This is a genomic window from Streptomyces sp. NPDC034037 (genome assembly GCF_055575715.1).
The window spans coordinates 340,666-397,084 of the sequence record NZ_JBVISC010000006.1; the positions used below are offsets into that span (position 1 = coordinate 340,666).

Sequence of the window (56,419 nt, forward strand, 5' to 3'; positions counted from 1 at the left end):
CCTCCAGGTTCTCGATGACGGCCAGCTGCCGCTCGACCAGGCCGAGGGTGCGCAGGGCGAGGTTGACGAAGGTGCCGTGGATGGAGCGGCGTACGCGCTCCAGGTGGGCGGAGGCCTCGGCCAGCTCGGCGCGCAGGGCCTCGCGCTCGTCGGCCATGGCCTGGCGCTTGCCGATGAGGTGCTTGCGGTCGGTCTCCAAGGTGCCCAGGCGCTCGGTGAGGGCCGCCGCGTGGGCGTGCAGGGCGTTGACGGAGCGGACGACCTGGGCGAACTCGTCGTCGCGGCCCGTGAAGCGGATCGGCTCCTGCGGCTCGGGCTCGGCGGCCAGCCGGGCGGAGCCGAGCCGCAGGACAGCCAGGGGCCGGGTCAGCGAGCGGGCCATCGCCATGGAGACGCCGACGGCGACGAGCAGGAGGACGCCGACGAGCGCGACGCGGATCTCCAGGGCCGTCACGTCGTCGTCGCGCAGCTGGGCGAGGCGCTTGGTGCGCTCCACGCCGAGCGCGGACTCGGCGCCGCGCATCGTCTCGATGCGGGCGGAGAGCGCGGCGTCCAGCTTCTTGCGGTCGTAGCGCTGTTCGGCGGCGGAGAGCGTGGGCCGGTCGGTGAGCTCGGCGAGGTACTTCTCGGCGGCGCCGACCTCGGGTCCCGTGACCGTCGAGTCGTACGCGGACCGCGCGGGGTCGTCGGCGGCGTCGCGGAAGTCGGCGAGCGCGGCCAGCTCGCGGACGTGGGCGCGCTGGGCGGCGGCACTGAGGCCGTCGCGGCGCTCGGCGTCCGCCGAGGAGTCCTCGCCGTCGGTGACGGGCAGGCCCGTGACCGGGTCGAGCTCGGGGGCGCCGGTGCCGCCGGGGACGGCCAGGGCCGCCAGGAGGAGCCCCCGGGCGGCGGCGGCCTGCTCGACCGCGTGGTCGAGGTCGGCGAGGGCGAAGCCACCCTTGTTGACCTCGGCGGGCAGCTGCTCGGCCAGGTCGCGGGTGAGGCCGTGGAGTTCGGCGATGACCTTGGAGTACGCCTCGTGCGCTTCGAGGGCGGTGCTCTTGCCGGTGAGGGCGGCCCGGCGGACGGCGGCGACGTCGGCCAGCTCGGCGCGGAGCCCGGCGGGCGCGTCGGCGGCGCGCAGCTCGTCGATCTGGCGGTCCACGCGGGCGCTGCGGCTCTCGGAGAGGCCCTTGCCCTCGGGGCGTCCCGCGGCGATGAAGGAGGTGACCTCGTCGCGCTCGTCGGCCAGCGAGTGGCCGAGGGAGACCGCCTGCTGGGTGTGCTCGGCGAGGGTCACCAGGTTCTGGGTGTCGTTGAGCCGTTCGGAGGCGGCGATGACGGCGGGCGCGCCCGCGCCGACGATCGCGGCGGCCACCACGGCCACGGCGATGACCAGCCGGTTGCGGACTCGGGCGGTGGGCTTCTTGCCGACGCCGGCGGCGGCCGCGGCGGCCGCCTTGGCGGCGGGCGAGGCCGGGCCGGCCTCCCCGGCGGGGGCCGGCGCGGCGGAACCGGCGGGCGCGCCCGCCGAGGCTCCCTCGGGTGTTGCCGCGGGCGTTCCGGCCGCTGCCCCGGGGGGTGCCCCTGCCGCCGCCCCGGCCGATGCCCCTGACGGTGTCATGTCAGGTCCAATGGGACGGGCTCCGGTGGCGGGAGGGGGCGGGGCAGCCGCTCCCGAGGGCCGGGCCGCGTCCACTCCTGCCGCTGCCGTCACGGGGTCCGCGGCCGTGCGCTCCGGCGCACGCTCCGTCGGTGTGGTCGCGCCCGGCGTGGCCCCTTCGGGGGCCGTCTGCTTGCCTTTGCGCCGAGGCCGCATCTTCTGCACCGGTGCTCGCATTCCTGTTTTTCGTCTGCCCTTGGGCCCGGGTGACGATCCGTCAACACGAGCGCGCCCCCGGTTACGGCACCTGACCCTTCCAGTGCCGGTGGGTGGCGGTCGCGCATCGCCTGCCTGGCCACCCGAAGGAGTGAACATCGGCGGGGAGTTGGCGGGCAAGTCCCGGGGTGAGGAACAGCGGGCATATGCGGGGCGCCGGTTGGACGTGCCCGGCGGGCTTTGGCAGGATGCGCCGCCACACCCCGGCGGAGTTGATCATTCCGGTCCAATTCCGGCGCGTGGCCCGCCGGTACGGGCCGGCGCGGGGCCCTTCGCCCGCTTCCGGCGACCCCCGCGCGGGCCTCGGGCAGACTGGCCGAATGCGCATCGAACTCGCCACCGAGCCCGGAGACCCCGCTCGCCCCAACGAGGACTACGCCTCGGTCGCGCTTCCCGCGTCCGGACACGGCGGATCCCTCGTCCTGCTGGACGGTGTGACGCCGCCCGAGGGAGCGGTGGGGTGTCTGCATTCCGTTCCCTGGTTCACCGCGCGCCTCGGCGGCGCACTGGGGGAACTGTCCGTTTCGCGACGGGATATGACGCTCCCTGAGATCTTGTCGGCCGGTATCTCGCGTACCGCCGACGCACATGGTTCAACCTGTGACCTTTCTCACCCTCGCACGCCTCAGGCAACCGTCGTGCTGGTGCGGTGGGACGCCGAGCGCGTCGAACATCTGGTCCTGTCCGACTCGGCGCTCCTGCTCGCGGGCCCCGGCGGCGAGGTGACCGCCGTCCTCGACCGGCGCCTGGCCGAGATGTCGCCCCCCGTGCAAGCCCTGCGCGACCAGGTGCGCGCCCTGCCGCGCGGCTCCGCCGAGCGGGAGGTGGCGGGCCGCGCGTACGGAGCGGCGGTCGAGGCCCTGCGCAACGCGGAGGACGGCTTCTTCACGGCCGCGGCGGACCCCTCGGCCGCCCTGCGCGCGGTCACCGGTGAGATGGCGCGGGCGGACGTGACGGCGGTGGCGGCGCTCACCGACGGGGTGACGCGGTGGGTGGAGACGTTCCGCGAGGGCGACTGGCGCGAGTGCTTCGCGCTGCTGCACAAGGAGGGCCCGCAGCACCTCATCGACCGGGTCCGCGAACTGGAACACGCCGACCCCGACCGCCTCACCTTCCCCCGCGGCAAGCGACACGACGACGCGGCGGCGGTCTACGTGGAACTGTGACCCCGCACGGGACGCGCGCCGCCCGAGCCGGCCCGCCGTCGGTCTAGTCCGCGCTCGCGTTCAGGCGGCCGAGCAGCCGGGCCAGTTCGGCGACCTCCGCCCGGTCCCAGCCCTGGAGCCGGCGCACGTACTGGGCGCGGCGGGCGGCGCGCACCGTGCGGAAGCGGGTGCGGCCCTCGGGGGTGAGCCGGATGAGCCAGGCGCGCCCGTCGGCCGGGTCGGGCTCGCGGGCGAGAAGGCCCAGCTCCTCCATGGCCCGCAGCTGACGGCTCATCGTCGCCTTGCCGACCCCGATGTACGCGGCGAGGTCGGTGGCCCGCTGCGGCCCCGAGTCGTCCAGGCACACGAGCAGGCCGTACGCGGCGGGCTCCAGATCGGGGTGGACCTGGCGCGCCATCTCACCCGACGAGGCCCGCGCGCGGCGCATCAGCAGGGACAACTCGCGCTCCAGGGAGAGGAACTCGCGGTCCGCCCCCGGCTCGGCGTCCTCGTGCGCCCCGCCCCGCACGCCCTCTTCTGCAGCACCCATGTCCCGCTTTCCCGATTCTGAAAGTCATCGCCCGAGGCCTCGCGCGCCGCGGCTCCGCCGCCGGCGGCCTGACCAGTATTTCGCAAGGTCGCGGCGGCGGAGTGCCCAAGGCACCGCCACAGGAGTGGACCAACGGCGGGACGGTGCGCCTCTTCCCACCCCCGGTCTACGTGCGTAGCTTTTCAAGTGACATGTTCACACCATTCGACATGTCACAAGGTCCCCCCAGAGCACCACCGAGGCCTTCGGAGGCACGCATGCCCGTGCACAGACCCGGATCGGCCCGCCGCCCGCGCTTGTCGCCGGCGGGGGTTCTCCTCGCAGCACTGACCGCCCTCTCCCTCCTCCTGTCGCTCCCCACGGCGGCCGGGGCGGACGACATCCCCCCGCGCGGCTCCGCCCGGCTCGGCCAGGGCGTCATCGCACACGACGGCCAGGGCGGTCTGCCCAGCGGCGGCGGCGCCACCCAGACCGAGGGCGTCGACGTCAGCAGCCACCAGGGCAACGTCGCCTGGTCGACGCTGTGGAACAGCGGAGTGAAGTGGGCCTACACCAAGGCCACCGAGGGCACCTACTACGTGAACCCCTACTTCGCCCAGCAGTACAACGGCTCGTACAACGTCGGCATGATCCGCGGCTCCTACCACTTCGCGACGCCCGACACCTCCAGCGGCGCCACCCAGGCCAACTACTTCGCGAGCAACGGCGGCGGCTGGTCGCGCGACGGCAGGACGCTGCCGGGCGCGCTGGACATCGAGTGGAACCCCTACGGGGCGGCCTGCTTCGGCAAGTCGCAGTCCGAGATGGTCGGCTGGATCCGCGACTTCCTGACCACCTACAAGGCGCGCACCGGCCGCGACGCCGTGATCTACACCGCCACCAGCTGGTGGAAGCAGTGCACCGGCAACTACAGCGGCTTCGGCGCCAGCAACCCGCTGTGGATCGCCCGTTACGACACCGGCCCGGGCGAGCTGCCGGCCGGCTGGGGCTTCCACACCATGTGGCAGTACACCTCGTCCGGGCCCACGGTCGGGGACCACGACAAGTTCAACGGCGCCTACGACCGCGTCCAGGCGCTCGCCTACGGCTGACCCGCGCACAGGGCGGTGGCCGGCCCCTCGCAGGGCCGGCCACCGCTCACGGACACCGCTCGCTCACGCGGCGACCGCGACCCGCACCTCCGCCTCCGTGAGGGCCAGTTCGAGCACCTGGCGCACATCGGAGACCGGGTGCACCTCCAACTTGTCCAGGACCTCGGCCGGGACGTCGTCGAGGTCCGCCTCGTTCCGCTTGGGGATGATCACCGTGGTGATCCCGGCGCGGTGCGCGGCCAGCAGCTTCTGCTTGACGCCGCCGATCGGCAGCACCCGGCCGGTCAGCGAGATCTCCCCGGTCATCGCCACGTCCGTACGGACCTGGCGCCCGCTGAGCAGCGAGGCGAGGGCGGTGGTCAGCGTGACACCCGCGCTCGGCCCGTCCTTGGGAACCGCGCCGGCCGGGAAGTGGACGTGCACGCCCCGCTCCTTCAGGTCGCCGACGGGCAGTTCCAGCTCGGCCCCGTGCGAGCGCAGGAACGACAGGGCGATCTGCGCCGACTCCTTCATCACGTCACCCAGCTGCCCGGTGAGCGTGAGCCCGGAGGCCCCCGTCTCCGGGTCGGCGAGGGATGCCTCCACGAACAGGACGTCGCCGCCCGCCCCGGTCACCGCGAGCCCGGTGGCCACGCCCGGCACGGCGGTGCGCCGCTCGGCCGGGTCCTGGGCGGCCTCGGGGACGTGGTGCGGCCGCCCGATGAGGTCCCGCAGGTCCTCGTCGGTGACGGTGAACGGCAGCTCCCGCTCGCCCAGTTCGTGCTGCGCCGCCACCTTGCGCAGCAGCCGCGCGACGGACCGCTCCAGGTTCCGTACGCCCGCCTCCCGCGTGTACTCGCCGGCGAGCTTGCGCAGGGCGCTCTCGTCCAGGGTGACCTCGTCCTTCTCCAGGCCCGCCCGGTCCAGCTGGCGCGGGAGCAGGTGGTCGCGGGCGATGACGACCTTCTCGTCCTCGGTGTAGCCGTCGAGCCGGACCAGCTCCATGCGGTCGCGCAGCGCCTCCGGGATCGCTTCGAGGACGTTCGCCGTCGCCAGGAAGACGACGTCGCTGAGGTCCAGCTCCACCTCCAGGTAGTGGTCCCGGAAGGTGTGGTTCTGCGCCGGGTCGAGGACTTCGAGCAGGGCGGCGGCCGGGTCGCCCCGGAAGTCCGAGCCCACCTTGTCGATCTCGTCCAGGAGCACGACCGGGTTCATCGACCCGGCCTCCTTGACGGCGCGCACGATCCGCCCGGGCAGCGCCCCGACGTACGTACGCCGGTGTCCGCGGATCTCCGCCTCGTCCCGTACGCCGCCGAGCGCGACCCGCACGAACTTGCGGCCCATGGCGTGCGCGACGGACTCCCCCAGCGAGGTCTTGCCGACGCCGGGCGGGCCGACGAGGGCCAGCACCGCGCCGCCCCGGCGGCCGCCGACGACGCCGAGGCCGCGGTCGGTGCGGCGCTTGCGCACCGCGAGGTACTCGGTGATGCGCTCCTTCACGTCCCGCAGCCCGGCGTGCTCGGCGTCGAGGATCGCCCGGGCGCCCTTGATGTCGTACGCGTCCTCCGTGCGTTCGTTCCACGGCAGTTCGAGGACGGTGTCCAGCCAGGTCCTGATCCAGGAGCCCTCGGGCGACTGGTCGCTGGCGCGCTCCAGCTTGTCGACCTCCTTGAGGGCGGCCTCGCGCACCTTCTCGGGCAGGTCGGCGGCCTCGACGCGGGTGCGGTAGTCGTCGGACTCCTCGGCCGCGTCCTTGCTGTCGCCGTTGAGTTCCCGCAGCTCCTTGCGCACGGCGTCCAGCTGACGCCGCAGCAGGAACTCGCGCTGCTGCTTGTCGACGCCCTCCTGGACGTCCTTGGCGATGGTCTCGGCGACCTCCTGCTCGGCCAGGTGCTCGCGCAGCTGGGCGGTGGCCAGCTTGAGGCGGGCGACCGGGTCCTCGGTCTCCAGGAGTTCGATCTTCTGCTGGGTGGTGAGGAAGGGGGAGTAACCGGAGTTGTCGGCGAGCGCGGAGACGTCGTCGATCTGCGTCACGCGGTCGACCACCTGCCAGGCGCCGCGCTTCTTCAGCCAGCTGGTGGCGAGCGCCTTGTACTCCTTGACCAGTTCGGTCACGGCGCCGGGCAGGGGCTCGGGGACGGCGTCGTCCAGCTGCTGCCCCTCCACCCACAGGGCGCCGCCGGGCCCGGTCGTACCGGCGCCGATGCGTACGCGGCCCCGGCCGCGGATGAGGGCGCCCGGGTCGCCGTCGGAGAGCCGCCCGACCTGCTCGACGGTGCCGAGGACGCCGGTGGCGACGTACGTCCCGTCGATGCGCGGAACAAGCAGCACCTTCGGCTTGCTGTCGCCCTCGGCACGGGCGGCGGCCTGCGCGGCCTCCACGGCGGCGCGCACCTCGGCGTCGGACAGGTCGAACGGGACCACCATGCCGGGCAGGACCACCTCGTCGTCGAGCGGCAGCACAGGCAGAGTGAGCGAGGTGTACGAGGTGGACTCAGTAGCCATGATCTCCCTTTCGGCATCCAAGTTGAGCTGTACCGACTCAATGCTTGTGAGTGCCGCAATGTTCCCCCGGGGGTGTTCGCTCTCAGCGATCACCCGCTGGGGGACGGGGAGGATCAGGCGCCGCGCGCCTGGGAACGGCGCCCGCGCCCGAGCAGCGGCCAGGTGGAGATGCCGATCAGGAGCGCCAGGAGATGGCCCCAGTTGGTCATCGGATCGGCGAACTCGATCAGGTCGTCGACCAGCATCCAGCCGAAGCCGGCCAGCACGGCCCACCGCAGCCAGGGGGTGAGCAGCCCGGCGAGCGCGCCGACGCTGGCCGCGACACCGAAGCTGATGCCGTAGTCGAGGCGGTGCAGCGAACTGTCCGGCAGATGCCCCGCGAGCACCGAAAGCCCCACCGGCACCTCCGTCGCCAAGGTGGCGACGGAGTGCCCGAGCAGGAAGACCCCGGCGGTGCGCCAGCCGCCGATCCGGCGCTCCAGCGCGGTCAGGACCAGCAGGAAGCCGATCGCGTACGGCGATGTGATGCCGCCCGCGATCCACAGCGCGCTGGCGACGAGGACGAGGACGGGGTTGTGCGCGAGGTGCGCGACGTCGGTGCTGGAGCTCCGGAGCAGCGCGTCGACCGTGTCCGGGTCGGCGTACCGGCTCAGCAGGGAGGTGGCGGCGAGGACGAGCCCGTAGCCGAAGGTGAAGGGGGTGGCCCAAGGATCGGGGAGCAGCCGCCAGGGTCTGGCCCGGACGCGCCGGGACCGGGCGCCGCCGCCCTCGGCCCGGCCGGGATCAGCGGCGGGCGCGCGGGGTCCGGGCGGCGCGGGACGGCGGCCCGGCTGGCACGGGAGCGCGTTCAGGGTGGGCGGCTCGGCACGGGTGGGCGACTCGACGCGGGCGGGCGACTCGACGCGGGCGGGCAGCTCGACGCGGGATGGCGGCTCGGCCAGGGTGGGCGGCTCGGCACGGGTGGGCGACTCGACGCGGGCGGGCAGCTCGACGCGGGAGGGCGACTCGGCCAGAGAGGGCGGCTCGACGCGGGAGGGCGACTCGGCCAGAGAGGGCGGCTCCGCGCGGGTGGGCGGCTCACGGTCCCCGGGCCCGGGGGCGATGAGGGTGTCCGAGGACTCGACGCTCTGGTTCACGGGTGAGGCGCTCCTTCCGTCCCGCCCTACCCTTTGCCCACTTTTCGAGCACTGTCTATGACCGGGGCCACGTGGGACGCGATTCACAGCAACCTCCAAGGCGACTTCCGCGTTGCCCACGTCTCTTCTGCGCCGCCGGCACCTTCAGCGTTACCCGCGAACGCCCACCTCACCGGAGTTCCGCGGCAGGACTCCCCCGTCCCGCGCACCGCCGGGGGAGGACTTGCGCGTTCACCGGAGAACCACCGGCCCCCGCGCCTACGCTGACGCCATGCGCACCCCCACCACCGCCCCCGTCGTCCTCGACCGGCGCGAGGGTCCGTACGGCGAGGTCGTCCTGCGGCGCCACGGTGAGCTGCTCCAGATCATCGCCAACGGCTGTTTCCTGATGGACACCTCCGACGGCCGCTCCGAGCGGCTGCTCGTCGACGCGGCACGCGACGCCCTCGACGACCGCCCGGAGCCCTGCGTGCTGATCGGCGGGCTCGGCGTCGGGTTCTCCCTCGCGCACGCCGCCGCCGACCCCCGCTGGGGGCGCATCACCGTGGTCGAGCGCGAGGACGCCGTCATCGACTGGCATCGGGCCGGACCGCTCGCCGAACTGTCCGCGGCGGCGCTCGCCGACTCACGTACGCAAATTCTTCACACGGACCTGGTCAGCCACCTCCAGAGGGCTCCCGGCGCCCCGTCCGGCCCCTCGGACACGTACGACGCACTCTGTCTGGACATCGACAACGGCCCGGACTGGACGGTGACGGCGGGCAACAACTCCCTTTACTCGCCCGCCGGTCTGGACGCCTGCAAAGCCCGGCTCACCCCGGGCGGAGTGCTCGCCGTGTGGTCCGCGAAGCCCTCGTCCGCTTTCGACGACGCTCTACGGAATGCCGGATTCCAGAGGGTACGAACCGAAGAGATCCCCGTTGCCCGAGGCGTCCCGGACGTGGTGCACCTCGGCGTCAGGGCTGCGTAGCCGAGGTGCCTTCGCGACCCGTACCCTGCTGACCGAACACAAGCGATCAGTGTCAGGGGCGGGCGATGGAGCAGACACACACCTCCCACAACAGCGCCACGGCGGCGACACCCGGCGCCCAGCGCCGGGTCCTGGTGGTCGAGGACGACCCGACGATCGTCGACGCCATCGCCGCCCGGCTGCGGGCCGAGGGTTTTGTTGTGCAAACGGCCACGGACGGTCCCTCGGCGGTCGACACCGCCCAGGCCTGGCAGCCCGACCTGCTGATCCTCGACATCATGCTGCCGGGCTTCGACGGCCTCGAGGTGTGCCGCCGGGTCCAGGCCCAGCGGCCCGTCCCGGTCCTCATGCTCACCGCGCGTGACGACGAGACGGACATGCTGGTCGGGCTCGGGGTCGGCGCGGACGACTACATGACCAAGCCGTTCTCGATGCGCGAGCTCGCGGCCCGGGTGCACGTCCTGCTGCGCCGCGTCGAGCGGGCCGCGCTCGCCGCGACCACGCCCCGCAGCGGCATCCTGCGCCTGGGCGAACTGGAGATCGACCACGCCCAGCGGCGTGTGCGGGTGCGCAGCGAGGACGTCCACCTGACGCCCACCGAGTTCGATCTGCTGGTCTGCCTGGCCAACACCCCGCGCGCCGTCCTCTCCCGCGAGCAGCTCCTCGCGGAGGTCTGGGACTGGGCGGACGCGTCGGGCACCCGGACCGTCGACAGCCACATCAAGGCGCTGCGCCGCAAGATCGGCGCCGAGCGCATCCGCACCGTGCACGGCGTCGGCTACGCCCTTGAGACCCCGGCGCCGTGAGGCCGGCCCTGCCGTGAGCGGGCCCTTCGGACCCTTCGGGCCGTTCCAGGGGCTGCGGCCGTTCTCCATCAAGACCAAGCTCGGCGCCCTCGTGGTCGTCTCGGTGTTCATCACCACGGGACTGCTCCTGGTGGCCATGAAGACGGAGACCGAGCTGCGGTTCATCACCGTCTTCTCGGTGATCGCCACCCTGCTCATCACGCAGTTCGTGGCGCACAGCCTCACCGCGCCGCTGGACGAGATGAACGCGGTGGCCCGCGCGGTGAGCCACGGCGACTACACGCGCCGGGTGCGCGGCGCCGACCGGCGCGACGAGCTGGGCGACGTGGCGACCACGATCAACGCCATGGCCGACGACCTGGAGGCCCAGGACACCCAGCGCAAGGAGCTGGTCGCCAACGTCAGCCATGAGCTGCGCACCCCCATCGCCGCCCTGCGCGCCGTCCTGGAGAACGTCGTGGACGGCGTCTCCGCCGCCGACCCGGAGACGATGCGCACGGCCCTGAAGCAGACCGAGCGCCTGGGACGGCTCGTGGAGACCCTGCTCGACCTCTCCCGCCTCGACAACGGCGTCGTACCGCTGCGCGCCCGCCGCTTCGAGGTCTGGCCGTATCTGTCGGGCGTCCTGAAGGAGGCCAACATGGTGGCCTCCGCGCGCGCGGGCATCGCCTCCGGCTCCGGCAGCCACACCCGCGCGGACGTCCATCTCCACCTGGACGTCTCACCCCCGGAGCTGACGGCCCACGCCGACGCGGAGCGGCTGCACCAGGTGGTGGCGAACCTCATCGACAACGCGGTCAAGCACAGCCCGCCGCACGGCCGCGTGACGGTGCGGGCCAGGCGCGGGCCCTACCCCGAGTCCCTGGACCTGGAGGTGCTCGACGAGGGGCCCGGAATCCCCCAGTCCGAGTGGCACCGGGTCTTCGAGCGGTTCAACCGGGGCAGCCACGCGGGCGCCCCCGCCAAGAACTCCGCCAACGACGGCGGCACGGGCCTCGGCCTCGCCATCGCGCGCTGGGCGGTCGATCTGCACGGCGGCCACATCGGCGTGGCCGAATCCCCACGCGGCTGCCGGATCCAGGTCACTCTTCCGGGCCTGCTCGAAGAGTGAAGTTGACGTAGGGTTCGAAACGGAAGCGATTCACCGGCCGCCCCCTGGGCACCCGGGAGCCGCCGCCGCGCGTAGACGTCCTTCGGACGTACCCGCGCGGCCATCCTGCGTTGCGGAACCCCGCTTGTTTCCCGCCATTTACAGCCCCGAAACCACTCGCCCAGTGTGACTTACGCGACGGATGGCGGGCCCGGTCTGCACCCAGCGCCGATGGAGGCGTAGCCTTTATTTCCGCTGTCCATCACCTTGTGAAGCGGAAGAGGGCGGTTACCGCCGTGTCGCCACAGTCCCCCAGTAACTCGAGCACTTCGACCGACCAAGACGCGCAGGGCAAGGACCCTGCCGCTGCCTTCGGTCCCAATGAGTGGCTCGTCGACGAGATCTATCAGCAGTACCTCCAGGACCCGAATTCGGTCGACCGAGCCTGGTGGGACTTCTTCGCCGACTACAAGCCAGGGGCGAGCGCTTCCACAGCCGCCGCCCCGGCGCAGCCGGCGGGTGACGCGGCCGCGGGGGTCGCGTCCCCCACTGCTCCCGCCGCGCCCGCCGCCCCGGCCCAGCCCGCAGCGGCTCCGGCGGCCCCGGCCCAGGCCGCTCCGGCGGCCGAGAAGCCCGCCGCGCCCGCGGCGAAGCCCGCTGCCGCCGCCCCGGCGCCCGCCGCCAAGCCCGCCGCGAAGCCGGCCGCCGCGAAGCCCGCCGCCAAGGCGGAGCCGGCGACCGAGGCCCCGGCCGGGCCCGAGTACGTGACGCTGCGCGGCCCCTCCGCGGCCGTGGCGAAGAACATGAACGCCTCGATCGAGGTCCCGACGGCCACGTCGGTCCGCGCGGTCCCGGTGAAGCTGCTCTTCGACAACCGCATCGTCATCAACAACCACCTCAAGCGCGCCCGCGGCGGGAAGATCTCCTTCACGCACCTGATCGGGTACGCGATGGTGCAGGCCATCAAGGCCATGCCGTCGATGAACTACTCCTTCGTGGAGAAGGACGGCAAGCCGACCCTGGTCAAGCCGGAGCACATCAACTTCGGCCTCGCCATCGACCTGGTGAAGCCCAACGGCGACCGCCAGCTGGTCGTCGCGGGCATCAAGAAGGCCGAGACCCTGAACTTCTTCGAGTTCTGGCAGGCCTACGAGGACATCGTCCGCCGGGCCCGCGACGGCAAGCTCGGCATGAACGACTTCACCGGCGTCACGGTCTCCCTGACCAACCCCGGCGGCCTCGGCACCGTCCACTCGGTCCCGCGTCTGATGCCCGGTCAGTCGGTCATCATGGGCGTCGGCTCCATGGACTACCCCGCGGAGTTCCAGGGCACCTCGCAGGACACCCTGAACAAGCTCGGCATCTCCAAGGTCATGACGCTCACGTCGACCTACGACCACCGGGTCATCCAGGGCGCCGCCTCCGGCGAGTTCCTGCGGATCGTCGCCAACCTCCTCCTCGGCGAGAACGACTTCTACGACGAGATCTTCGAGGCGCTGCGCATCCCCTACGAGCCGGTCCGCTGGTTCAAGGACATCGACGCCTCGCACGACGACGACGTCACGAAGGCCGCCCGCGTCTTCGAGCTGATCCACTCCTACCGGGTGCGCGGCCACGTCATGGCCGACACCGACCCGCTGGAGTACAAGCAGCGCAAGCACCCCGACCTGGACATCACCGAGCACGGCCTCACCCTGTGGGACCTGGAGCGGGAGTTCGCGGTCGGCGGCTTCGCCGGCAAGTCGATGATGAAGCTGCGCGATGTCCTCGGCGTGCTGCGCGACTCGTACTGCCGCACCACCGGCGTCGAGTTCATGCACATCCAGGACCCCAAGCAGCGCAGGTGGCTCCAGGACCGCATCGAGGGCCAGCACGCCACCAAGCCCGAGCGCGAGGAGCAGCTGCGCATCCTGCGCCGACTGAACGCCGCCGAGGCGTTCGAGACGTTCCTGCAGACCAAGTACGTCGGCCAGAAGCGCTTCTCCCTGGAGGGCGGCGAGTCCGTCATCCCGCTGCTCGACGCGGTCATCGACTCCGCCGCCGAGTCGCGCCTGGACGAGGTCGTCATCGGTATGGCCCACCGCGGCCGGCTGAACGTCCTCGCCAACATCGTCGGCAAGTCGTACGCGCAGATCTTCCGCGAGTTCGAGGGCAACCTCGACCCGAAGTCGATGCACGGCTCCGGCGACGTGAAGTACCACCTGGGCGCCGAGGGCACCTTCACCGGCCTGGACGGCGAGCAGATCAAGGTCTCGCTGGCCGCCAACCCCTCCCACCTGGAGGCGGTCGACCCGGTCCTGGAAGGCATCGTCCGCGCCAAGCAGGACATCATCAACAAGGGCGGCACGGACTTCACGGTCCTGCCCGTCGCCCTGCACGGTGACGCGGCCTTCGCGGGCCAGGGCGTGGTCGCCGAGACCCTGAACATGTCGCAGCTGCGCGGCTACCGCACGGGCGGCACGGTCCACGTCGTCATCAACAACCAGGTCGGCTTCACCGCCGCCCCGGAGTCGTCCCGCTCGTCGATGTACTCGACGGACGTGGCGCGCATGATCGAGGCGCCGATCTTCCACGTGAACGGCGACGACCCGGAGGCCGTGGTCCGCGTGGCCCGCCTGGCCTTCGAGTTCCGTCAGGCGTTCAACAAGGACGTCGTGATCGACCTCATCTGCTACCGCCGCCGCGGTCACAACGAGTCGGACAACCCGGCGTTCACCCAGCCGCTGATGTACGACCTGATCGACAAGAAGCGCTCGGTGCGCAAGCTCTACACCGAGTCCCTCATCGGTCGCGGCGACATCACCCTGGAAGAGGCCGAGCAGGCCCTGCAGGACTACCAGGGGCAGCTGGAGAAGGTCTTCACCGAGGTCCGCGAGGCCACCTCGCAGCCCTCGCCGATGGACGTCTCCGGTCCAGAGGCCGAGTTCCCCGTCACGGTGAACACCGCGATCTCCCAGGAGGTCGTCAAGCGCATCGCCGAGTCCCAGGTCAACATCCCCGACCACATCACCGTGCACCCGCGCCTGCTCCCGCAGCTCCAGCGCCGCGCGGCCATGGTCGAGGACGGCACGATCGACTGGGGCATGGGCGAGACCCTCGCCATCGGCTCGCTGCTCATGGAGGGCACCCCGGTGCGCCTGGCGGGCCAGGACTCGCGCCGCGGCACGTTCGGCCAGCGCCACGCGGTCCTCATCGACCGCGAGACGGGCGACGACTACACGCCGCTGCTCTACCTCTCCGAGGACCAGGCCCGCTTCAACGCCTACGACTCGCTGCTCTCGGAGTACGCGGCGATGGGCTTCGAGTACGGCTACTCCCTGGCGCGTCCCGAGTCCCTCGTGATGTGGGAGGCCCAGTTCGGTGACTTCGTCAACGGCGCGCAGACCGTCGTCGACGAGTTCATCTCCTCGGCCGAGCAGAAGTGGGGCCAGACCTCCGGCGTCACCCTGCTCCTGCCGCACGGCTACGAGGGCCAGGGCCCGGACCACTCGTCCGCCCGCCCGGAGCGCTTCCTCCAGCTCTGCGCGCAGAACAACATGACGGTCGCGATGCCGACCCTGCCGTCGAACTACTTCCACCTCCTGCGGTGGCAGGTGCACAACCCGCACCACAAGCCGCTGGTGGTCTTCACCCCGAAGTGGATGCTGCGCCTGAAGGCCGCCGCGTCCAAGACGGAGGAGTTCACCTCGGGCAGCTTCCGGCCGGTCATCGGGGACGCCTCCGTGGACCCGAAGGCGGTCCGCAAGGTCGTCTTCTGCGCGGGCAAGCTCTACTACGAGCTGGAGGCCGAGCGGCAGAAGCGGGGCGTCACGGACACGGCGATCATCCGCATCGAGCGCCTGTACCCGCTGCCGGGTGCGGAGCTCCAAGAGGAGATCTCCAAGTACCCGAACGCCGAGAAGTACCTGTGGGCGCAGGAGGAGCCGGCGAACCAGGGCGCGTGGCCCTTCATCGCCCTCAACCTCATCGACCACCTGGACCTGGCGGTCGGCGCCGACATCCCGCACGGCGAGCGGCTGCGGCGCATCTCGCGCCCGCACGGCTCGTCGCCGGCGGTCGGCTCGAAGAAGCGCCACGAGCAGGAGCAGCAGCAGCTCCTGAGCGAGGTCTTCGAGGCCTAGGCCTCAGCGGTCCCCGTCCGGTGGGCCCGGCCCCGAGTGTGTGTCGCTCGGGGCCGGGCCCACCGGCGTGTGCGCGGGTCCCGGCCGCCTACCATGAGGGGCAAGAGACCGTCCGCATCAGGAGCATGAGTTGTACTTCACCGACCGTGGCATCGAGGAGCTGGAGAAGCGGCGCGGCGAGGAAGAGGTCACCTTCGAGTGGCTCGCCGAGCAGCTCCGCACCTTCGTGGACCTCAACCCGGACTTCGAGGTCCCGGTCGAGCGCCTGGCCACGTGGCTGGCCCGGCTGGACGACGAGGACGACGAGGAGTAGGCGGCCTGGCTGTCGCCGGGCACCGTTTCGGCCTCGCGCCGGGCCAAGGCCTGTCGAGGGCGGCGCGTGCCTGCCCGGGGCGCGGGCGTCCGAGGGGGTTGCCGGGCATCGAGCAGCTGCTCGGCCCGTCAGCTCCGGGCCCTCAGCCGGTCGTACGTGAGTCCCAGCGCGCCCTGCGCCAGCAGCACCGCGGCCGCCGCGGCCCAGCCCCCGCTGTGGCGCCGTACCGCCCAGGCCGCGAGCGGTAGCCCTGCCGCCACCTGGGCCGCGGCCAGCGCCCGCGCCCTGGGGCCCCGCACCCACGTACCGAGCGGCCCGCTCTCGACCACGTCGAACTCCGCCCGCACCGCCTCGCGCCACCCGGACCACTCGACCCTGCGCGAGCCGCGCTGGTCCCGCGCCACCTCCCGCAGCCGGCCGGCCGGTTCACCGGGGGCGAGGCCCGCCGGCAGGGCGAGCCCCGTGCGGGTGAGGACGGCGACCAGGCCGAGCATCCTGGCGCGCGCGTCGGCCTGCGGATCGGGGCGGGCCAGCACCTCCAGGGCCTGCACGTCCAGAACGGGGTCGAGGCCGAGCCGTGCGGCGAACGTCCGCATCGCCTCGTCCTCGCCGACGGGTGTGCCGCCGGCCAGCCATTCGTAGCCGACGGTGCGCCGGAAGCCCGCCGCGAGGGTGTAGCCGGAACGGTCGGTGTCCCACCACAGGGCGAGCACGGGCCGGCCCGACCCCACCGCGAGCGCCGTCGCCCAGCCGGTGAGCACCCGGTCGACCGGCTCCTCGCCGTGCGACCACGGGGCACCCTCGGGCACCAGCACGCTCCACCCGTCACCGGCGGGCACGAGCAGCATTCCCTCACGCAGCAGGTGCGCCGCGGGCTCGATGGTGTCGGGGTCCGCCCGGCACAGCAGCAGCGCGCCGACGCCCCGGGCACGCTCGGAGGCTTCTGACGACATGCCCCCACGCTAGGACAGATCACGACAATCGGCGCACAGGCGACCGCGGAGCCCGGTTCACCCTCGACATGTCTTGACATCCCGTATCCGCGATATATCGTGAATATGAGAGACGCGATATGGCGCGTCGTGACATGCCCGGCCGGGACCGCCCTCGCCGACCACCGCCAAGGAGGCCGCCCATGCCCGAGTGGTCCATCGCCGAGCCGCGGGAAGTCACGTTCGACACCCCGGTGACGACCCTCCAGGTCCGCATCGTCAACGGAACGGTGAACGTGGTGGGCACGGCCGAAGGTTCCGCCCGCCTGGAGGTCTCCGAGATCGAGGGCCGTCCCTTGACCATCACCCACACGGACGACACCCTCTCCGTCGCCTACGACGACCTGCCCTGGCAGGGCCTGCTCAAGTGGCTGAACGGCACGGACAGACACCGCAAGGCGGTGGTCTCGCTGACCGTGCCCCCGGACACCCACGTGGAGGTCGGCGTGATCGGCGCCGGCGCCACGGTCTCCGGCATCGCGGGGCGCACGGAGGTCAAGGGCGTCTCCGGGGACACGACCCTCGTCGGCCTCTCGGGGCCGGTCCACGCGCACACGGTCTCCGGGAGCGTCGAAGCGCAGGGCCTCACGGGCGACCTGCGGTTCCGCTCGGTGGCCGGCGACCTCACCCTCGTGGAGGCAGCGGGCCCCTCCGTCCGGGCGGACTCGGTGAGCGGCTCGATGATTCTCGACCTCACCCCGGCGGACAGGCCCACGGACGTCGCCCTGACGAGCGTCTCGGGCGAGATCGCCATCCGCCTGCCGCACCCGGCGGACGCGGAAGTTGAGGTGGGCACGGCGAGCGGCTCGGTCTCTAACGCCTTCGCGGACCTGCGGGTGAGCACCGATCGAACCATCCCCGCCCCACCTCCCGACGCTTTCCGCACCCCGGAGGGACCGGGTGACGCCCGGACGTGGGGATGGGGCGCCAAACGGATCACGGGACGGCTCGGTCCGGGCAACGGCCGGCTGAAGGCGACGACGGTCTCCGGGGCGATCGCGCTCCTGCGCAGACCGCCCATGGACGAAGATCTCCCCGAGGACGCCGTGTCCCCCGCCCCCGCGGCGGACGCCACCGCGACCGACGACGTCCCGACCGACAAGAAGGTGCTCTGAGATGCCCCCGGTGTTCGCCCACGGCCGCCTGCGCCTGTACCTGCTCAAGCTGCTGGACGAGGCTCCCCGCCACGGTTACGAGGTGATCCGCCTCCTCGAAGAGCGCTTCCAGGGCCTGTACGCCCCCTCGGCGGGCACGGTCTACCCGCGCCTCGCGAAGCTGGAGGCCGAGGGCCTGGTCACGCACACCACCGAGGGTGGCAGGAAGGTCTACGCCATCACGGACGCCGGCCGCGCCGAACTGGCCGACCGCGGCGGCGAGCTGGCCGACCTGGAGCTGGAGATCCGCGAGTCGGTCGCCGAACTGGCCGCCGAGATCCGCGACGGCGTCCAGGGCGCCGCGGGCGAGCTGCGCCGCGAGATGCGGGCGGCCGCCAAGGAGGCCCGCGCCTCCGGCGGCGCGGGCACGGGCAAGGGCTTTCCCGACCCGGCCGGCCTCTTCGAGGGCGCCTGGGGCGACAAGGAGGGCTGGCACCAGGCGAAGGAGGAGTTCAAGCGCGCCAAGCAGGAGTGGAAGGAGCAGGCGCGCCGCGCCAAGGACGAGAGCCGCCGGGCCCGCGAGGAGGCCCAGCGGGCCCGCCGTCAGGCCAAGGACGCCCAGGAGAAGGCGCGGGCCATGGCGCAGGAAGAGGCCCAGCGCATCGCGCGGCGCGTCCAGGAGCAGGTCCAGGACCACTTCACGCGGGGCGACTGGCCCACCGGCCTCCGGGAGGGCCTGACAGAACTGGCCAAGGAGTTCGGCGAGTTCGGCCTGGACTTCGGCAAACACTTCCCCCACCCACCCGGCCGCCGCCCATCCCCCGACACGAACCCCGGCCCCACCACGGACCCCGGACCCACCTCCGGGTCAGCGCCCGGCACGGGCCACACAGCCACCGCCGGAACCACCCCCGGCACAGACCCCCGACCCACCTCAGGGGCAGTGCCCAGCACAGACCACACAGCCACCGCCGGAACCACCCCCGGCACAGACCCCCGACCCACCTCAGGGGCAGCGCCCGGCACAGGCCACACGCCCACCCCCGGCACCGGCACTGGCACAGGTCCCGGGTCCGCCTCCGGGTCAGCGCCCGACACGGGCCGCACTGCCACCCCCGGGTCAGCGCCCGGCACAGGCCACACGCCCACCCCCGGCACCGGCACCGGCACCGGACCCACCTTCACCAAGCCTGGAGCCACCCCCGACACAGACCCCGCACCCACCCCCGGCACGGGCCACGCGGCCGCCGCCGAAACCGCCCCGGGGACCGGCCCCCGCTTCGCCGATGCCGGCGAGGGGCTGACCGTCGAATACCTCCCGGACTGGGCCCAGGAGGACTCGACCGGCAACCCGGCCCGCGACCTCGACCGCCTGCTCGACCGTTTCCGCGACGACATCCGTGACGCGGCCCGGGACAACGGCGTCAGCGAGACCCAACTCCGCGACGTGCGCCGCCACTTGTCCACGGCGGCCGCCCATATCGCGTCGACCCTGCGACCCCGGGAGGACTGAGCCCCCTCCGGATCACCGTCGGCCTCAGCCCACGCCGCGCCCCGTGCTACCCGCACCCCCCGGGCCACCCGCGCCGGCGACCCCGCCGTGCAGGACGCGGTCCACCGACGCATGGGTCACACCGTGGTCCGCGAGGACCTCCGCCGTGACGCCCGGGCGGACGGTGAGGGCGAGCAGGATGTGCTCGTCGCCGATGCGACGGTCGTGACGAGCGGTGGCGATGCGCAAGGACTGCACCAACGCGTCCTTGGCCTCGCGGGAGAACGGGACCCGGCCGACCCAGCCCTTCCCGGTCCGCCGCCCCCGCCTCTCCTTGCCGGCGCCCGCCGCCAGCGCGCCCTCGCCGTGGCTCTCCTCGACCCGCGAGACGATCTCGGCCAGGTCGATGCCGAGCCCGGCCAGCGCGTCCGTGTCGGCCCGCGACAGACCCCCGCGGCGCCGAGCACCGCTCAGCGCCGCCTCGATGGAGTCCCTGCGCCGCGCGGCACCGAGCGAGGCGAGGGCGAAGGACGCCCGGCTCGCCTCGCGGTCGAGCAGGGCGAGCAGCATGTGCCCGTCGTCGACCGCCTCGGCCCGCTCCCGCTCGGCGCACTCGACCGCGCCCAGCACCACCGCGCGGGCATCCTTGGTGAACCGCTCGAACATCACTGCCTCCCGTACTTCTTGTGCACGGCCTGCCTGCTCACTCCGAGCTCCGCGGCGATCTCCTGCCACGACCAGCCCTGCCGGCGCGCACTGCGCACCTGCACGGCCTCCAGCCGCTCCACCAGCTTCCGCAGCGCGGAGACGGCACGCAGCCCGACCCGTGGATCCTGATCACCCGCCCGCTCGGCGAGATCCGTGGCTTCGCTCATGCACGTCAACCTACGTTGACGGGAGGGCGCTGTCAACCATCGTTGACAGCGCCGGGCGCGGTCAGACCTCCAGGACGATCTTGCCGAACAGTTCCCCGGACGCCAGCCGCTCGAAGCCCTCCCGGGCGCGGTCCAGCGGCAGCACCTCGTCGATGACGGGACGGACACCGGTGAGGGCGCAGAAGGAGAGCAGGTCCTCCAGTTCGTCCTTGGTCCCCATCGTCGAGCCGACGATCTTCAGTTCCAGGAAGAAGATCCGGGTGAGTTCCGCGTGCGAGGGCCGGTCGCCGCTGGTCGCCCCCGAGATCACCAGCGTGCCGCCCGGCTTCAGCGACTTGACCGAGTGCGACCAGGTCGCCGCGCCGACCGTCTCGATGACCGCGTCGACCCGCTGCGGCAGCCGGGCGCCGGACTCGACCGCCTCCACCGCGCCCAGCTCCAGCGCCCGCTTGCGCTTGGCCTCGTCACGGCTGGTGGCGAAGACCCGCAGGCCCGCCGCCTTGCCCAGCACGATCGCGGCCGTGGCGACACCGCCGCCGGCGCCCTGCACGAGGACCGAGTCGCCGGGGCGCACGCCGGCGTTGGTGAACAGCATGCGGTACGCGGTCAGCCACGCCGTCGGCAGGCAGGCGGCCTCGGCGAAGGACAGGCCCTTCGGCTTGGGCAGCACGTTCCAGGTGGGCACGGCGACGCGCTCCGCGAAGGTCCCCTGGTACTTCTCGGTCAGGATGGACCGGCCCTCGCGAGGTCCGACGCCGTGGCCGGACTGGCCGATGACGGAGTGCAGGACGACCTCGTTGCCGTCCTCGTCGATCCCGGCCGCGTCACAGCCGAGGATCATCGGCAGCTTGTCCTCGGCGAGGCCGACCCCGCGCAGCGACCACAGGTCGTGGTGGTTCAGGGAGGCGGCCTTGACGTTCACGGTCGACCAGCCGGGGCGCGCCTCGGGGGCGGGCCGCTCCCCCAACTCGAGGCCGTCGAGCGGCTGGTCACGGTCGATACGGGCAGCGTAGGCAGCGAACATGCCGCCGACCTTAGGCCGCCGCCGGGCCGCGACGGAACCACGTACGACTGTGACACGCGCCGCGCCGCCGGGTGCCGCGTCCCCCGCCGGCACGCGCCGCGCCCCCCGCCGCGAGGTGCACGGCGGGGGGCGCGGTCACATGATCGCGGCGGACGCTCAGCTGCGGGCGACGCCCTCCGCCCGCGCGGCGGCGGCGACCGCGGCCGTCACGGCCGGGGCGACCCGCTCGTCGAACGGCGACGGGATCACGTAGGCGGCGGACAGCTCGTCCCCGACGACCCCCGCGAGGGCGTCGGCGGCGGCGATCTTCATGCCCTCGGTGATCCGCGAGGCCCGCACCTGGAGCGCCCCGGCGAAGATGCCCGGGAAGGCCAGGACGTTGTTGATCTGGTTCGGGTAGTCCGAGCGGCCGGTCGCCACCACGGCCGCGTACTTGTGCGCGATGTCCGGGTGGACCTCCGGGTTGGGGTTGGCCATGGCGAACACGAAGGAGTCGGGCGCCATGGAGGCGACCGCCGGCTCCGGCACGGTGCCGCCCGAGACCCCGATGAACACATCGGCGCCTGCCAGCGCGGCCTCCAGCGAGCCGCTCAGCCCCGCCTTGTTGGTCAGCTCGGCGAGCTCCCGCTTGACCGGGGTGAGGTCGTCCCGGTCCCGGCTCACGATGCCCTTGCGGTCCGCGACCGCCACGTCACCGAGCCCCGCCTCCAGCAGGAACTTGGCGATGGCGATCCCCGCCGCACCGGCGCCGGAGATGACGGCGCGCAGCTCACCGAGGGTGCGCCCGGTCAGCTTCGCCGCGTTGCGCAGCGCCGCCAGCGTGACGACGGCGGTGCCGTGCTGGTCGTCGTGGAAGACCGGGATGTCGAGCCGCTCCTGGAGCTTGCGCTCGATCTCGAAGCACCGGGGCGCCGAGATGTCCTCCAGGTTCACGCCGCCGAACGAGGGGGCGAGCCGCACCACGGTCTCGACGATCTCGTCGGCGTCGGTCGTCGCGAGCGCGATCGGCACCGCGTCCACGCCGCCGAACTGCTTGAAGAGAATGGCCTTGCCCTCCATGACGGGGAGGGAGGCCTCGGGACCGATGTCGCCGAGACCGAGCACCGCGGTCCCGTCGGTCACGACGGCGACGACGTTCGACTTCCACGTGTAGTCGTTCACCAGCTCGGGCCGCTCGGCGATCGCGCTGCACACTTTCGCGACGCCGGGCGTGTACGCCAGGGACAGGTCGTCCTTGTCGCGGACCGGCACGGTGGCCTGCACGGCCATCTTGCCGCCGCGGTGCAGCGCAAACGCCGGATCGAAGGGCTCGTCGGCGCCCTCGTGATCCGTACTGCTGTCGCTGCGAGGATTGACGATCTCCGCTGCCACTTGTCTGACCCCTTAAGTCTTAATCATTCGTTGAGGGTGTCCACTCCCGGTTGAGAAGTGGGCGGGCACCGTGTCCGTTCCCCGTCTGTCGACGGAGGAGAGGTACGGACACGCGGGCGCGCCGCACACGCGCCCTGGGCCCCGGATGAGGGGTGTAGCCAACCTTTGTACCCGAAGGCGGCGGGCGTGGGCGAGTGACATTGCTTGCCATGGCCACGACTGCCGGTCCATATGGCGAGATGGGCGGGATATCGCCCGGTTGGCGATGGTTGGCGTCCAGCCCCGTACGCCCCGGGCTGTACCGGGGTGCGGGGGTTCGCCACCATCCCGTTATCCGATTTTGACATCTCAGGCACCCAGAATCGGACGGTCCGAATGGCAAGATGCGCTCATCACACGAGGTCGCGACACCCGAAGGTGTGTGCCCGACCCATCGGCAACTCCCTCATCCGCCGGAGGACCCACCATGTCCGCAAGCTCCATTTGTCGTCAGACCGCAGCGAAGTCCGCGAAGTCCCGGATCGCCGCGGTCGGTGCGGTCGCGGTCGCCGGTGCGCTGCTGCTCTCCGGCTGCGGCGACCAGACGAACGACAAGGCGAGCGACTCGGTCAGCAACGCGCCGCTCGCCGACAAGCTGCCCAAGGACATCCGTGACAAGGGCGTCATCAAGGTCGGCTCCGACATCGCCTACCCGCCGGTCGAGTTCAAGGACAAGTCCGGCGCCACCGTCGGCATCGACCCGGACCTCGGCGAGGCGCTCGGCAAGCAGCTCGGCGTGAAGTTCGAGTTCGAGAACGGCACCTTCGACACCCTCCTCGGCGGTCTGCGCTCCAAGCGGTACCAGGTCGCCATGTCGGCCATGACGGACACCAAGAACCGTCAGGAGGGCATCGACGAGGAGACGGGCAAGAAGGTCGGCAGCGGCGTCGACTTCGTCGACTACTTCACCGCCGGCGTGTCGATCTACACCAAGAAGGGCGACGACCAGGGCATCAAGACCTGGTCCGACCTCTGCGGCAAGAAGATCGTCGTCCAGCGGGGCACCGTCTCGCACGACCTGGCCAAGGCCGAGTCGAAGAAGTGCAAGGGCGGCAAGAAGATCTCCATCGAGCAGTACGACAACGACCAGCAGGCCCAGACCCGGCTGCGCTCCGGCGGCGCGGACGCCGGTTCGTCCGACTTCCCGGTGGCCGCGTACGCGGTGAAGACCTCCGGCGGCGGCAAGGACTTCCAGCTCGTCGGCGAGCAGGTCGAGGCGGCTCCGTACGGCATCGCGGTCTCCAAGAAGAACCCCGAGCTGCGGGACGCCATCAAGGCCGCGCTCGACGCGATCATCAAGAACGGCGACTACGCGAAGATCATCAAGAAGTGGGGCGTCGAGGACGGCGCGGTCACCGAGGCCAAGGTCAACGGCGGCAAGTGAGCGCGCCCCTCTCCCCCCTAGTCGCTGAAAGGCCACCCACGTGAGCTCCGACATCTCCAAGAAGGGCCCCGAGGACGACGTCCCGAAGGCGCGGCAGGCGGAGGCCATCAAGGCCATCCCCGTGCGGCACTTCGGCCGGTACGTCGCCGCGGTCCTCGCGATCGGCGCCCTCGCCGCGATCGTCTACGCCTTCGCGCAAGGCGACATCAACTGGGGTGCGATCCCCGACAACTTCTTCGACGAACGCATCCTCAAGGGCGTCCGCGAGACGCTGATCCTGACGTTCCTGTCGATGCTCATCGGCGTCGTCGGCGGCGTGATCCTGTCCGTGATGCGCCTGTCGAAGAACCCGGTGACCTCCTCGATCGCCTGGTTCTACATCTGGTTCTTCCGGGGTACGCCGGTCCTGGTCCAGCTCTTCGTCTGGTTCAACCTCGGCTTCGTCTTCGACTACGTGAACCTCGGCCCCGTCTACAAGGACGAGTGGTCGGACTTCATGACGCCGTTCCTGACGGCGCTGCTCGGTCTCGGCCTGAACGAGGCGGCGTACATGGCGGAGATCTGCCGCGCCGGCCTGCTCTCGGTCGACGAGGGCCAGACGGAGGCCGCGCACGCGCTCGGCATGAGCCACGGCAAGACGCTGCGCCGCGTGGTCCTGCCGCAGGCGATGCGGGTGGTCGTGCCGCCGACGGGCAACGAGTTCATCAACATGCTGAAGACGACCTCGTTGGTCGCGGCCGTCCAGTACTACGAGCTGCTGAAGTACGCCCAGGACATCGGCACCTCGTCCGGCGCGACCGTGGAGACGCTGCTGCTCGCCGCCTGCTGGTACCTGATCATGACGTCGATCCTCAGCGTCGGTCAGTTCTACCTGGAGCGTTACTACGCCCGCGGCTCGTCCCGCTCCCTGCCGGACACCCCCTTCCAGAAGATCAAGGCCAACATGTTGTCGCTGAGCAACCGCGGCGCCGGAGGTGTCCGCTGATGACCGCCATGGTGAAGGCCGAGGGCGTCCACAAGTCGTTCGGTCACGTAGAGGTCCTGAAGGGCATCGACCTGGAGGTCAAGTCGGGTGAGGTCTTCTGCCTCATCGGCCCCTCCGGCTCCGGGAAGTCGACGTTCCTGCGCTGCATCAACCACCTGGAGAAGATCAACGCCGGTCGGCTGTACGTCGACGGGGACCTGGTCGGCTACCGGCAGAAGGGGGACAAGCTGTACGAGCTGAAGGACAGCGAGGTCGCCCTCAAGCGCCGCGACATCGGCATGGTCTTCCAGCGCTTCAACCTCTTCCCGCACATGACGGCGCTGGAGAACGTCATGGAGGCGCCCGTCCAGGTCAAGGGCATCCCCAAGAGCCAGGCGCGCGAGCGCGCCGGTCAGCTGCTGGAGCGGGTGGGCCTCGCCGACAAGGCGAAGAACTACCCCTCGCAGCTCTCCGGTGGCCAGCAGCAGCGCGTGGCGATCGCCCGCGCGCTGGCGATGGACCCGAAGCTGATGCTCTTCGACGAGCCGACCTCGGCGCTCGACCCGGAGCTGGTCGGCGACGTCCTCGACGTCATGCGCGACCTCGCGGAGTCCGGCATGACGATGGTCGTCGTCACGCACGAGATGGGCTTCGCCCGCGAGGTGGGCGACAGTCTCGTCTTCATGGACGGCGGCGTGGTGGTCGAGTCGGGCAGCCCGCGTGACGTGCTGACGAACCCGCAGCAGGAGCGGACGCAGTCCTTCCTGTCCAAGGTGCTGTAACAAGACGCTCTGGGGAGCGCCTTGCAAGGAGTACGGGAAGGGGCGGTACGGATCAGTGATCCGTACCGCCCCTTCCGCGCTCCGAGGGGGCTACTTGAGCGCCAGGACCACCGCGTCCGAGGGCGAGGCCCACACCGCACGGGCCTCGGCGAACCCCGCCTCGCGGAGCGTACGGGCGTGCCAGTCGACGGAGGGCATGTCCCCGTCCGCGTGCTCGCCGTAGATCTCGAACCGCTTGGCGGTGGGGGCGGCGAGGACCGGGTCCTGCGCGGCGAGCTGCCACCACTCCTTCCAGTCCAGGACGCCCTCGGCCTTGGCGCCGTCCATCCGGCGGTGGCGGTAGGCGCTCTCGGCGGCGTTCAGCCGCGGGGTGGCGGGGTCCGGCATGTGGTCGGCGTTCATGAAGACGCCGCCGTCCCGCACGAGCCCGGCGACCTGGCCGTAGAGCGTGGCGAGGGGGTCGCTGTAGAGCCAGTGCAGGGCGGTGGCGGTGAGGACGGCGTCGTAACTGTCGTGCGGCAGCGCGGCGGCCCAGTCGGGGTCCGTCAGGTCGGCCGTGACGAAGGTGACGCGGTCGTCGTCGGCGAAGGTGCCCTCGGCGATGGTGAGCAGCGCGGGGTCGAGGTCGACGCCGACGCTCGTCGCGTCCGGGAACCTCTTGAGCAGCCGGTCCGTAATACTTCCCGTACCGCACGCCAGATCCAGCACGCGCGGCGCGGGGCCGACGACGGCCTCGACCATGTCGAGCATGATCTGGAACCGCTCCTCACGGTCGGGCAGGTACCACTGCTGCTGCCGGTCCCAGCTGTCCTGCCAGGCCCGCCAGTCGGTGCCGGCCCCGGCCTCGGTCTTGGCCCCGGTCCCCGTTCCCGTCATCAGAACCCCTTCACTCCGTAATACCCTGGTACCGCAATCGGCTATTACGTGCCGACGTGATGACCATAGCCCGCCCCCGTAAGGACTACAAGTGGAACTGGCCTATTACTCGGACTACGCCGTACGCCTGGTCAACAGCGAGGAGCCGGGCCGCGACAAGGACACGCTGACCTCGGTCGAGGCGATCCGGGACCTGTTCGGCCCGAGCACGCAGATGGCGCGCCGCGCGACGGAATCCGACCTCACCCGCTTCCGGTCGGTACGGGGCAGGCTGCGGGCGGTGTTCGAGGCGGCGGACGGCGGCGACGAGACGCTCGCGGTCGACCTGCTGAACTCCCTGCTCCTGGAGTTCCCGGTGAGCCCGCAGATCTCCGGCCACGACCTCCGGGACGACGACGGGCGCCCGCTGTGGCACATGCACCTGGCGGACCACCCCTCGAACGCCACCGCCGGGTACGCCGCGATCGCCGCGATGGGCCTCGCCTTCCACCTCACCGAGCACGGCGTGGACCGCCTCGGCCTGTGCGAGGCGGCGCCCTGCCGCAACGCCTACCTGGACACCTCGACGAACCGCTCCCGGCGCTACTGCTCGGACCGCTGCGCGACCCGCGCCAACGTCGCCGCCTACCGCGCCCGCAAGCGCCTGGAGACGGAGCGCTCGGCGAGCACCGGCCGCACGGCGGACACCGCCCAGCGCAGCAGCGCGGCCGGCGAGCGCCGCCCGGGGGCCGGCGGGCGGTAGCGCAGGCGCACGGCGCCGAGGACGAGGTCCGCAGGGACGACGCCGTAGTCCGTGCTGTCCCCGCCCGCGAACGCGTTGTCGCCGAGCACCCACCAGCCGCCCTCGCGGCGCTCCTTGGCGCGCTTGACGACCAGCAGGTCCTGCTGGAAGGGATGGCGCAGGACCACCACGTCACCCGGACGGACCCGCGCGCCCCACCGCACGAGCAGCCGGTCGCCGTGGTACAGCGTGGGCACCATCGAGGGGCCCGTCACCTCGGCCGCGCCCCACGGCAGGACCGCCCTCCCGCGTTCGCTCTCCTGCGACACCTCCGGCATCACGCCACCTCCCCGGTCCATCCTCCACCAGTCCCACTCCGAGCCTGGACTTTTGTCCTAAGCCCATGGGGGCACTCGCGAAAAGCCGCCTCTCACGGAGTAATGTCCCACCTGAGAAGACGATCACGAGGAAGGACAGCTTCATGCTTTCCCGCCTGTTTGCCCCCAAGGTAAAGGTCAGCGCCCACTGCGACCTGCCCTGCGGCGTGTACGACCCGGCCCAGGCCCGCATCGAGGCGGAGTCCGTCAAGGCCGTCCAGGAAAAGATGGCCGCCAACGACGACGCCCACTTCCAGGCGCGTGCCACGGTCATCAAGGAGCAGCGCGCCGAGCTCGCCAAGCACCACGTGTCGGTGCTCTGGAGCGACTACTTCAAGCCCCCGCACTTCGAGAAGTACCCGGAGCTGCACCAGCTGGTCAACGACACCCTGAAGGCCCTCTCGGCCGCCAAGGCGTCGACGGACCCGGCCACGGGCCAGAAGGCGCTCGACTACATCGCCCAGATCGACAAGATCTTCTGGGAGACGAAGAAGGCCTGACCTTCACAGCTGTCCCGCAAGGGCCCGTCCGGAGCATCGGGCGGGCCCTTGCGGTGTCTTCGGCGTCATCCGCTCCGGCGGGGGCGGGCCAGGCCCAGGTCGTAGGCGAGGATCGTCGCCTGGACGCGGTCGCGCGCGCCCAACTTGCCGAGCAGGGCGTTGACGTGGGACTTCACCGTGCCGGTGGTCACGCCCAGGGTGTCGGCTATCTCCGCGTTGGTGTGGCCCGCCGCCACCAGTGTCAGGACCTCGCGCTCGCGGGGCGTGAGGGAGGCCGGCAGCCGGGGGTCCGGTGCGGGGGCCGTGCCGGCGAAGGCGTCGATCAGGCGGCGCGTGACCGTGGGCGCCAGCATCGCCTCCCCCGAGGCCACGACGCGGATGCCCGCCAGGAGTTCCTCGGGCAGCGCGTCCTTGAGCAGGAAGCCGGACGCCCCGGCGCGCAGGGCGTCATGGACGTACGCGTCCTGATCGAAGGTGGTCAGGACCAGGACGCGGACGCGGGGGCTCCCCTTCCCGGCGGTTCCGGCGGTTCCGGCGGTTCCGGCGGCACCCGTGTGCCCGGGGTTTTCGGCGTCCACGCCAACCGCGCCCGGTCCGACGAGCAGTCGCGTGGCCGTCAGGCCGTCCATGCCCGGCATGCGGATGTCCATCAGGACGACGTCCGGCCGGACCTCGGGTGCCAGCCGCACCGCCTCGGCGCCGTCCCGCGCCTCCGCCACCACGTGCAGGTCCGGCTCCGCGTCGATGATCGCCGCGAATCCGGCACGTACGACGGCCTGGTCGTCGACGACCATCACGCGGATCATTCCGGCGCCGGGCGCCTCGGCGGGGCCGGGCTCCGGCTCGGTGCCCGTGTTCACGGTGCTGATGGGGTTACCTCCTTCGGGGCCCCGGGGGCCGTACGGGATCCCGGTGGCGGACGGTCGGGGCGGTGTGGTTCTCGTACGTCGCCGGGGGCCGCCGCCGCTCTCAGCGTGCCCAGCAGCTCCCGCATCGCCGACAGTCCCGCCCGTGCCTCCTGCGCCACGCCCTCGAGGTCACCGGCCTCCGCCCGCGCGATCACCCCGCCCGTGTGCCGCGCCACTTCACCACGCAGCTCCACCGCGATGCGGCGGCGCTCCTCGTACGCCGCGAGGACCGCCGCACGGACCGTCGCCGCGAGCGCGTGGTCCTCGTGGGCTCTGACGCGTTCGCGGCGGGCGCCGACCACCGCGCCGATGCCCCAGGGCACGGCCAGGAGGAGGAAGAAGGCCACACCGAGCAGCACGGCCAGGAAGGCGATCAGGCCGAAGCCGCCGTCCTTCTCCACGTCCGCGATGCCGTCGGCCGCCGCGAGCGCGAGCGCCGTCAGGGACAGGCCGGCCGCCCCGGCCGCCATGGCGGGCCAGGTCACGCGCGCCGGGCCCGCGAACGCGCCGACCGCGTGCAGGGCCACGCACTCCGCGAGGGCACCCGCCGTCACCAGGCACAGGGCCACCGCCGGCGACAGCAGCCCGAAGGCGAGCCCGAGCGGCGCCGACCAGGCCGTGGCCAACACCGCGACGAGGACCGCCCAGGGCGCCCGGCGCCGCCACAGCAGCGGCAACGCGTGCGCGACGGCGGGTCCGCAGGCCAGGGCGGTGTCCGCGGGACTCTCCGCGAGGACCGCGAAGAGCGGGAGCGCGGCCACGGCGAGGGTCACCGCCCCGTCGGCCGGGTCCACACCGCGCAGAACCCGCTGACGTGAGGAGTGGTGCGGCACGGTGAAGCGGTGCGGCACGGCGAAGTCGTGCGGCAGCCGGGCGCACACGGACCAGCCGGGCGCGTCCGGGCGGGGCCCGGCCGCCAGGGTGCCGCCGAGCGCGGCCGCACGCTCCCGCATGCCCGCGGTGCCCCGGCCGGAGCCGAGCCCCTGCCGCGCGCCCGCCGACGCCCCCGAGTACGCCGAGGCTTCTTCGTCGGGCGCCGGCCCGCCGTCGGTCACCGTCAGTTCGACCGCGCCGTCTCGTTCCAGGACGCGGATCCGTACGCGCACGGCGGCACCGGGGGCGTAGCGCAGCGCGTTGGTGAGGGCTTCGCGGACGATGCCGAAGGCCGCCTCGGCGACCGGGCCCGTCAGGGCCGCGAGGTCCGGTGCCACGTCCACGGCCGGGCGCAGGCCGAGACGCGCGAAACCGGCGGCGAGTTCGCCCACTCGCTCCTCGATGCCGCTCTCCTCGTCCGCCGCCGACGTCCGCATCATCGCCACCAGGCGGTCCAGCGCCGTCAGCGTCTCGCGTCCGCTGTCCGCCGCGAACTCCAAGGCCTGTGGCGTCAGTTCGGGCCTGCGGTCGGCGAGCCGCAGCGCGGTCTCGGCGGTGACGACCACGGAGGTGAGGTGGTGGGCGCCGACGTCGTGGAGTTCGCGGGCGAGGCGTTGGCGTTCGGTGGTCGCGGCGCGGCCCCGCTCGGCCTCCGCGCGCGCGAGTTCCCGCGCTGCGGCCTCGCGCCCCGCGAGCCAGTGGCGGCGGCTGCGGCCGAGGCCCGCGACGGCCAGGAGGACCGCGCAGTTCACCAGGACCTCGCCGCCGATCTCGACCACCGAGTCGAGCTGCACCGCCCCTCGGACGCTCGCGGAGACGGTCAGGGCGGCCCCGGCCGCGACGGCCGTACGCGGCGCACAGCGCACCATCACGGAGTACAGCGCGACCAGCGCGCCCACCTCGTGCAGCAGCGTCGCGTCCTCGGGGAGGAGCGACCCGGCGGCCAGCACCGCCTCCACGGCCAGCGCGGCGGCGACCGGCCGGCGACGGCGCAGGGCCAGCGCCACGGTGATCGCCACGGCGGCGGCCGACGCCCCGACGAGCTGTGCGCCCCCGACGTGACCGCCGTCGCGCAGCACGCGGCCGGGCCAGTAGGCCAACTGCTCGACCGCCAGCAGAACGGGCAGCAGCCAGTTGCGTATCCCCTCCATATTGGCCTCGATGATACGGAGAAGCGGGACTGAGCAGGGGGTTCGCCTTGACGGGGACACGGGTGCGGGTGGCGCATCTACGGGGGGCACGGGTGCGGGGACGTGTCTACGGGCGCTACGAGTGCGGGTGGCGGTGGCGTGTCCACGGGGGGGGCACGGGTGCGGGCTGGTGCCTCAGGGGGGACCGGTGCGTAGTGCCCACCTCACCTCGGGCGGCGCCCGGCCCACCACGGACGGCGCCCGACTCACCACGGGCAACGCCCGGCCCACCTCAGGCAGCGCCCGGCCCACCACGGACGGCGCCCGGCTCTATCCCTGGTTGGAGACCGCGATCGTACGGGCGGACGACGAAAGCGCGCCGTACGGCCGGGATGCTGGGGACATGACCAAGCCGCCCCCGGCCGCCTCCTCACCGGCCTCGCCCTCTCCCCCACCCGCCGCACCCGCCACGCCCCCGCACGCCAACCCGTACGGCCACGGCCTCGGCCACAGCCCCGGCTACGGCTACAACGCCGGTTACGGCTACCCCCCGTACCCCCCGCAAGCGCCACCCCCGCCCCCGCCGCCCCTCCCCTATCACCGCCTCGCCCTGATCACCGGACGGCACCGCTGGTGGCGCCCCCTCGCGGGGACCGCGCTGGTGCTGGCCGGCGCGATGGCCGCACTCATGCTGGTGTTGCTCGGCGCGGAGATCGTGGGCGCGCTGCTGCACCGGCCGGTCGACGCCGACGGGTTCCGCGTCTGGGGCGGCATCGCGGAGACGGGCCTGGCGCTGCTCTCCCTCGCCGTGCTGACACCCGTGGCGTTCCTCGCCGCCCGCTGGGCCCAACGGCGCCCGGCCGCGACGCTGTCGTCGGTCGCCGGGCGGCTGCGGTGGGGCTGGCTCGGGCGGTGCCTGGCGATGGGGCTGCCCCTGGTCGCGGGGGCCTTCGGCGTCATGATGCTGCTGCCCACGCCTTCCGGCGGCGGCACGGACGACGTGGAGTGGGTCGGCCTCCCGAATTTCCTGCTGGGCCTCGCTATGGTCTGCGTCCTGGTGCCGTTCCAGGCGGCGGCCGAGGAGTACGTGTTCCGGGGCTGGCTCACTCAGGCGGTCGGCGCCTGGTTCCGCTCGCCGTGGATGGCGATCCTGCCGCAGGCGCCGCTGTTCGCCGCCGCGCACGGCTGGGGCACGCCGTGGGGCTTCGCGGACTTGGTGGTGTTCGGCCTGGTCGCGGGCGCGCTGACGATACGTACGGGCGGCCTTGAGGCGGCCATCGGCCTGCACGCGCTCAACAACCTGCTCGCGATGGGGGTTTCGGCGGGCATCGTCGGCGCGCTCGCCTCCGACGAGACGGCCGCCGACATGGACTGGATGTCGGTCGCCGTCGATGTCGTGATGCTCTGCGGATACGCGGCACTGGTGCTGAGGGTGGCGGGCCGCCGCGGGATCGAGACGCTGAGCGCGGGAACGCCCGTGGACGGTTCGAGGACCGTCCCACCGGCGGCGGGGGCGACTGCCTGAACGGCCGACCCCGCACACGACCCCGCGTGGGATGCACAGGCCGCCCCCACCGGCCCCCGCCGCCGACCACGAGGAGCAGGCCACCTCACGGTGGCCATGACAGCCGCCCCCCCACCCGACGGCCGGGGCGGCCGCCCCTCACTTCAAGAGGTACTCGCAGAGCGACTTCTTCGCCTTGCCGCCCTTGTTGTCCGCGACCTTCTCGCCGTCGACCTTGATGACACACGGCGCCGCGCTCAGCATCCCGTCGCTGCCCTTCGTCGAACCCGGTACGACGGACACCGTGTGGCCGACCTTGGACTCCGCGCCCCGCAGGGTGACGTTCACCGTCTTCTTCCACGGCAGGTCCACCTGCTCCATGTGGTTGGTGTCGGAGACGTACATGATCTGCGTCGAGCCGGTGCCACCCCCCTCGAAGGTCACCTCGTACGTGGCCTTCTTGCCCTGGCCCCCCTGCCCGAACCGCCACCCGAACCCGAACCCGAGTCCGACCCCGACCCCGAGTCCGAGTCCGTGTCCGATTTCGCCGGTGCCTCGGCCGCGGTCCCGCCTGCCGCACGACGGCGCTTAACCAGTTGCCGTGCTCCGCGGCCGCCTGCTGCACTGGTGGCAGCCGGCGAGAGGCCGGCGCGGTCGAGCCAGTCAAGCAAGTCGAGCAAGGAGAAGAAATGCGCCGTTCGTTCATGTCCCGCCCCGAAGGAACTCACCTCTCCTCGAAGGACATGACGGTACGTGCACTCATCTGCTCCGCGCACACTGAACCTGGGCATCCTGGCCCACATCGACGCCGGTAAGACCAGCCTGACCGAGCGGCTCCTGCACGCCGCCGGTGTCATCGACGAGGTGGGCCGCGTCGACGACGGAAACACTCAGACCGATTCGCTCGCCCTGGAGCGGCAACGCGGCATCACGATCAAGTCCGCGGTCGTCTCCTTCACCGTCGCCGCCCCCGAAGGGGCCACGCCGGACGACGGTGTCACCGTCAACCTCATCGACACCCCCGGGCACCCGGACTTCGTCGCCGAGGTGGAACGGGTCCTGAGCGTGCTCGACGGCGCCGTGCTCGTGGTCTCCGCCGTGGAGGGCGTCCAGGCGCAGACCCGCGTACTGCTGCGCACCCTGCGGCGGCTGCGCGTCCCCACGCTGATCTTCGTGAACAAGACGGACCGCGCCGGGGCCCGGTACGACGGCGTCCTCCGGCACATCGCCGAGCGGCTCACCCCCGACATCGTCCCGATGGGCCCGGTGTCCGGCCTCGGCACGCGCGCGGCCCGCTGCACGCCGTTCACGGCCGAGAACGCCGAGGCCCACGGCTTCACCGCCCGCCTGGCCGAGCTGCTCGCCGGGCACGACGACGCCCTGCTCTCCGCGTACGTCGAGGGCGCGGCGCCCCTCTCGTACGACCGCCTGCGCCGGGAACTGGCACGCCAGACGGGCCGCGCCCTCGTGCACCCCGTCTTCTTCGGCTCGGCCGCCACGGGCACCGGAGTCCGCGAACTGATCGACGGCATCCGCGAGTTGCTGCCCGCGTCCGCCGGGGACGCCGAAGGGCCGCTCTCGGGGCGCGTGTTCAAGGTCGAGCGCGGCATCGCCGGGGAGAAGATCGCGTACGTACGCCTCTTCTCGGGGACCGTCCGCACGCGCGACCGCCTCGACATCCGCGACGGCACGGCGCGCCAGGCCGACACGGCAGGCGCGGCGGAGTCGGCGGACGGGGCGGAGCCCGGTCGCAGGGAGGGCAAGGTCACCGCCGTCACCGTCTTCGACCAGGGCACGGACGTGCGCCGCGCGGAGCTCCGCGCGGGGCAGATCGGCAGGCTCTGGGGACTCGGTGACGTCCGGATCGGCGACGTGATCGGCGTACCGCCCGAGCGAGCCGAGCCGGCGGGTCGCTTCTTCGCGCCGCCCACCCTGGAGACGGTCGTCAGCCCGCTGCGCCCCGCCGACCGGGCCGCCCTGCACCTCGCGCTGACGCAGCTCGCCGAGCAGGACCCGCTGATCGACCTGCGCCAGGACCCCGTGCGCCAGGAGGTGTCGGTCTCGCTCTACGGCGAGGTACAGAAGGAGGTCATCCAGGCGACGCTCGCGGCGGACTTCGGGCTGGACGTCTCCTTCCGCGAGACCACGACGATCTGCGTGGAGCGGGTCGTCGGCACGGGCGCCGCGTTCGAGCTCATCGACAAGGAGCCCAACCCCTTCCTCGCCACCGTCGGACTGCGCATCGAGCCGGCGCCGGTCGGCGCCGGGGTCGCGTTCAGGCTGGGGGTCGAGTTGGGCTCGATGCCGTACGCGTTCTTCCGGGCCGTCGAGGAGACGGTCAGGCAGACCCTGCACCAGGGGCTGCACGGCTGGCGCGTCCCCGACTGCGTGGTCACGATGACGCACGCCGGTTACTGGCCCCGGCAGAGCCACGCGCACGGCACCTTCGACAAGAGCATGTCGAGCACCGCCGGGGACTTCCGGAACCTGACGCCGCTGGTCCTGATGGACGCGCTGCGCGAGGCGGGCACGGTGGTCCACGAGCCGATGCACCGGTTCCGGCTCGACGTGCCCGCCGACACGGTCGGGGCGGTGCTGCCCACCCTCGCCCGGCTGCGGGCCGTGCCGCACACACCGACGGCGAGCGGAGCCTCGTACCGTCTGGAAGGAGACATTCCCGCGCAGCAGGTGCACGCGCTGGAGCAACTGCTGCCCGGACTCACGCGGGGCGAGGGCGAGTGGGAGTCCGCCTTCCACCACTACGAGCCGGTGCGCGGCGCCCCTCCCTCGCGGGAGCGGACGGACCACGACCCGCTCCACCGGAAGGAGTACCTGCTGCGGGTGGTGCGCAGGACGCCCGCCTGAGGAGCCCCCGGGGGTGCCTCCCCGGGGGGCGGTGGGTCAGTCCCCGAGCGGCGGGATCCGCAGGTTCCGCAGCCGCTCGGGGTCCGCGATGATGTCGATCTCCACGATCCTGCCGTCCACGACCGTGAACGACCCGATCGAGAACACCTCGCCGCCCGGAGTGGCGACCAGGCCCGGCAGACCGTTGACGAGCACGAGGTGCTGGTGGACGGCGAGGCGGGCGAACATCGCCGCCTGCCCGGCCACCGTCGCCGCGCCCCGGACGAGCTTCGACAGGCCCGAGGACAGTTCCCCGCTGTCGGCGCGCAGCACGACGTCCGGGTCGAGGAGTGCGAGCAGCGCGTCGAAGTCACCGGCCTTCGTCGCCGCCATCCACGCCTCGACGACCTCGCGCTGCTTGGCGACGTCCGTCTCCTGGGCGGGGGTCGAGCCCTGCACGCGACGGCGGGCCCGGCTGGCCAACTGCCGGGTCGCGGCGGTCGAGCGCTCGACGATGGGCGCGATCTCCTCGAAGGGCACGGCGAACATGTCGTGCAGGACGAACGCGAGCCGTTCGGCCGGCGCGAGCGTGTCCAGCACGATGAGCAGGGCGAGGCCCACGGAGTCGGCGAGCAGCACCTCCTGCTCGGGGTCGACCACGTCGACGCGGCTCACGACCGGGTCCGGCACGTGCGTCTCCAGGGAGACGTCGAGGGAGTCCTCGCGCCGGGACTGCCGGGAGCGCAGCAGGTCCAGGCAGACCCTGCCGACGACGGTCGTCAGCCAGCCGCCGAGGTTCCGCACCTCACCGGCGACGCCGGCCTCGTCACCCGCGCCGACGCCTGCGTGCTCACCCGTGCCTGCGTGCTCGCCGGTGCTGCCCGCTTTTCCGGCTGTCGCCTTGCCAGCGGCCGCCTTCTCGGTGCGGCTGAGCCGGAACCACGCCTCCTGCACGGCGTCCTCGGACTCGCTCAGCGAACCGAGCATGCGGTACGCGACCGCGTTCAGCCGGGGCCGGTGCTCCTCGAAGCGGGCGGCAAGGCTGTCCTCGGCCGCTTGGCCCGCCTGAGCGGTGTGGCCTGCCTGAGCCGCGTGGCCCGCCTGGGCCACCTGAGCCGCCTGAGCCGCCTGAGCCGCCTTGGCTGATGCGTCCTCGATCATCTCTGTCTCATTCTTCCGTCGCGATCCGTCATAGCTGTGACGGAAGTTCCCCACCCCGACGCCACACCCGAGAAGAACAGTAATGAACGTCCGTACGCGGCCACGTGCGGCCCCGACGGCCGTCCGAGGCGCTCAGAGCAGAGGCCCCAACGCCGCGCGCAGATCGCCGGGTTCGCGGAACAGGACGGCTGGCATGCCCAACGCCTGTGCCGTCGCCACGTTCTCCTGACGGTCGTCCACGAAGAGGCAGCGGTCCGCGGCGACCCCGGCGCGCTCGACCGCGGCGCGGTAGATACGGTGGTCCGGCTTGGTCACGCCGAGGTCGGCGCTGCTGATGACGTCGTCGAAGAGGCCGGCCGGACCGGTGAGGCCGAGCAGAGCCAGGTCGTCGGCCAGCCACGGCGTCGCGTTCGTCACCAGGAGCACCGGCAGCCCCGCCGCGCGGACCTTCCGGAGCATCCCCACCACCGCCTCGTCGGCGTGGAACCCGGTGGCGGCCAGCGTCGTCCCGAGCCGGTGCCCGCGCTCCCACGGCACCCGGTCGACGAGACCTCGGGCGATCGAGTCGATCCACTGCTCCCTGGTGATCTCCCCGCGCATCAACGGCAGGTCGGTCGCGGGCGCGAACGCGATCTCGGCGGTGCTGCCCCGCGGCAGCCCGAACGCGTCCTCCAGCCGCTCCAGTTTCCCCATGTCGTAGAAGCGGATCACACCGTCGAGGTCGCTCAACACGGCGTCGAACGCCCGGCCACAGATCGTCACCGCACGAGTCCGTCAGTCAGCCGTCGCTCGTGTCCCACAAGCGCGGGGGCAGGCCTACGTCCAGATGTCCCGGCACGGAGTCCGCCCGCGCCGCACCTCTTACCTCTCTTACCGCTCTTACCGTGACTTCTCACCGAGCACCTCGCGCACAGTGTCCCGCACCCGCTGCTGGTCCCTGCGTACGGCCGCGTACCGGGACTTGTTGCGGCGCAGATCCGCGCGCTGCACCTCGTTGCTGACGGCCCACCACACGCCGGCGGTGTTCAGCTCCCGCTTGCAGGTGACATCGGCGACGGCGGTCCCCAACTCGCGGCTCGTCCGGCCCGTGTTCCCGTCGTCGCGGCCCCTGCGCCACTCCTTGTCACGAAAGGCGGCCATCGGAGTCTCGTACGTCCTGAAGCCCTTGCCCGCGACGCAGCGCGACCAGTCCCGGAAGGCCCGGCGCACCCGCTCGTCCTCGGCGACAACCTTGTCGAGTTTCTCCTGGCGCCCGGCCACGTACGTCCACATGCGGTCCACGTCCGCCACGCCCCTGACGAGCCGCCGTGCGCCCTCGGCGGAACAGCCGCCCCCGGGGACCTCGCGGCCGTTGACCACGCGCTTGCCCGCCGTGCCGTGCAGTACGCCGCCCTCACGTTCCGTCGGCGCACGTCCCGTCGGCAGGATCCTCTTCAGCTCGGCCTCGGTGCGTTCCGGGTCGAAGCCATAGCCCCAGCGGCGCGCCTGGCGCAGGTCGAGCATCCCGTACGAGGGCATCGCGACCATCGTCATGGTGGCGGAGTAGGACTCGGCCATCAGGGGCCCCAGGCCGGGTTCGAGCGGAAAGTCGTCAAACCCGAACGAGCGCATGCACCGCCGCACCTCATACGACTGGGCCCGCGCGATACGCCCCCTGTCCCGCGCGCTGAACTCCCTCTTCTCCAAAGGAAGCTGGCGGTAATCCCGCTCGGTCTTCACCCGGGGCACGCCGGGCTCCAGAGCGTACGCGGGCACGGAGCCACCGGAGCCCGTACCCAGGCCGGCACCACTCCCATACCCCACCAACACCAGCACCACCGCCGCCGCCGCTGTCGCCACCAGGGCGACCGCCCCGGACCCCCACCGCACCGTCATCGCTCCCCTTCCCCGTGACCACCGCTAGGACCTGTCTGACGATTCTTGTCGAATCAGCGAGCGCCCGTTGAGTAGGCGGTCCGGAGGCACGCCGACCAGCTCGCACCTTTTGCCGGGCAGAACCTATGGGCGGCGGGCCAGCAGGTGTGCGTCGAGAAAGCCCCGTTCGGAGGCCGGGTCGTGGAGCAGCCGAGCGAAAGGAACGAGCCCGGCATCGGTCAGCAGTTCGGCGAGGTGGTCCGCCGGCCAGCTGTAGGCAGGTGCGACCTTGTGGTCGAACTGGACCGGCTCCGGTCCGTCGGTCCCGAAGAAGGAGACCAGGAGCACGCCACCCGGCGCCAGGACGCGGACCTGCTCGGTGAGCAGCTCCGGCAGTTCGTCCGGTGGGGTGTGGATCATTGAGTAGTGGGCCAGTACGCCGCCGAGCACGCCGTCCTCGATCGGCAAGGACTCCATCCGCGCCTCCTGGAAGCGCAGCGCCGGGTTGGCCCGTCGAGCGTGGTCGACCATGCCGTGGGACAGGTCGAGTCCGAAGGCGTCCAGGCCCAATTCGTGCAGCATGGCCGTCAGATGTCCGGGCCCGCATCCAACGTCCGCTGCCCGCAGGTTGCCCGTCGCGCGCACCAGTTCGGCGAAAGTGCTGATCATGGCCCGGGCGAACGGCTGCGTCTCCAGCCGGCCTGCGAACAGCGATGCGTACAGCTCAACGACTCCGTCGTAGGCCGCCCTGGTCTCGTCCTGATGATTCGCCACAGGGAGGACCTTATAGCCGGTCCGATAAGCAATCTTGTGGCAGCTCGAGGCGAGGTGACAGACGCGGCGTGGGAGCGGATAGAGCCCCTGCTGCCGCAGGCGGACGGACGTGGCCGTCCATGGCGTGATCACCGGCAGGTGGTCAATGGTGTGTTGTGGCGGCTGCGGACTGGGGCTCCTTGGCGCGACCTGCCCCAGCGGTACGGGCCGTGGCAGACCGTTTACGAGCGGTTCGCCCGCTGGGAGGTGGACGGCACCTGGGCAAGACTGTTGGAGCACGTCCAGGTCCGCGACGACGCGATGGACCGGGTGGAATGGACAGTCGCCGTCGATTCCACGATCAACCGGGCCCATCAGCACGCCGCCGGCGCACGCAAAAGGGGGCAGCAGGCCGGGACAATCAGGAAGATCCGGGCCGCTCACAGGCACGCCAGGCCCTTGGTCGCTCCCGAGGCGGGCTGACCACCAAGGTCCACCTCGCCGTCGACGGCCGGGGCCTGCCATTGTCGATCGTGCTCACGCCCGGCAATGTCAACGACGCCACCGCGTTCACCCAGGTCCTTGACGAGATCTGCGTCCCACGCATCGTCACGGGCCGCCCGCGCACGACGCCGACGCGGGTGCTGGGCGACAAGGCCTATTCCAGCCGGGCGATCCGCCACCTGCTGCGGTGTCGGGGCATCACTGCCACGATTCCCGAACGCCGCGACCAGATCGCAAACCGCCGTCGACGCGGCAACCTCGGCGGCCGCCCACCCGTCTTCGATAAAGAGGTCTACCGCGACCGCAACGTGGTCGCGCGATGCTTCTCCCGTCTCAAGCAGTTCCGTGCGATCGCCACCAGGTTCGACAAGCTCGCCACTCGCTACCGCGCCGGAGTCATCCTGGTCGCGCTGATTCTCTGGCTTCGTGAATCGACCAGGTGATCATTTGTCAGACACGCCCTAGCTGCTGAGCCGCCCTCCGGCCGCCCGGAACCCCCTGCCGCCGCGACCCGCCCGTCGTCAACGCACCCGACATCACCTGCCCGAGCCCCGGCTGCCCGAGCCGGACGGAACTCCTCGAAGCACGAACCCCCGAACGCCCTGCGCCGCCACACAACCGTACCGACCGGCTCATGGCGGGCCCCGACCGCAGAACCGGGCCCCTGCCCGTACCTACGGGTCATTACCGCTCGGTCCCGCGAAGCAGCCCCACAGCGCCCGGAACCTCCCCGTAGCCGCATGCCGTCCCGCCCGCTTCCTCACGACGTCAGCCCGCCGCCCCTGGCTCCCGCCACATGGGCCACATCCGCGGCCCGTCCGGCAGATCGAGCGGCGCCCCGGTGAAGGCGAACCCCAACCGTTCGTACAGGTCGCGGCTCCGCGCGTTGCTCGCCTCCAGATAGGCGTGCAGGCCCTCCCGATCACACCGTTCGAGAACGGCGGTGATCAGCGCCGTGCCGAGCCCCTCCCCCTGTCGCCCCGGCCGCACGGCGATCATGTGCAGGTACTCATGCGCCCGGTCGGTGGGATGCGCCGCGTCCGTCATCCGCCCGATCAACTCGACCCGCTCGTTCTCCGGATCGACCGCCTGCCGCAACAACGCGGGCCCGTCCATCTCGCCCGGCACGGCCCCCTCCGCGACGCCCTCCGCCTCCGCCCCCTGTGAAGCGGTCGCCGGGACGGACCACCACAGTGCCGCCGCGTCACCGTCCTCGGTGACCTCTATGCACCCCTCTTGGAGCGCGAGGTCGAAGAAGGCGCCCATCAACGCGCCGTGCCTGCGCCGCCGATGCTCCTCGCCGGGGAAAACCCATCTGCTCACCGGGTCCCACGTGAACGCCTCGTCGAGCAACCGCACCACGTCGGCCCGGTCCCCCTCCCCCGCTCTACGGATCGCCACGCCCACAGCCAGCCCCGCCCCTCACCACTCGTCCGCATCCGACGACGCGCCGCCCACCCGCGCACGCCTCAACTGCGCGTGTCGGCTCGCCGGTTGCAGCCTAGGTGATCGCCTCCTGGCCCACAGCAGTCCCTCCGCACCCCGCCCGCCCCTACGCGGCGCGCAGCGCCCTCGCCCCCCTCCCCCTCATCCAGAACGCCCCCTCAACCACCTCCCATTCGTCGCAACCCAACCCAGCCCTCCCCCTCCAGACCCCGCACCTCAGGCCCGTCCCATGCACCCCCGCCCCGCCCGCCCCAGGCGCCTCAATGCGTACGCCGCGTCACGAACTCGGCGAGTGCCAGCAACCCGCCCGCCGCCTCGGGGTCCGGCACCGCCCTCGCGAGCTGGCCTATCGCCCTCGACATCCGGTCGGCCGCGTGCACCGTGGCCCAGTCGCGTCCACCCGCGCGCTCCACCGCGCGGGCCGCCCGCTCCAGTTCGCCCCCGCTCTCGGCGAGCGGGCCGCTGTAGAGCCCGGCAAGCTCCACCGCGGCCGGCGTACCGGAGGCGAGCGCGGCGACCACCGGCAGGGATTTCTTGCGGGCCACGAGATCGGCGCCGGCGGGCTTGCCCGTGTGGCCGGGGTCGCCCCAGATGCCGATGACGTCGTCGATGAGCTGGAAGGCAAGCCCGGCCTCCCTGCCGAAGCCGTCGAGCGCGTCGACCACCTCCGGCCCGGCGCCCGCGTACAGCGCCCCGAGCGCGCACGCACATCCCAACAGCGCCCCGGTCTTGGCCTCGGCCGTGGCAAGGCACTCCGCGAGCGAGACCTCGTCGGGCCCGCGCCGCTCCATCGCGCAATCCGCGTGCTGCCCGGCACACAGCTCCACGACACAACGGGCGAGGCGGGCGGCCGCCGCCGGGGCCCCCGGGTGGGGGTCCTCGGCGAGCAGCCGCTGTGCCAGGGCCTGCAGGGCGTCCCCGACGAGGATCGCGTCGGCGTCACCGAAGACGGTCCACGCGGTGGGCCGGTGCCTGCGCGTCGTGTCGCGGTCCATCACGTCGTCGTGCAGGAGCGTGAAGTTGTGGATCAGCTCCACGGCCGCCGCGGCCCGGACGGCCCCGGCGGGGTCCCCGCCGAGCGCCCGCACCGCGGCGAGCACGAGCGCCGGCCGGACGGCCTTGCCCGCGTTCCCCTCGGCCGGCGTGCCGTCCGCGTGCTCCCAGCCGAAGTGGTAGCGCGCGACGCGGCGCAGGGACCGGGGCAGCGAATCGACCGCCCCGCGCAGCTCCGGATCGACGTACGCGCGCGCTGCCGCGAGGATCTCCGCGGCCTCCTGCCCGTCGCCGGACCCTGGTGGCCCCGCCGCCCGCACCTGGCCCGCCGTGTCCGTTGTCATGTCCGTCATGGACTCACCCCGGAAAGGAAGGGGACGGTGGCGGTTCCTCGGCCCGTGGGCGCGTACGCAGGGGGTGTACCCGGCGCGGTCGCCACGGACACGGTCGGGGGTCAACTCCAGCGGCCGATCTCTACGTTCTCCAGGACACCGAGCGCGTCGGGCACGAGCACGGCGGCGGAGTAGTAGGTCGAGACCAGGTAGGAGATGATCGCCTGCTCGCTGATGCCCATGAACCGCACGGACAGGCTCGGCTCGATCTCGTCGGGGATGCCGCTCTGCCGCAGGCCGACGACGCCCTGCTCCTCCTCGCCCGTACGCATACAGATGATGGACGTCGTGCGGGCCTCGGTCACCGGGATCTTGTTGCACGGGAAGATCGGCACCCCGCGCCAGGTGGGGATCCTGTTGCCGGCCATGTCGATGGTCTCGGGGACCAGGCCCCGCTTGTTCAGCTCGCGGCCGAACGCGGAGATCGCGCGCGGGTGGGCGAGGAAGAGCTTGGATCCGCGCCTGCGGCTGAGCAGTTCGTCCAGATCGTCCGGGCCGGGCACACCGTCGTGCGGTTGGATCCGCTGGTCGTACTCGCAGTTGTTCAGGAGTCCGAACTCGCGGTTGTTGATCAGCTCGTGTTCCTGGCGCTCCTTGAGCGCCTCGACGGTGAGCCGCAACTGCTGCTCGGTCTGGTTCATGGGCTGGTTGTAGAGGTCGGCCACGCGCGTGTGGATGCGCAGGACGGTCTGGGCGACGCTCAACTCGTACTCACGCGGTGACGTCTCGTAGTCCACGAAGGTGCCCGGCAGCACCGCCTCGCCGACGTGCCCGGCCGAGAGGTCGATGGCCGCCTCGCCGTGCCTGTTGGTGCGCTGGGCGGGGATGGACCGCAGCCGCTGGAGGTGGTCACGCAGTGCTTCGCTGCGCTCGGCGACCTGCTCGAGATCCTGCCTCGGCAGGGTGAGCACGGTGCACGGCGTCACCGCGCGCGCCGTGTACTCCCAGATGGCCTCCGAGTCGAGGAGGGTCGACTCTCCGAAATACGAGCCGTCGGCCAGTGTCCCCAGCACGGCGTCGTTCCCGTACGGGCCCGAGCCGACCTTCTCCACCCGCCCGTGCGCGAGCAGGAAGACCTCGTCCGCCTGGCTCCCGAAGGAGGTCAGCATCTCGCCCGCGGCGAACTCCCGCTGCCGGCAGCGCCGCGCCAGCTCGCCCAGCACCTCCTGGTCGTCGAAGTCCCGGAGCACCGGCAGCTCGCGCAGCTCCGCCGGAATGACCTCCACCTGGTCGCCCGTCTTCACAAAGGTCACGCGGCCGTCACCGACCGAGTAGCTCAGCCTTCGGTTCACCCGGTACGTGCCGCCCTGCACCTGCACCCACGGCAGCATCCGCAGCAACCAGCGCGAGCTGATCTCCTGCATCTGCGGCACCGACTTGGTGGTGGTGGCCAGATTCCGCGCGGCCGATGTGCCGAGGCTCTTCTGCGGCTGCTCCGACTGCTCGCGGATCTCTTCGCCTACCGACATTGGTGTGCCCTCCCGAGTACCTGCGGTGATATGCGCCCACCAGCCTTCCAGCACCGAACGTGTCGGCGCCATTACACAAACGAGCGGGAATGGATCACGGTCGAACGGGGCAGGGGGCACGTTTCCACTCGTTCGGCGTACCCGTCTCGCCCGCACGGCGCCGGGGAACTGCAAGATCCCGGCCGCCGTTGAACACTTTGCGGGGCGTCCACCGCCCGCACCCTTCACCTCGACCGCAGGAGACAGCAATGGCAGGCTTCCTGGACCGCGCCAAAGAGCAGGCGCAGCGCGGCCTCACCCAAGGCAAGCAGAAGCTCGACGAGGTGCAGGAGAAGCGTGCGGGGGACGCTCTCCTGAAGAAGCTCGGCGCGGCGTACTACGCGGAGCGCCGGGGGACCGGTTCCCCCCAGGCCACCCAGCAGGCGCTGGAGGCCGTGGAATCCCACATCGCGACCCACGGGGACGCCTTCTTGCACGGCACCTGACCGGATCGGCTCGCACGCCGCCCGAACAGCCCCCCGGAGGGATTCCGAACAGCTGGTCCGATCTCGGGTCCTCCGGTACAAGCAGGGCATACGAGGCGGCCCGCGGCAGGCGGCCGTCGCGCCCCGCAAAGGAGGCGGCCATGGCCTCACCCATGTCCGCGGGACGCTTCTTGGAGGCACTGCGAGACGAAGGCGTGACCGTCGTCGAGGTCGGCGACTGGGAGCACCACAACCGCGATCACAAGGGCCCCTGGGGCCCCGTGCACGGCGTGATGATCCACCACACCGTCACGTCGGGCAGTGAGCGCACGGTGGAGATCTGCCGCGACGGGCACCCGTCGCTGCCCGGGCCGCTCTGTCACGGCGTGATCACCAAGGACGGCTCCGTGCACCTCGTCGGCTACGGCCGCGCCAACCACGCCGGGCTCGGCGACGACGAGGTGCTGCGCGCGGTCATCGCCGAGAAGCGGCTCCCTGTGGACAACGAGGCCAACACCGACGGCAACCGCCACTTCTACGGCTTCGAGTGCGAGAACCTCGGCGACGGCGAGGACCCCTGGCCCGAGGCCCAGCTGGACGCCGTCGAGAGGGTCTCGGCCGCCATCTGCCGGGTTCACGGCTGGACGGAGCGCTCGGTGATCGGCCACCTGGAGTGGCAGCCCGGCAAGGTGGATCCGCGCGGATTCACCATGGACGAGATGCGTCGGCGCGTCGAGGAACGCCTCAAGTAGCCATCGGGGAGCCCGCGCGCCGTGCTCCTGTCGCCTGACCACCCCCTGCCGGGCGGCGTGCCGCGGGGGACAATGGCGGGGTGCACCCCACCCCGCCCGCCGGTCCGAGCCCCCGGCTCCCGTCGCCGCTGCAGCGCCTACAGGACGAGCGTTTCGACCGGCACGGCGTGCGTCTGCTGCTCAAGCGCGACGACCTGATCCACCCCGAGCTGCCGGGCAACAAGTACCGCAAGCTCGTCCTGAACCTCCGTGCCGCCGCTGACGCGGGCCACGACACCCTGCTCACCTTCGGCGGCGCCTACTCCAACCATCTGCGCGCCACCGCGGCGGCGGGCCGCCTCCTCGGCTTCGCCACGATCGGTGTCGTGCGCGGTGACGAACTCGCCGGACGTCCTCTCAACCCGTCCCTGGCCCGGTGCCGTGCCGACGGCATGCGGCTGCGTTTCGTCGACAGGGCGACGTACCGCGCCAAGCGTGAGCCCGAAACACTCGCCGCGATCCTGCGCGAGGCGGGCGCGCGGTCCCCGTACGTGATTCCGGAGGGCGGCAGCAATGCCCTGGCCGTACAGGGCTGTACGGCGCTCGGAGAGGAACTGCGCGAGCACACCGATGTGGCGGCCGTGGCCTGCGGTACCGGCGGCACCCTCGCGGGCCTGGCCGCCGGCCTGGGCCCGGACCGGCGGGCGCTCGGCATACCGGTCCTCAAGGGCGGCTTCCTGGACGCCGACATAAAGGCGCTGCAACAGGAGACGTTCGGTGCCCCGACCGGCAACTGGCGCCTGGACGACCGCTTCCACTGCGGCGGCTACGCCCGGACGCCTCCCGAGCTGCTCGCTTTCGCCGAGGACTTCGAACGCCGCCACGGCCGGGAAACGGGCCTCTCCGTAGAACGCCTCTACGTCGCCAAGCTCCTCTACGCGCTGACCGCCCTCTCCGAAGAGGGCGCCTTCCCGCCCGGCACGCGGGTCACCGCGGTCATCACCGGGGCCGGCGACACCCCGGCTCAGTCCTCGACCTCCCGGTAGGCCGCCGCCTCCTCCAGGTCCAGTTTGCGCAGCAGCGTCCGCATCATCTCGTCGTCGATGCGCCGCTCGTCCCGCATCCTCACGAACACCTCGCGCTCCGCGGCGATCGCCTCGCGCGCCAGCCGCCGGTAGGTGTCGTCGGCCGACTCGCCCGTCACGGGATTGGGTTGGCCGAGCCGCTCCCACACGGAGTTGCGGCGGCGCTCCAGAACGGTGCGCAGACGGTCCTGGAGCGGTTGCGGGAGGCAGTTGCGCTCGTCCCGCATGAGGTCCTCGACGCGGGCCTCCGCGGCCTGCGAGGCGGCGTTCTGCGCCTGCGCCTCGGCGAGCGTCTGCGCCTGCGCGTCACGGCCCGGCAGCTTCAGGACACGGATCAGCCACGGCAGTGAGAGCCCCTGCACGACGAGCGTGCCGATGACGGTGGTGAAGGTCAGAAACAAGACAAGGTTGCGCGCGGGGAAGGGCTCCCCGTTCTCCATGACGAGAGGGATCGAGAAGGCGATGGCCAGGGAGACCACACCGCGCATCCCCGCCCAGCTGACGATCAGCGGCCTGCGCCAGTCCATGTCGTCCTCGCGCTCCCGGATCCGCGCCGACAGGGCCCGTGGCAGGTAGGTGGCCGGGTAGGACCACACGAACCGCGCCGCGACGACGAGGAGGAACACCCCTGCCGCGTACCAGGCCGCCTGTCCGACGCCGTACTCTCCGAGCCCCTTGAGCACGATCGGCAGTTGCAGGCCGATGAGCGCGAAGACCGACGACTCCAGGATGAACGCGACGACCTTCCACACCGCGGCCTCCTGCAACCGCGTCTCGAAGTCGACCTGCCAGGACCGGTGCCCCAAGTAGAGGGCCACGACCACCACGGCGAGCACTCCGGAGGCGTGCACCTGTTCCGCGGCGGCGTACGCGACGAAGGGGATGAGCAGGGAGAGGGTGTTCTGCAGCATCGCCTCCTTGAGGTGGGTGCGCAGCCAGTGGATCGGCACCATCAAGAGCAGGCCCACGCCGATCCCGCCGACCGCGGCGACCAGGAACTCCCGCACCCCGCCCGACCAGCTCGCGCCCTCCCCGACCGCCGCCGCGAGGGCCACCTTGTAGGCGGTGATCGCGGTCGCGTCGTTCACCAGGGACTCGCCCTGGAGGATGGTGGTGATCCGTGCGGGCAGCCCCACCCTGCGGGCGACGGCGGTCGCGGCGACCGCGTCGGGCGGCGCGATCACGGCGCCGAGCACCAGGGCCGCCGTCAGCGGCAGATCGGGGATCAGCAGGTAGGCGAGCCAGCCGACGGCGAGCGTCGCGAACAGGACGTAGCCGACCGAGAGCAGCGCCACGGGCCTGATGTTGGCCCGCAGGTCCAGGTAGGAGCTCTCCAGTGCCGCCGTGTGCAGCAAGGGGGGCAGGAGCAGCGGCAGCACGATGTGCGGGTCGAGGTGGTAGTCGGGCACTCCGGGGACGTACGAGGCGATGAGCCCGACGCCGACCAGGAGCAGCGGCGCCGGCAGGGGGGTCCTGCGTGCGGCCCCCGCCACCGCGGCGCTCGCCGCGATCAATGCCACCAGGGGCAGTACGTCCATCGGCAGACCCCTCCGCCTTCCGCGTTCTCGTCGTAACCTGGCAATCATGAACGAGTGCCAGCACGTCGCGGCGCTGCCCCACCCCGAGGTGGCCCCGCTGAGCGAGACCTGCCTCGAGTGCCTGGCGGCCGGCAGTCACCCCGTCCAGCTGCGGCTGTGTCTGGAGTGCGGCCATGTGGGCTGCTGCGACTCCTCGCCGTTCCGGCACGCGACCGCGCACTTCGAGGAGACCTCACACGCAGTGATGAGGACCTTCGAGCCGGGAGAGAGCTGGCGCTGGTGCTTCGTGGACGGTTCGATCGTCTGACGCCTGGGTACGTCAACCCGACGCCTCTTCTTTCCAATTGGGCCTGCGAGACCCCTAGCCACTGTGCGTACCCATATGCTTACTATGAGTGACAGCTACGGGGCGGGGTCCCCGGGACACGGAGCTGGGCAGCGCGGTAGCGTCACCGCATAACTACGTGGTGCGTTACCCGTGTGACGCAGTCCGGACCGCCGCTGGGCGGCGGTGCTGGAACCCCGAAAGTGCTTGTACCACCTTGGAGGTGAGGGTGTCCCAGATCGCAGGCGAGCCCGGGAATCAGGACTTCGTGGAGGTCCGCCTTCCGGCTGCGGGTGCCTACCTGTCGGTGCTGCGGACGGCGACGGCCGGCCTCGCGGCGCGTTTGGACTTCACTCTCGACGAGATCGAGGACCTCCGCATCGCGGTCGACGAGGCCTGCGCGATCCTGCTCCAGCAGGCCGTGCCGGGCTCCGTGCTCAGCTGTGTCTTCCGGCTCGTCGACGACTCGTTGGAGGTGACGGTCTCGGCGCCCACGACCGACGGCCGGGCCCCGGAGCGGGACACCTTCGCCTGGACTGTGCTGTCGGCCCTCGCGGGCCAGGTGGACTCCACCGTCGCCGAGGACAACACCGTCTCGATCAGCCTCTACAAGAAGCGCGGCGCGGGACCCGGGCCGGCGTGAGGAACGGGGACGGTCCGGTGCGTGACGAAGAGCGCGGCACACAGAGTCTGCCCGCCGACGGCAGGGAGGGGGTACGCCCTATGGCCACCGGGATCCCCGAACAGCAGGCCAAACCTCACCCGGAGGACCCGGGAAGCCCCGGGCCCATGACGGTGGCCGATGTGTCGGAGCAGGCAGAGCCGACCGCCAAGGGGGAGCCGAAGCAGCTCTCCGGCCGGGGCGGCGGGCGACGGGCGGGAAACATGAGCGAGCAGCACAGCCGGCACGATCCACAGGACCGAAGCGGCGCACGCGCGATGTTCATCGAGCTGCGCGGCCTGCCGACCGGCAGCGTGGAGTACGCGGAACTGCGCAATCAGCTGGTCCGCATGCACCTGCCGCTCGTCGAGCACCTGGCCCGCCGCTTCCGCAACCGCGGCGAGCCCCTCGACGACCTCACCCAGGTCGCCACGATCGGTCTGATCAAGTCGGTGGACCGCTTCGACCCGGAGCGCGGCGTGGAGTTCTCCACGTACGCGACGCCGACGGTCGTCGGTGAGATCAAGCGCCACTTCCGCGACAAGGGGTGGGCGGTCCGGGTCCCCAGACGCCTCCAGGAGCTGCGGCTGTCGCTGACGTCGGCCACGGCCGAGCTGTCCCAGCTGCACGGCCGCTCACCCACGGTGCACGAACTCGCCGAGAAACTGGCCATCTCCGAGGAGGAGGTCCTGGAGGGCCTGGAGTCGGCCAACGCCTACTCCACCCTGTCGCTGGACGTCCCGGACACCGACGACGAGTCCCCGGCCGTGGCGGACACCCTGGGCGCCGAGGACGAGGCCCTGGAAGGTGTCGAGTACCGCGAATCCCTCAAGCCACTCCTGGAAGACCTTCCCCCGCGCGAAAAGCGCATCCTGCTCCTGCGCTTCTTCGGCAACATGACCCAGTCGCAGATCGCGCAGGAGGTCGGCATCTCGCAGATGCACGTCTCGCGTCTGCTCGCGCGCACGCTCGCGCAGCTGCGCGAGAGGCTTCTGGTGGAGGAGTAGCGGTTACTTCTCGCCCGGTACGCCGCCGGGGCCCCGGATGCCCAGGGCCTCGGTCGTCGCGGGGTGGACCAGGAGCACCAGCGAGGCGACCGCCACGACGGCGAGGGCGATCCCGGCCGGGATCGCCGCGCTGTCGGCCTGGAGCAGCTGCCAGGCCACCGGCAGGGCCATGATCTGGGTGATGATCGCGGGGCCGCGGCTCCACCGGCGCAGCCTCAGCAGACCGCGGGCCGCCAGCAGCGGCAGCAGTGCGAGGACGATCAGGGTGACACCACCGGTCTCGGCCTGCCGCGGATTGTCGGGCGACCCGGCGAGACCCATCACGAGCATGTAGACGCCCCCGGCGAGCAGGGCGAGGCCCTCCAGCGCGGTCAGGGCGGCAGCGGCGGTCAGCCGCGCGGGACGCGGGCCCGACTCGGCCGGTTCCGGGGCTTGAGGGGTGGATTTCCGCTGAGTGCTCACCCCAGCAGGGTAGCTCCGCGTAGCCGCGCACCGGCACCTCGGTCTGGGTCGGGTAAAGGCCGCTGGGTAGGCTTCTGGGCATGCGTGCACTCCTCGTGGTCAACCCGGCGGCAACCACCACCAGTGCGCGTACGCGTGACGTGCTGGTCCACGCGCTGGCGAGCGAGATGAAGCTGGAGGCGGTCACCACGGAGTACCGCGGGCACGCCCGGGACCTGGGCCGGCAGGCCGCGGAGAGCAAGGACATCGAGCTGGTCGTCGCCCTGGGTGGCGACGGCACGGTCAACGAAGTCGTCAACGGCCTGCTGCACCACGGTCCCGACCCGGACCACCTTCCGCGTCTCGCGGTCGTCCCCGGCGGCTCCACCAACGTCTTCGCGCGCGCCCTGGGGCTGCCGAACGACGCCGTGGAGGCCACCGGCGCCCTGCTGGACGCCCTGCGCGAGGGCAGCGAGCGCACGGTGGGGCTCGGCATCGCCGGCGGCACGCCGGGCACCGAGGACGAGGCCATTCCCTCGCGCTGGTTCACGTTCTGTGCCGGTCTCGGCTTCGACGGAGGCGTGGTCGGCAGAGTCGAACAGCAGCGCGAGCTGGGCAGACGGTCGACGCACGCCCTCTATGTGCGCCAGGTGCTCCGCCAGTTCCTGGACGAGCCCCACCGGCGGCGCGGGATGATCACGGTGGAGCGCCCCGGCGAGGACCCGGTGACGGACCTGGTGATGTCGATAGTCTGCAACACCTCGCCCTACTCCTACCTGGGCAATCGTCCCCTGTACGCCTCTCCGCAGGCCTCCTTCGACACGGGCCTGGACGTGCTCGGTCTCAAGAAGCTCTCCACGGCCGCGGTGGCCCGTTACGGGACGCAGCTCCTGACCTCCACGCCGGAGCGGGGACCGCACGGTAAGCACGCGGTCACGCTGCACGACCTCACCGACTTCACCTTGCATTCGAAGGTCCCGCTCCCCCTCCAGATGGACGGCGACCACCTGGGACTGCGCACGAGCGTGACGTTCACAGGCGTTCGCCGTGCACTGCGTGTGATTGTGTGAGTGGAAGGGCCCAAAGTCCTTTCACTCGAACGTTTAGGCCAGGGTCCACCCCATAGAAGTACGGCTGTGACCCAGTCGACACTGAGGAATCAAAAAAAACTTTCCTGAAGGGGTTGTATCCGCCGCCGAGGTTTGCGAATCTCTACATGGCGATCGGGACGGCCCGCAACATCGGCCCCACAGAGAGCCAGAACCCCTCCTCCATCACAGGTCCACACCAGGCGACTGGGCGTCGGCCCTTCCCGTGTCGAGGGATTCGTGAAAGCGTTCACATTCACAAGCAACAGCATGTAATACCAAGGAGAGGTAGCAGCCATGGACTGGCGTCACAACGCCGTTTGCCGCGAGGAAGACCCCGAGCTCTTCTTCCCCATCGGCAACACCGGTCCTGCGCTGCTGCAGATCGAGGAAGCCAAGGCCGTCTGCCGCCGCTGCCCCGTCATGGAGCAGTGCCTGCAGTGGGCGCTTGAGTCCGGCCAGGACTCCGGCGTCTGGGGTGGCCTCAGCGAGGACGAGCGCCGTGCAATGAAGCGCCGCGCCGCTCGCAACCGTGCACGCCAGGCCAGCGCCTGACGCCCACGCCCCCTACGAGCCTCAGCTTGGCGGCGCGTACAGCGAGTACGCATCTCCCGCCCCCGAGCCGCAGCCGCGCAGTACCCCCGATGCGCATCGCAACGTGAGCAGTGAGCCCCGGACCGAAGTGGTCCGGGGCTCACTGCTGTGTCCAGCGCTTCCTGCCCACCGAGTGCCCGCCGCGTGCCCACCGAGTGCCCGCCGCGTGCCCGCCGAGTGCCGGGCGCCTGCCTGCCGGCTACTGACGGCTACTGGCGGTTACTTGTCCGCGCGGACCGGGACGTCGAGGAGGACCTTGGTGCCGCGCTCCGGGGCGCGGACCATGTCGAAGGTGCCGCCGAGCTCCCCCTCCACCAGGGTGCGCACGATCTGGAGACCGAGGTTGCCGGAGCGGTGCGGGTCGAAGCCCTCGGGGAGACCGACCCCGTCGTCCTGCACCGTGATCAGCAGCCGCGTGTCCTTGGTCGTACCGCCGCGCACCGCCGACACCTCGACCGTGCCGGTCTCCCCTTCCCGGAAGCCGTGCTCCAGGGCGTTCTGCAGGATCTCCGTGAGGACCATCGAGAGGGGGGTCGCCACCTCCGCGTCGAGGATGCCGAATCGTCCGGTGCGCCGGCCCGCGACCTTCCCGGGCGAGATCTCGGCGACCATCGCGAGGACCCGGTCGGCGATCTCGTCGAACTCGACGCGCTCGTCCAGATTCTGCGAGAGCGTCTCGTGGACGATGGCGATGGAGCCCACCCGGCGCACCGCCTCCTCCAGTGCCTCCCGGCCCGTGGCCGAGTCGATGCGCCGGGCCTGGAGGCGCAGCAGCGCGGCGACCGTCTGGAGATTGTTCTTCACCCGGTGGTGGATCTCCCGGATGGTCGCGTCCTTGGTGATCAATTCCCGTTCGCGGCGGCGCAGTTCGGTGACGTCGCGCAGGAGTACGAGAGAGCCGATGCGGGGCCCCTTGGGCTTGAGCGGGATCGCGCGCAGCTGGATCACCCCGTCGCCGCCCTCGATCTCGAACTCGCGAGGCGCCCAGCCGCTGGCGAGTTTGGCCAGTGCCTCGTCCACCGGGCCGCGGGACGGGGCGAGTTCGGCCGTGGCCCGGCCCAGGTGGTGACCGACCAGGTCGGAGGCGAGCCCCAGACGGTGGTACGCGGAGAGCGCGTTCGGTGACGCGTACTGGACGATGCCGTCGGCGTCGAGCCTGAGCAGTCCGTCCCCCACACGGGGGGAGGCGTCCATGTCGACCTGTTGCCCCTCGAAGGGGAACGATCCCGCGGCGATCATCTGCGCGAGGTCGGACGCCGACTGGAGGTAGGTCAGCTCCAGGCGCGAAGGGGTACGGACAGTGAGCAGGTTGGTGTTGCGGGCGATCACCCCGAGGACGCGCCCTTCCCTGCGTACGGGGATGGACTCGACGCGCACCGGGACCTCCTCGCGCCACTCCGGGTCGCCCTCGCGCACGATGCGGCCCTCGTCCAGGGCGGCGTCGAGCAGGGGGCGGCGGCCGCGCGGGACGAGGTGGCCGACCATGTCGTCCTGGTAGGAGGTGGGGCCGGTGTTGGGCCGCATCTGCGCCACGGAGACGTAGCGGGTGCCGTCGCGCGTGGGGACCCACAGGACGAGGTCGGCGAAGGAGAGGTCGGAGAGCAGCTGCCACTCCGAGACCAGCAGATGCAGCCACTCGAGGTCGGAGTCGCCGAGGGCGGTGTGCTGGCGTACGAGGTCGTTCATGGAGGGCACGTGTGCGAGCGTACCTGCCGTGTGCGGCGGGTCCTGTCGGGGAGATTCCCGACGAGCCGCGGCGCCAGGGCGGGACCCTCAACCCGCCCACGGCACCGCAGCCCTTCAGGTGCACCGGCCGCCAGAATGTGCGGTACTGGCGGGCCGATCGTGAGGATCCGGCGCGGTCAGGGCAGAGAGCGCCGGCTCCTCGGTCCGCTCTCCTGTGCGGGAAGAGCGGAGGCTTTACCCACGCATTGTGGACTAGACCATTCTCCCCTGTCTACGCGTGCGCGGGATCTTTGCATGGCGGCCGCGTCCGTCAGGGGCTCCTCCTCGGCCGTCAGACTCCATTGTGCGCCCGCGGAGCCTGTGGCCACGCCCGCATGGCCAGCTCGGCGACCGCTTCCAGCTGTTCCCTGGTGGCACCGTCCCTCGCCTGCTGGGACATGCCCTGGAAAACCGCCCCCGTGTAGCGGGCGAGCGCCGCCGGATCGACGCTCGCCGGCAGTTCCCCCGCCGCGACCGCCGCGCGGATGCGGGACTCGATGCCCGCGATGGTGGCGTTGCGCCGCTCGCGGAGGCCCTCCTCCACCTCGGGCGTCGTGCAGTTGGTGGCCGCGGTGATCACCAGGCAGCCCCGGGGGTGGTCCGGGGCGGTGAACTCGGCAGCGGCCTCGCGCAGCAGCCGCGCCACGGCGCCGCGGGCGGTCGGCTCCTCGTCGAAGGCGCGCCCGCTGAAGGCACCGTGCGTGACCCCGTACCGCACGACGACCTCGTCGAAGAGCGTCCGCTTGTCCCCGAACGCGGCGTAGAGGCTGGGTGCCCCGATGCCCATGACCCGCGTGAGGTCGGAGACGGAGGTGCCCTCGTACCCGTGCTCCCAGAAGGTGCGGAGCGCCTGCTCCAGCGCCGTCTCACGGTCGAAGGAGCGGGGGCGTCCGCGCTGTTTCGTCGCCATGGGGTGAATTGTATAGCGGGCACTAGAAAAACGGTCCGGGGTTGGGTACGGTTTCTTTCTGTAGCGACCACTAGAGAAAGAGGGAGCGTCCGCCATGGGTGCATCCACGGGCAGGCTCGCGGGGAAGACAGCGCTGGTCACGGGCGGTGGCCGGGGTATCGGGCGGGGCATCGCCGAGCGGCTGGGGCGGGACGGGGCGCGGGTCGCCGTGCACTACGGCACCAATGAGACGGCCGCGAAGGAGACGGTGACCGCGATCGAGGCGGCGGGCGGCTCGGCCTTCGCCATCGGCGCGGAGCTGGGCGTGCCCGGTGACGCCGAGGCGCTCTGGGCGGAGTTCGACCGGCACGCGGAGGGACTGGACATCCTGGTGAACAACGCGGGCATCGGGCTGTACGCCCGCGTGGGAGAGGTGCGGGAGGCCGACTACGACCGCGTGTTCGCCGTCAACGCCAAGGCGCCGTTCTTCGTCGTGCAGCGGGGACTCGACCGCCTGCGCGACGGCGGACGGATCATCAACATCTCCTCCGGCGTCACCCGGATCGCCTTCCCGATCACGGTGGCGTACTCGATGACGAAGGGCGCGGTGAACGTCATGACCCACACCCTGGCCCAGGAGCTGGGCCCACGCGGCATCACGGTCAACGCGGTGGCGCCGGGGATCATCGAGACGGAAATGATGGACGGCGCGCCCGAGGAGACGCGGGCGGAGATGGCCGGCTATTCGACGTTCGACCGCATAGGCCGGCCCGCCGACGTGGCGGACATCGTCGCCTTCGTCGCGTCGGACGACGCGCGGTGGATCACGGGCCAGTACATCGACGCGACGGGAGGATCGGCGCTGGGGCTGTGAGGGCGGCGGGCCCGGACGCCGGCCGCGACGCGAGCCCGGCAGGGAGGTCTGCGTTCGAGGGGCGCGCGGGTGGCCGAGGGGTGAGCATGGACGGCGGGAAACAAGTGTTCCCGTGACGCGGCTCTGCTAGATTGGTCTATACCACCAGTCCTGGTGAGTACCCGTCCCCTCTCCAGATCGGCAGGCCCAGCGTGGAAGTTGTCATCGTCCCGGACGCCAAGGCAGGCGGCGAGCTCATCGCGGAGGCCATGGCCGCCCTGGTGCGCCGTAAGCCTGACGCCCTGCTCGGTGTCGCCACCGGCTCCACCCCGCTGCCCATCTATGAGGCGCTGGCCGCCAAGGTCGCCGCCGGTGAGGTGGACGCCTCGCGGGCTCGGATCTGCCAGCTCGACGAGTACGTGGGGCTGCCCGCCGGGCACCCGGAGTCCTACCGTTCGGTCGTGCTGCGCGAGGTCGTCCGGCCGCTCGGGCTGAGCGAGGCCTCGTTCATGGGGCCCGACGGCAGTGCCGAGGACGTGCAGGCGGCGTGCGAGGCGTACGACAGGGCGCTCGGTGAGGCCGGCGGCGTGGACCTCCAGCTGCTGGGGATCGGGACCGACGGGCACATCGGGTTCAACGAGCCCTGCTCGTCGCTCGCCTCGCGCACGCGCATCAAGACGCTGACCGAGCAGACCCGGGTGGACAACGCGCGCTTCTTCGACGGGGACATCGAGCAGGTTCCGCACCACGTCATCACCCAGGGCATCGGGACGATCCTGGAGGCGCGGCACCTCGTGCTGCTGGCCACGGGCGAGGGCAAGGCGGACGCGGTGGCCGCGACGGTGGAAGGGCCGATCGCGTCGATCGTCCCCGCGTCGGCGCTCCAGCTGCACCCCCATGCCACGGTCGTCGTGGACGAGGCGGCGGCGTCCAAGCTGAAGCTCGCGGACTACTTCCGGCACACCTACGCCAACAAGCCGGAGTGGCAGGGCCTGTAGGAGCCTCCACGCCGGGGACCGGCCCGGGGGCGGAACCGGCGCACAGGCGTTCCGCTCCCCCGCACGCATGTCGAAGGGGCGTCCCCAGTCGGGGGGGCGCCCCTTCGGCGTGCGGTCACTGCGGTCAGCGGGCT

The 56,419-nt window shown here is 71.8% G+C and carries 50 protein-coding genes and 2 pseudogenes (1 of these 52 cut by a window edge); 27 read left to right on the top strand and 25 right to left on the bottom strand.

All coding sequences use genetic code 11. The annotated features are described in order from the left end of the window. A protein-coding gene (locus ACZ516_RS22720) for a sensor histidine kinase (RefSeq protein WP_469011513.1) crosses the window boundary here: on the bottom strand, window positions 1–1,603 show its 5' portion. The gene continues 1,265 nt to the left of window position 1, outside the view; the window shows 1,603 of its 2,868 coding nt (coding positions 1–1,603); its start codon is at window positions 1,601–1,603; its stop codon lies off the left edge, out of view. Window positions 1,604–2,178: 575 nt separating this feature from the next. Here ACZ516_RS22720 and ACZ516_RS22725 point away from each other — a divergent pair. Continuing rightward, a complete protein-coding gene (locus tag ACZ516_RS22725; RefSeq protein ID WP_469011514.1) occupies window positions 2,179–3,024 on the top strand; it encodes a hypothetical protein in 846 nt (281 codons plus the stop codon). Between the two features lie 43 nt (window positions 3,025–3,067). Here the strand turns inward: ACZ516_RS22725 and ACZ516_RS22730 are convergent, their stop codons facing one another. Continuing rightward, complete coding sequence (locus ACZ516_RS22730) at window positions 3,068–3,553, bottom strand: MarR family winged helix-turn-helix transcriptional regulator (protein ID WP_358589377.1); 486 nt, start codon at window positions 3,551–3,553, stop codon at window positions 3,068–3,070. A 257-nt stretch (window positions 3,554–3,810) separates the two neighbouring features. Here ACZ516_RS22730 and ACZ516_RS22735 point away from each other — a divergent pair, with 257 nt between their 5' ends. After that, window positions 3,811–4,644: a lysozyme gene (locus ACZ516_RS22735; protein WP_469011515.1), complete on the top strand. Its 834-nt coding sequence runs from the start codon at window positions 3,811–3,813 to the stop codon at window positions 4,642–4,644. Between the two features lie 63 nt (window positions 4,645–4,707). Here ACZ516_RS22735 and lon read toward each other — a convergent pair whose 3' ends face one another. Both lon and ACZ516_RS22745 read right to left on the bottom strand, forming a co-directional pair. Further along, a complete protein-coding gene (lon, locus tag ACZ516_RS22740; protein WP_469011516.1) occupies window positions 4,708–7,128 on the bottom strand; it encodes an endopeptidase La in 2,421 nt (806 codons plus the stop codon). 113 nt (window positions 7,129–7,241) lie between these two features. Beyond that, a complete protein-coding gene (locus tag ACZ516_RS22745; protein ID WP_469011517.1) occupies window positions 7,242–8,264 on the bottom strand; it encodes a rhomboid-like protein in 1,023 nt (340 codons plus the stop codon). 271 nt (window positions 8,265–8,535) lie between these two features. Here ACZ516_RS22745 and ACZ516_RS22750 point away from each other — a divergent pair, with 271 nt between their 5' ends. The 5 genes from ACZ516_RS22750 to ACZ516_RS22770 all read left to right on the top strand — a co-directional run bounded on the left by ACZ516_RS22750 (window position 8,536) and on the right by ACZ516_RS22770 (window position 15,564). Then, window positions 8,536–9,234: a spermidine synthase family protein gene (locus ACZ516_RS22750; protein ID WP_469011518.1), complete on the top strand. Its 699-nt coding sequence runs from the start codon at window positions 8,536–8,538 to the stop codon at window positions 9,232–9,234. Between the two features lie 65 nt (window positions 9,235–9,299). Next, window positions 9,300–10,040 carry a response regulator transcription factor gene (locus tag ACZ516_RS22755; protein ID WP_358589387.1) on the top strand — a complete coding sequence of 247 codons (741 nt, stop codon included), beginning with the start codon at window positions 9,300–9,302 and terminating at the stop codon, window positions 10,038–10,040. Between the two features lie 13 nt (window positions 10,041–10,053). After that, window positions 10,054–11,151, top strand: coding sequence for a sensor histidine kinase (locus ACZ516_RS22760; RefSeq protein ID WP_469011519.1), 1,098 nt, complete (start codon window positions 10,054–10,056; stop codon window positions 11,149–11,151). A gap of 275 nt (window positions 11,152–11,426) precedes the next feature. Next, entirely contained in the window at window positions 11,427–15,251 is a 3,825-nt protein-coding gene (locus ACZ516_RS22765; RefSeq protein ID WP_469011520.1) for a multifunctional oxoglutarate decarboxylase/oxoglutarate dehydrogenase thiamine pyrophosphate-binding subunit/dihydrolipoyllysine-residue succinyltransferase subunit, read from the top strand. Window positions 15,252–15,381: 130 nt separating this feature from the next. Then, window positions 15,382–15,564: a DUF6104 family protein gene (locus ACZ516_RS22770; RefSeq protein WP_005312030.1), complete on the top strand. Its 183-nt coding sequence runs from the start codon at window positions 15,382–15,384 to the stop codon at window positions 15,562–15,564. Between the two features lie 128 nt (window positions 15,565–15,692). On the opposite strand, the gene ACZ516_RS22775 is transcribed toward ACZ516_RS22770, so the two are convergent. Next, complete coding sequence (locus ACZ516_RS22775; protein WP_361079461.1) at window positions 15,693–16,517, bottom strand: hypothetical protein; 825 nt, start codon at window positions 16,515–16,517, stop codon at window positions 15,693–15,695. Window positions 16,518–16,699: 182 nt separating this feature from the next. Between ACZ516_RS22775 and ACZ516_RS22780 the strand changes: the two genes are divergently transcribed. Together ACZ516_RS22780 and ACZ516_RS22785 are read left to right on the top strand one after the other, a co-directional pair. Then, entirely contained in the window at window positions 16,700–17,671 is a 972-nt protein-coding gene (locus ACZ516_RS22780; RefSeq protein ID WP_469011521.1) for a DUF4097 family beta strand repeat-containing protein, read from the top strand. 1 nt (window position 17,672) lies between these two features. Further along, window positions 17,673–18,444 (top strand): annotated as a pseudogene (locus ACZ516_RS22785) (PadR family transcriptional regulator); the annotation flags it as partial. Between the two features lie 743 nt (window positions 18,445–19,187). Here the strand turns inward: ACZ516_RS22785 and ACZ516_RS22790 are convergent. The 4 genes from ACZ516_RS22790 to ACZ516_RS22805 all read right to left on the bottom strand — a co-directional run bounded on the left by ACZ516_RS22790 (window position 19,188) and on the right by ACZ516_RS22805 (window position 22,412). Then, a complete protein-coding gene (locus ACZ516_RS22790) occupies window positions 19,188–19,808 on the bottom strand; it encodes a Clp protease N-terminal domain-containing protein (protein ID WP_469011522.1) in 621 nt (206 codons plus the stop codon). Further along, complete coding sequence (locus tag ACZ516_RS22795; RefSeq protein ID WP_358587786.1) at window positions 19,808–20,017, bottom strand: helix-turn-helix domain-containing protein; 210 nt, start codon at window positions 20,015–20,017, stop codon at window positions 19,808–19,810. The genes ACZ516_RS22790 and ACZ516_RS22795 overlap by 1 nt, the downstream gene beginning before the upstream one ends. Before the next feature lie 61 nt (window positions 20,018–20,078). Further along, the gene (locus ACZ516_RS22800) at window positions 20,079–21,041 is read right to left on the bottom strand and encodes a zinc-binding dehydrogenase (RefSeq protein ID WP_358587788.1); all 963 of its coding nucleotides are present in this window, start codon (window positions 21,039–21,041) and stop codon (window positions 20,079–20,081) included. A 156-nt stretch (window positions 21,042–21,197) separates the two neighbouring features. Continuing rightward, window positions 21,198–22,412, bottom strand: a complete 1,215-nt coding sequence (locus ACZ516_RS22805) for an NAD(P)-dependent malic enzyme (protein WP_358698292.1) — start codon at window positions 22,410–22,412, stop codon at window positions 21,198–21,200. 466 nt (window positions 22,413–22,878) lie between these two features. Here ACZ516_RS22805 and ACZ516_RS22810 point away from each other — a divergent pair, with 466 nt between their 5' ends. From ACZ516_RS22810 to ACZ516_RS22820, 3 genes are read left to right on the top strand one after another with little or no spacing between them, the layout of a single operon-like run. Then, complete coding sequence (locus ACZ516_RS22810) at window positions 22,879–23,835, top strand: ABC transporter substrate-binding protein (protein WP_358587793.1); 957 nt, start codon at window positions 22,879–22,881, stop codon at window positions 23,833–23,835. 40 nt (window positions 23,836–23,875) lie between these two features. Next, window positions 23,876–24,820 (top strand): amino acid ABC transporter permease, encoded by a 945-nt coding sequence (locus ACZ516_RS22815; protein WP_358587795.1) that lies wholly within the window; start codon window positions 23,876–23,878, stop codon window positions 24,818–24,820. Then, window positions 24,820–25,581, top strand: a complete 762-nt coding sequence (locus tag ACZ516_RS22820; protein ID WP_358587797.1) for an amino acid ABC transporter ATP-binding protein — start codon at window positions 24,820–24,822, stop codon at window positions 25,579–25,581. The genes ACZ516_RS22815 and ACZ516_RS22820 overlap by 1 nt, the downstream gene beginning before the upstream one ends. A gap of 90 nt (window positions 25,582–25,671) precedes the next feature. On the opposite strand, the gene ACZ516_RS22825 is transcribed toward ACZ516_RS22820, so the two are convergent. Next, window positions 25,672–26,457 (bottom strand): class I SAM-dependent methyltransferase, encoded by a 786-nt coding sequence (locus ACZ516_RS22825; RefSeq protein WP_469011523.1) that lies wholly within the window; start codon window positions 26,455–26,457, stop codon window positions 25,672–25,674. 91 nt (window positions 26,458–26,548) lie between these two features. Between ACZ516_RS22825 and ACZ516_RS22830 the strand changes: the two genes are divergently transcribed. Further along, a complete protein-coding gene (locus tag ACZ516_RS22830; protein ID WP_361079474.1) occupies window positions 26,549–27,199 on the top strand; it encodes a CGNR zinc finger domain-containing protein in 651 nt (216 codons plus the stop codon). On the opposite strand, the gene sodX is transcribed toward ACZ516_RS22830, so the two are convergent. Further along, entirely contained in the window at window positions 27,082–27,516 is a 435-nt protein-coding gene (gene sodX, locus ACZ516_RS22835) for a nickel-type superoxide dismutase maturation protease (RefSeq protein WP_358911634.1), read from the bottom strand. The two genes, ACZ516_RS22830 and sodX, sit on opposite strands and share 118 nt — an antisense overlap. Before the next feature lie 143 nt (window positions 27,517–27,659). Here sodX and sodN point away from each other — a divergent pair, with 143 nt between their 5' ends. Next, window positions 27,660–28,055, top strand: a complete 396-nt coding sequence (gene sodN / locus ACZ516_RS22840; protein WP_230902718.1) for a superoxide dismutase, Ni — start codon at window positions 27,660–27,662, stop codon at window positions 28,053–28,055. Between the two features lie 65 nt (window positions 28,056–28,120). Here sodN and ACZ516_RS22845 read toward each other — a convergent pair whose 3' ends face one another. Both ACZ516_RS22845 and ACZ516_RS22850 read right to left on the bottom strand, forming a co-directional pair. Then, window positions 28,121–28,861 (bottom strand): response regulator, encoded by a 741-nt coding sequence (locus tag ACZ516_RS22845; protein WP_469011609.1) that lies wholly within the window; start codon window positions 28,859–28,861, stop codon window positions 28,121–28,123. A gap of 50 nt (window positions 28,862–28,911) precedes the next feature. Then, window positions 28,912–30,987 carry a sensor histidine kinase gene (locus ACZ516_RS22850; protein WP_469011524.1) on the bottom strand — a complete coding sequence of 692 codons (2,076 nt, stop codon included), beginning with the start codon at window positions 30,985–30,987 and terminating at the stop codon, window positions 28,912–28,914. 187 nt (window positions 30,988–31,174) lie between these two features. On the opposite strand from ACZ516_RS22850, the gene ACZ516_RS22855 reads away from it, so the two are divergent. After that, window positions 31,175–32,491, top strand: coding sequence for a lysostaphin resistance A-like protein (locus tag ACZ516_RS22855; RefSeq protein WP_469011525.1), 1,317 nt, complete (start codon window positions 31,175–31,177; stop codon window positions 32,489–32,491). A 138-nt stretch (window positions 32,492–32,629) separates the two neighbouring features. Here ACZ516_RS22855 and ACZ516_RS22860 read toward each other — a convergent pair whose 3' ends face one another. Continuing rightward, window positions 32,630–32,914 (bottom strand): hypothetical protein, encoded by a 285-nt coding sequence (locus ACZ516_RS22860; protein ID WP_469011526.1) that lies wholly within the window; start codon window positions 32,912–32,914, stop codon window positions 32,630–32,632. A gap of 309 nt (window positions 32,915–33,223) precedes the next feature. On the opposite strand from ACZ516_RS22860, the gene ACZ516_RS22865 reads away from it, so the two are divergent. Then, the gene (locus tag ACZ516_RS22865; protein ID WP_469011527.1) at window positions 33,224–35,335 is read left to right on the top strand and encodes a GTP-binding protein; all 2,112 of its coding nucleotides are present in this window, start codon (window positions 33,224–33,226) and stop codon (window positions 35,333–35,335) included. Between the two features lie 36 nt (window positions 35,336–35,371). On the opposite strand, the gene ACZ516_RS22870 is transcribed toward ACZ516_RS22865, so the two are convergent. The 4 genes from ACZ516_RS22870 to ACZ516_RS22885 form a co-directional block, all read right to left on the bottom strand. After that, window positions 35,372–36,475 carry a sigma factor gene (locus ACZ516_RS22870; protein ID WP_469011528.1) on the bottom strand — a complete coding sequence of 368 codons (1,104 nt, stop codon included), beginning with the start codon at window positions 36,473–36,475 and terminating at the stop codon, window positions 35,372–35,374. 132 nt (window positions 36,476–36,607) lie between these two features. Continuing rightward, window positions 36,608–37,237 carry an HAD-IA family hydrolase gene (locus tag ACZ516_RS22875; protein WP_469011529.1) on the bottom strand — a complete coding sequence of 210 codons (630 nt, stop codon included), beginning with the start codon at window positions 37,235–37,237 and terminating at the stop codon, window positions 36,608–36,610. A 117-nt stretch (window positions 37,238–37,354) separates the two neighbouring features. Further along, window positions 37,355–38,350, bottom strand: a complete 996-nt coding sequence (locus ACZ516_RS22880) for a hypothetical protein (protein WP_469011530.1) — start codon at window positions 38,348–38,350, stop codon at window positions 37,355–37,357. A 123-nt stretch (window positions 38,351–38,473) separates the two neighbouring features. After that, window positions 38,474–39,103, bottom strand: a complete 630-nt coding sequence (locus ACZ516_RS22885; RefSeq protein ID WP_361079490.1) for a class I SAM-dependent methyltransferase — start codon at window positions 39,101–39,103, stop codon at window positions 38,474–38,476. Between ACZ516_RS22885 and ACZ516_RS22890 the strand changes: the two are divergent. Continuing rightward, a pseudogene (locus ACZ516_RS22890) lies at window positions 39,092–40,051 on the top strand (IS5 family transposase). The gene ACZ516_RS22885 and the pseudogene ACZ516_RS22890 sit on opposite strands and share 12 nt — an antisense overlap. A 303-nt stretch (window positions 40,052–40,354) precedes the next feature. On the opposite strand, the gene ACZ516_RS22895 reads toward ACZ516_RS22890, so the two are convergent. The 3 genes from ACZ516_RS22895 to ACZ516_RS22905 form a co-directional block, all read right to left on the bottom strand. Further along, window positions 40,355–40,993, bottom strand: a complete 639-nt coding sequence (locus ACZ516_RS22895; RefSeq protein ID WP_469011531.1) for a GNAT family N-acetyltransferase — start codon at window positions 40,991–40,993, stop codon at window positions 40,355–40,357. 299 nt (window positions 40,994–41,292) lie between these two features. Beyond that, window positions 41,293–42,369, bottom strand: a complete 1,077-nt coding sequence (locus ACZ516_RS22900; RefSeq protein ID WP_361079725.1) for a family 2 encapsulin nanocompartment cargo protein polyprenyl transferase — start codon at window positions 42,367–42,369, stop codon at window positions 41,293–41,295. Window positions 42,370–42,479: 110 nt separating this feature from the next. Further along, window positions 42,480–43,886: a family 2B encapsulin nanocompartment shell protein gene (locus ACZ516_RS22905; RefSeq protein WP_361079496.1), complete on the bottom strand. Its 1,407-nt coding sequence runs from the start codon at window positions 43,884–43,886 to the stop codon at window positions 42,480–42,482. A gap of 248 nt (window positions 43,887–44,134) precedes the next feature. Here ACZ516_RS22905 and ACZ516_RS22910 point away from each other — a divergent pair, with 248 nt between their 5' ends. The 3 genes from ACZ516_RS22910 to ACZ516_RS22920 all read left to right on the top strand — a co-directional run bounded on the left by ACZ516_RS22910 (window position 44,135) and on the right by ACZ516_RS22920 (window position 46,127). After that, window positions 44,135–44,371 carry a hypothetical protein gene (locus ACZ516_RS22910; protein WP_358582550.1) on the top strand — a complete coding sequence of 79 codons (237 nt, stop codon included), beginning with the start codon at window positions 44,135–44,137 and terminating at the stop codon, window positions 44,369–44,371. Between the two features lie 140 nt (window positions 44,372–44,511). Beyond that, a complete protein-coding gene (locus ACZ516_RS22915; RefSeq protein WP_358696980.1) occupies window positions 44,512–45,102 on the top strand; it encodes an N-acetylmuramoyl-L-alanine amidase in 591 nt (196 codons plus the stop codon). Window positions 45,103–45,182: 80 nt separating this feature from the next. Further along, on the top strand, window positions 45,183–46,127 hold the full coding sequence (locus ACZ516_RS22920; protein ID WP_469011532.1) for a 1-aminocyclopropane-1-carboxylate deaminase/D-cysteine desulfhydrase: 945 nt from the start codon (window positions 45,183–45,185) through the stop codon (window positions 46,125–46,127). Here the strand turns inward: ACZ516_RS22920 and ACZ516_RS22925 are convergent. Further along, complete coding sequence (locus ACZ516_RS22925; protein ID WP_358582559.1) at window positions 46,106–47,704, bottom strand: Na+/H+ antiporter; 1,599 nt, start codon at window positions 47,702–47,704, stop codon at window positions 46,106–46,108. The genes ACZ516_RS22920 and ACZ516_RS22925 overlap by 22 nt on opposite strands. Before the next feature lie 46 nt (window positions 47,705–47,750). On the opposite strand from ACZ516_RS22925, the gene ACZ516_RS22930 reads away from it, so the two are divergent. The 3 genes from ACZ516_RS22930 (at window position 47,751) to ACZ516_RS22940 (ending at window position 49,697) form a co-directional block, all read left to right on the top strand. Further along, window positions 47,751–48,011: a UBP-type zinc finger domain-containing protein gene (locus ACZ516_RS22930; RefSeq protein ID WP_358582562.1), complete on the top strand. Its 261-nt coding sequence runs from the start codon at window positions 47,751–47,753 to the stop codon at window positions 48,009–48,011. A gap of 247 nt (window positions 48,012–48,258) precedes the next feature. Then, window positions 48,259–48,672, top strand: coding sequence for an ATP-binding protein (locus tag ACZ516_RS22935; protein WP_030780840.1), 414 nt, complete (start codon window positions 48,259–48,261; stop codon window positions 48,670–48,672). Then, the gene (locus ACZ516_RS22940; protein ID WP_469011533.1) at window positions 48,669–49,697 is read left to right on the top strand and encodes an RNA polymerase sigma factor SigF; all 1,029 of its coding nucleotides are present in this window, start codon (window positions 48,669–48,671) and stop codon (window positions 49,695–49,697) included. The genes ACZ516_RS22935 and ACZ516_RS22940 overlap by 4 nt, the downstream gene beginning before the upstream one ends. Window positions 49,698–49,700: 3 nt before the next feature. Here ACZ516_RS22940 and ACZ516_RS22945 read toward each other — a convergent pair whose 3' ends face one another. After that, window positions 49,701–50,159, bottom strand: a complete 459-nt coding sequence (locus ACZ516_RS22945) for a hypothetical protein (RefSeq protein ID WP_358582568.1) — start codon at window positions 50,157–50,159, stop codon at window positions 49,701–49,703. An 80-nt stretch (window positions 50,160–50,239) separates the two neighbouring features. Between ACZ516_RS22945 and ACZ516_RS22950 the strand changes: the two genes are divergently transcribed. Together ACZ516_RS22950 and ACZ516_RS22955 are read left to right on the top strand one after the other, a co-directional pair. Beyond that, complete coding sequence (locus ACZ516_RS22950; RefSeq protein WP_361079503.1) at window positions 50,240–51,208, top strand: diacylglycerol/lipid kinase family protein; 969 nt, start codon at window positions 50,240–50,242, stop codon at window positions 51,206–51,208. Window positions 51,209–51,523: 315 nt separating this feature from the next. Beyond that, on the top strand, window positions 51,524–51,781 hold the full coding sequence (locus ACZ516_RS22955; protein ID WP_016639615.1) for a WhiB family transcriptional regulator: 258 nt from the start codon (window positions 51,524–51,526) through the stop codon (window positions 51,779–51,781). Between the two features lie 258 nt (window positions 51,782–52,039). Here ACZ516_RS22955 and ACZ516_RS22960 read toward each other — a convergent pair whose 3' ends face one another. Together ACZ516_RS22960 and ACZ516_RS22965 are read right to left on the bottom strand one after the other, a co-directional pair. Further along, complete coding sequence (locus tag ACZ516_RS22960; RefSeq protein ID WP_361079726.1) at window positions 52,040–53,506, bottom strand: sensor histidine kinase; 1,467 nt, start codon at window positions 53,504–53,506, stop codon at window positions 52,040–52,042. 331 nt (window positions 53,507–53,837) lie between these two features. Further along, entirely contained in the window at window positions 53,838–54,455 is a 618-nt protein-coding gene (locus tag ACZ516_RS22965; protein ID WP_361079505.1) for a TetR/AcrR family transcriptional regulator, read from the bottom strand. A 94-nt stretch (window positions 54,456–54,549) separates the two neighbouring features. On the opposite strand from ACZ516_RS22965, the gene ACZ516_RS22970 reads away from it, so the two are divergent. After that, complete coding sequence (locus tag ACZ516_RS22970) at window positions 54,550–55,308, top strand: SDR family oxidoreductase (RefSeq protein ID WP_469011534.1); 759 nt, start codon at window positions 54,550–54,552, stop codon at window positions 55,306–55,308. Window positions 55,309–55,499: 191 nt separating this feature from the next. Next, a complete protein-coding gene (nagB, locus tag ACZ516_RS22975; RefSeq protein ID WP_358582580.1) occupies window positions 55,500–56,285 on the top strand; it encodes a glucosamine-6-phosphate deaminase in 786 nt (261 codons plus the stop codon). Window positions 56,286–56,419 lie beyond the last annotated feature (134 nt).

Excerpts from the sequence above, each read along its gene's own strand:
- ACZ516_RS22725 (WP_469011514.1), top strand. The coding sequence starts at position 2,179 with ATGCGCATCGAACTCGCCACCGAGCCCGGAGACCCCGCTCGCCCCAAC.
- ACZ516_RS22730 (WP_358589377.1), bottom strand. The coding sequence starts at position 3,553 with ATGGGTGCTGCAGAAGAGGGCGTGCGGGGCGGGGCGCACGAGGACGCC.
- ACZ516_RS22735 (WP_469011515.1), top strand. The coding sequence starts at position 3,811 with ATGCCCGTGCACAGACCCGGATCGGCCCGCCGCCCGCGCTTGTCGCCG.
- lon (WP_469011516.1), bottom strand. The coding sequence starts at position 7,128 with ATGGCTACTGAGTCCACCTCGTACACCTCGCTCACTCTGCCTGTGCTG.
- ACZ516_RS22750 (WP_469011518.1), top strand. The coding sequence starts at position 8,536 with ATGCGCACCCCCACCACCGCCCCCGTCGTCCTCGACCGGCGCGAGGGT.
- ACZ516_RS22755 (WP_358589387.1), top strand. The coding sequence starts at position 9,300 with ATGGAGCAGACACACACCTCCCACAACAGCGCCACGGCGGCGACACCC.
- ACZ516_RS22775 (WP_361079461.1), bottom strand. The coding sequence starts at position 16,517 with ATGTCGTCAGAAGCCTCCGAGCGTGCCCGGGGCGTCGGCGCGCTGCTG.
- ACZ516_RS22780 (WP_469011521.1), top strand. The coding sequence starts at position 16,700 with ATGCCCGAGTGGTCCATCGCCGAGCCGCGGGAAGTCACGTTCGACACC.
- ACZ516_RS22790 (WP_469011522.1), bottom strand. The coding sequence starts at position 19,808 with ATGTTCGAGCGGTTCACCAAGGATGCCCGCGCGGTGGTGCTGGGCGCG.
- ACZ516_RS22795 (WP_358587786.1), bottom strand. The coding sequence starts at position 20,017 with ATGAGCGAAGCCACGGATCTCGCCGAGCGGGCGGGTGATCAGGATCCA.
- ACZ516_RS22800 (WP_358587788.1), bottom strand. The coding sequence starts at position 21,041 with ATGTTCGCTGCCTACGCTGCCCGTATCGACCGTGACCAGCCGCTCGAC.
- ACZ516_RS22810 (WP_358587793.1), top strand. The coding sequence starts at position 22,879 with ATGTCCGCAAGCTCCATTTGTCGTCAGACCGCAGCGAAGTCCGCGAAG.
- ACZ516_RS22820 (WP_358587797.1), top strand. The coding sequence starts at position 24,820 with ATGACCGCCATGGTGAAGGCCGAGGGCGTCCACAAGTCGTTCGGTCAC.
- ACZ516_RS22825 (WP_469011523.1), bottom strand. The coding sequence starts at position 26,457 with ATGACGGGAACGGGGACCGGGGCCAAGACCGAGGCCGGGGCCGGCACC.
- sodX (WP_358911634.1), bottom strand. The coding sequence starts at position 27,516 with ATGCCGGAGGTGTCGCAGGAGAGCGAACGCGGGAGGGCGGTCCTGCCG.
- sodN (WP_230902718.1), top strand. The coding sequence starts at position 27,660 with ATGCTTTCCCGCCTGTTTGCCCCCAAGGTAAAGGTCAGCGCCCACTGC.
- ACZ516_RS22845 (WP_469011609.1), bottom strand. The coding sequence starts at position 28,861 with ATGATCCGCGTGATGGTCGTCGACGACCAGGCCGTCGTACGTGCCGGA.
- ACZ516_RS22850 (WP_469011524.1), bottom strand. The coding sequence starts at position 30,987 with ATGGAGGGGATACGCAACTGGCTGCTGCCCGTTCTGCTGGCGGTCGAG.
- ACZ516_RS22870 (WP_469011528.1), bottom strand. The coding sequence starts at position 36,475 with ATGATCGAGGACGCATCAGCCAAGGCGGCTCAGGCGGCTCAGGCGGCT.
- ACZ516_RS22880 (WP_469011530.1), bottom strand. The coding sequence starts at position 38,350 with ATGACGGTGCGGTGGGGGTCCGGGGCGGTCGCCCTGGTGGCGACAGCG.
- ACZ516_RS22900 (WP_361079725.1), bottom strand. The coding sequence starts at position 42,369 with ATGACAACGGACACGGCGGGCCAGGTGCGGGCGGCGGGGCCACCAGGG.
- ACZ516_RS22905 (WP_361079496.1), bottom strand. The coding sequence starts at position 43,886 with ATGTCGGTAGGCGAAGAGATCCGCGAGCAGTCGGAGCAGCCGCAGAAG.
- ACZ516_RS22910 (WP_358582550.1), top strand. The coding sequence starts at position 44,135 with ATGGCAGGCTTCCTGGACCGCGCCAAAGAGCAGGCGCAGCGCGGCCTC.
- ACZ516_RS22915 (WP_358696980.1), top strand. The coding sequence starts at position 44,512 with ATGGCCTCACCCATGTCCGCGGGACGCTTCTTGGAGGCACTGCGAGAC.
- ACZ516_RS22925 (WP_358582559.1), bottom strand. The coding sequence starts at position 47,704 with ATGGACGTACTGCCCCTGGTGGCATTGATCGCGGCGAGCGCCGCGGTG.
- ACZ516_RS22930 (WP_358582562.1), top strand. The coding sequence starts at position 47,751 with ATGAACGAGTGCCAGCACGTCGCGGCGCTGCCCCACCCCGAGGTGGCC.
- ACZ516_RS22950 (WP_361079503.1), top strand. The coding sequence starts at position 50,240 with ATGCGTGCACTCCTCGTGGTCAACCCGGCGGCAACCACCACCAGTGCG.
- ACZ516_RS22955 (WP_016639615.1), top strand. The coding sequence starts at position 51,524 with ATGGACTGGCGTCACAACGCCGTTTGCCGCGAGGAAGACCCCGAGCTC.
- ACZ516_RS22960 (WP_361079726.1), bottom strand. The coding sequence starts at position 53,506 with ATGAACGACCTCGTACGCCAGCACACCGCCCTCGGCGACTCCGACCTC.
- ACZ516_RS22965 (WP_361079505.1), bottom strand. The coding sequence starts at position 54,455 with ATGGCGACGAAACAGCGCGGACGCCCCCGCTCCTTCGACCGTGAGACG.
- ACZ516_RS22970 (WP_469011534.1), top strand. The coding sequence starts at position 54,550 with ATGGGTGCATCCACGGGCAGGCTCGCGGGGAAGACAGCGCTGGTCACG.